At 69.9% G+C, this 57,444-nt stretch carries 50 protein-coding genes and 1 tRNA gene (2 of these 51 running past the window's edge); 31 read left to right on the forward strand and 20 right to left on the reverse strand.

Annotated elements, in window-relative coordinates; genetic code table 11:
* A protein-coding gene (locus QE410_RS04965) for a DUF4032 domain-containing protein (RefSeq protein ID WP_307328692.1) crosses the window boundary here: on the reverse strand, window positions 1-1,302 show its 5' portion. It extends 21 nt beyond the left edge of the window; the window shows 1,302 of its 1,323 coding nt (coding positions 1-1,302); its start codon is at window positions 1,300-1,302; the stop codon falls past the left edge of the window.
* 79 nt (window positions 1,303-1,381) lie between these two features.
* Window positions 1,382-2,485 carry an ABC transporter ATP-binding protein gene (locus QE410_RS04970; RefSeq protein ID WP_307328694.1) on the reverse strand — a complete coding sequence of 368 codons (1,104 nt, stop codon included), beginning with the start codon at window positions 2,483-2,485 and terminating at the stop codon, window positions 1,382-1,384.
* Between the two features lie 211 nt (window positions 2,486-2,696).
* Here QE410_RS04970 and QE410_RS04975 point away from each other — a divergent pair, with 211 nt between their 5' ends.
* The 6 genes from QE410_RS04975 (at window position 2,697) to QE410_RS05000 (ending at window position 7,912) form a co-directional block, all read left to right on the forward strand.
* Window positions 2,697-3,647 (forward strand): thioredoxin domain-containing protein, encoded by a 951-nt coding sequence (locus QE410_RS04975; protein WP_307328697.1) that lies wholly within the window; start codon window positions 2,697-2,699, stop codon window positions 3,645-3,647.
* Window positions 3,648-3,688: 41 nt separating this feature from the next.
* Complete coding sequence (locus QE410_RS04980; RefSeq protein WP_307328701.1) at window positions 3,689-4,066, forward strand: hypothetical protein; 378 nt, start codon at window positions 3,689-3,691, stop codon at window positions 4,064-4,066.
* Between the two features lie 48 nt (window positions 4,067-4,114).
* Window positions 4,115-4,187: transfer RNA gene (locus tag QE410_RS04985), tRNA-Thr, on the forward strand.
* A 206-nt stretch (window positions 4,188-4,393) separates the two neighbouring features.
* On the forward strand, window positions 4,394-5,632 hold the full coding sequence (locus tag QE410_RS04990) for a hypothetical protein (protein ID WP_307328703.1): 1,239 nt from the start codon (window positions 4,394-4,396) through the stop codon (window positions 5,630-5,632).
* Window positions 5,633-6,164: 532 nt separating this feature from the next.
* Complete coding sequence (locus QE410_RS04995; protein WP_307328705.1) at window positions 6,165-6,740, forward strand: DapH/DapD/GlmU-related protein; 576 nt, start codon at window positions 6,165-6,167, stop codon at window positions 6,738-6,740.
* The gene (locus QE410_RS05000; protein ID WP_307328707.1) at window positions 6,737-7,912 is read left to right on the forward strand and encodes a glycosyltransferase; all 1,176 of its coding nucleotides are present in this window, start codon (window positions 6,737-6,739) and stop codon (window positions 7,910-7,912) included. The genes QE410_RS04995 and QE410_RS05000 overlap by 4 nt, the downstream gene beginning before the upstream one ends.
* Window positions 7,913-7,966: 54 nt before the next feature.
* Here the strand turns inward: QE410_RS05000 and QE410_RS05005 are convergent, their stop codons facing one another.
* Genes QE410_RS05005 through QE410_RS05025 form a run of 5 tightly spaced genes read right to left on the reverse strand, consistent with a single transcriptional unit; the run spans window position 7,967 to window position 13,828 of the window.
* Window positions 7,967-8,830, reverse strand: a complete 864-nt coding sequence (locus tag QE410_RS05005; protein WP_307328710.1) for an SGNH/GDSL hydrolase family protein — start codon at window positions 8,828-8,830, stop codon at window positions 7,967-7,969.
* Window positions 8,827-10,476, reverse strand: a complete 1,650-nt coding sequence (locus QE410_RS05010) for a lipopolysaccharide biosynthesis protein (RefSeq protein WP_307328712.1) — start codon at window positions 10,474-10,476, stop codon at window positions 8,827-8,829. The genes QE410_RS05005 and QE410_RS05010 overlap by 4 nt, the downstream gene beginning before the upstream one ends.
* Window positions 10,473-11,345 (reverse strand): glycosyltransferase family 2 protein, encoded by an 873-nt coding sequence (locus tag QE410_RS05015; RefSeq protein ID WP_307328715.1) that lies wholly within the window; start codon window positions 11,343-11,345, stop codon window positions 10,473-10,475. Before QE410_RS05015 ends, QE410_RS05010 begins: the two co-directional genes overlap by 4 nt.
* Window positions 11,306-12,919, reverse strand: a complete 1,614-nt coding sequence (locus QE410_RS05020; RefSeq protein WP_307328717.1) for a hypothetical protein — start codon at window positions 12,917-12,919, stop codon at window positions 11,306-11,308. Before QE410_RS05020 ends, QE410_RS05015 begins: the two co-directional genes overlap by 40 nt.
* Window positions 12,920-12,937: 18 nt before the next feature.
* Window positions 12,938-13,828 (reverse strand): hypothetical protein, encoded by an 891-nt coding sequence (locus QE410_RS05025; protein WP_307328719.1) that lies wholly within the window; start codon window positions 13,826-13,828, stop codon window positions 12,938-12,940.
* A gap of 285 nt (window positions 13,829-14,113) precedes the next feature.
* Between QE410_RS05025 and QE410_RS05030 the strand changes: the two genes are divergently transcribed.
* The 5 genes from QE410_RS05030 to QE410_RS05050 all read left to right on the forward strand — a co-directional run bounded on the left by QE410_RS05030 (window position 14,114) and on the right by QE410_RS05050 (window position 21,320).
* Window positions 14,114-15,295 (forward strand): glycosyltransferase family 4 protein, encoded by a 1,182-nt coding sequence (locus tag QE410_RS05030; RefSeq protein WP_307328722.1) that lies wholly within the window; start codon window positions 14,114-14,116, stop codon window positions 15,293-15,295.
* Window positions 15,279-17,480, forward strand: coding sequence for a glycosyltransferase (locus QE410_RS05035; protein WP_307328725.1), 2,202 nt, complete (start codon window positions 15,279-15,281; stop codon window positions 17,478-17,480). Before QE410_RS05030 ends, QE410_RS05035 begins: the two co-directional genes overlap by 17 nt.
* Window positions 17,477-18,040: a DapH/DapD/GlmU-related protein gene (locus QE410_RS05040; protein ID WP_307328728.1), complete on the forward strand. Its 564-nt coding sequence runs from the start codon at window positions 17,477-17,479 to the stop codon at window positions 18,038-18,040. The genes QE410_RS05035 and QE410_RS05040 overlap by 4 nt, the downstream gene beginning before the upstream one ends.
* Entirely contained in the window at window positions 18,037-20,055 is a 2,019-nt protein-coding gene (locus tag QE410_RS05045; RefSeq protein WP_307328731.1) for a glycosyltransferase, read from the forward strand. Before QE410_RS05040 ends, QE410_RS05045 begins: the two co-directional genes overlap by 4 nt.
* Before the next feature lie 278 nt (window positions 20,056-20,333).
* Window positions 20,334-21,320 carry a glycosyltransferase gene (locus tag QE410_RS05050; protein WP_307328732.1) on the forward strand — a complete coding sequence of 329 codons (987 nt, stop codon included), beginning with the start codon at window positions 20,334-20,336 and terminating at the stop codon, window positions 21,318-21,320.
* Between the two features lie 40 nt (window positions 21,321-21,360).
* On the opposite strand, the gene QE410_RS05055 is transcribed toward QE410_RS05050, so the two are convergent.
* On the reverse strand, window positions 21,361-23,211 hold the full coding sequence (locus QE410_RS05055) for an alpha-amylase family glycosyl hydrolase (protein ID WP_373459363.1): 1,851 nt from the start codon (window positions 23,209-23,211) through the stop codon (window positions 21,361-21,363).
* A 131-nt stretch (window positions 23,212-23,342) separates the two neighbouring features.
* Between QE410_RS05055 and QE410_RS05060 the strand changes: the two genes are divergently transcribed.
* The 4 genes from QE410_RS05060 (at window position 23,343) to QE410_RS05075 (ending at window position 26,314) form a co-directional block, all read left to right on the forward strand.
* The gene (locus tag QE410_RS05060; protein WP_307328734.1) at window positions 23,343-23,855 is read left to right on the forward strand and encodes a hypothetical protein; all 513 of its coding nucleotides are present in this window, start codon (window positions 23,343-23,345) and stop codon (window positions 23,853-23,855) included.
* Between the two features lie 63 nt (window positions 23,856-23,918).
* The gene (locus tag QE410_RS05065) at window positions 23,919-24,929 is read left to right on the forward strand and encodes a hypothetical protein (RefSeq protein ID WP_307328736.1); all 1,011 of its coding nucleotides are present in this window, start codon (window positions 23,919-23,921) and stop codon (window positions 24,927-24,929) included.
* Window positions 24,929-25,297 carry a GntR family transcriptional regulator gene (locus tag QE410_RS05070; RefSeq protein WP_307328740.1) on the forward strand — a complete coding sequence of 123 codons (369 nt, stop codon included), beginning with the start codon at window positions 24,929-24,931 and terminating at the stop codon, window positions 25,295-25,297. Before QE410_RS05065 ends, QE410_RS05070 begins: the two co-directional genes overlap by 1 nt.
* A gap of 72 nt (window positions 25,298-25,369) precedes the next feature.
* Window positions 25,370-26,314 carry a DMT family transporter gene (locus QE410_RS05075; RefSeq protein WP_307328743.1) on the forward strand — a complete coding sequence of 315 codons (945 nt, stop codon included), beginning with the start codon at window positions 25,370-25,372 and terminating at the stop codon, window positions 26,312-26,314.
* 68 nt (window positions 26,315-26,382) lie between these two features.
* Here the strand turns inward: QE410_RS05075 and QE410_RS05080 are convergent, their stop codons facing one another.
* Window positions 26,383-26,934 (reverse strand): nitroreductase family protein, encoded by a 552-nt coding sequence (locus tag QE410_RS05080; protein ID WP_307334348.1) that lies wholly within the window; start codon window positions 26,932-26,934, stop codon window positions 26,383-26,385.
* A 14-nt stretch (window positions 26,935-26,948) separates the two neighbouring features.
* Complete coding sequence (gene msrB, locus QE410_RS05085; RefSeq protein ID WP_307328746.1) at window positions 26,949-27,356, reverse strand: peptide-methionine (R)-S-oxide reductase MsrB; 408 nt, start codon at window positions 27,354-27,356, stop codon at window positions 26,949-26,951.
* 73 nt (window positions 27,357-27,429) lie between these two features.
* Between msrB and QE410_RS05090 the strand changes: the two genes are divergently transcribed.
* The 5 genes from QE410_RS05090 (at window position 27,430) to groL (ending at window position 31,453) form a co-directional block, all read left to right on the forward strand.
* Window positions 27,430-28,419, forward strand: coding sequence for a DUF2332 domain-containing protein (locus QE410_RS05090; protein ID WP_307328750.1), 990 nt, complete (start codon window positions 27,430-27,432; stop codon window positions 28,417-28,419).
* A 10-nt stretch (window positions 28,420-28,429) separates the two neighbouring features.
* Window positions 28,430-28,684 (forward strand): DUF3263 domain-containing protein, encoded by a 255-nt coding sequence (locus QE410_RS05095; RefSeq protein ID WP_307328753.1) that lies wholly within the window; start codon window positions 28,430-28,432, stop codon window positions 28,682-28,684.
* Window positions 28,685-28,719: 35 nt separating this feature from the next.
* The gene (locus QE410_RS05100; protein ID WP_307328755.1) at window positions 28,720-29,322 is read left to right on the forward strand and encodes a LytR C-terminal domain-containing protein; all 603 of its coding nucleotides are present in this window, start codon (window positions 28,720-28,722) and stop codon (window positions 29,320-29,322) included.
* Window positions 29,323-29,451: 129 nt separating this feature from the next.
* Entirely contained in the window at window positions 29,452-29,652 is a 201-nt protein-coding gene (locus tag QE410_RS05105) for a cold-shock protein (protein ID WP_307328759.1), read from the forward strand.
* Between the two features lie 181 nt (window positions 29,653-29,833).
* Window positions 29,834-31,453, forward strand: coding sequence for a chaperonin GroEL (gene groL, locus QE410_RS05110; protein WP_058232926.1), 1,620 nt, complete (start codon window positions 29,834-29,836; stop codon window positions 31,451-31,453).
* A gap of 235 nt (window positions 31,454-31,688) precedes the next feature.
* Here the strand turns inward: groL and QE410_RS05115 are convergent, their stop codons facing one another.
* From QE410_RS05115 to QE410_RS05135, 5 genes are all read right to left on the reverse strand, one after another.
* A complete protein-coding gene (locus QE410_RS05115; protein WP_307334351.1) occupies window positions 31,689-33,362 on the reverse strand; it encodes a cell wall metabolism sensor histidine kinase WalK in 1,674 nt (557 codons plus the stop codon).
* 135 nt (window positions 33,363-33,497) lie between these two features.
* Window positions 33,498-34,190 (reverse strand): response regulator transcription factor, encoded by a 693-nt coding sequence (locus QE410_RS05120; RefSeq protein ID WP_307328764.1) that lies wholly within the window; start codon window positions 34,188-34,190, stop codon window positions 33,498-33,500.
* Between the two features lie 69 nt (window positions 34,191-34,259).
* Complete coding sequence (locus tag QE410_RS05125; RefSeq protein ID WP_307328767.1) at window positions 34,260-35,909, reverse strand: DNA repair helicase XPB; 1,650 nt, start codon at window positions 35,907-35,909, stop codon at window positions 34,260-34,262.
* Window positions 35,910-35,966: 57 nt separating this feature from the next.
* The gene (locus QE410_RS05130) at window positions 35,967-37,694 is read right to left on the reverse strand and encodes a helicase-associated domain-containing protein (RefSeq protein ID WP_307328770.1); all 1,728 of its coding nucleotides are present in this window, start codon (window positions 37,692-37,694) and stop codon (window positions 35,967-35,969) included.
* Window position 37,695: 1 nt separating this feature from the next.
* Window positions 37,696-37,977: a multidrug ABC transporter ATPase gene (locus QE410_RS05135; protein ID WP_307328773.1), complete on the reverse strand. Its 282-nt coding sequence runs from the start codon at window positions 37,975-37,977 to the stop codon at window positions 37,696-37,698.
* A gap of 106 nt (window positions 37,978-38,083) precedes the next feature.
* Between QE410_RS05135 and QE410_RS05140 the strand changes: the two genes are divergently transcribed.
* Window positions 38,084-38,467, forward strand: a complete 384-nt coding sequence (locus QE410_RS05140) for a cold-shock protein (RefSeq protein ID WP_307328776.1) — start codon at window positions 38,084-38,086, stop codon at window positions 38,465-38,467.
* Window positions 38,451-39,071 carry a DUF3027 domain-containing protein gene (locus tag QE410_RS05145; RefSeq protein ID WP_307328779.1) on the forward strand — a complete coding sequence of 207 codons (621 nt, stop codon included), beginning with the start codon at window positions 38,451-38,453 and terminating at the stop codon, window positions 39,069-39,071. The genes QE410_RS05140 and QE410_RS05145 overlap by 17 nt, the downstream gene beginning before the upstream one ends.
* 56 nt (window positions 39,072-39,127) lie before the next feature.
* On the opposite strand, the gene serC is transcribed toward QE410_RS05145, so the two are convergent.
* Window positions 39,128-40,249 (reverse strand): phosphoserine transaminase, encoded by a 1,122-nt coding sequence (gene serC / locus QE410_RS05150; protein WP_307328782.1) that lies wholly within the window; start codon window positions 40,247-40,249, stop codon window positions 39,128-39,130.
* Window positions 40,250-40,347: 98 nt separating this feature from the next.
* Between serC and QE410_RS05155 the strand changes: the two genes are divergently transcribed.
* From QE410_RS05155 to QE410_RS05190, 8 genes are all read left to right on the forward strand, one after another.
* The gene (locus tag QE410_RS05155; RefSeq protein ID WP_154923875.1) at window positions 40,348-41,046 is read left to right on the forward strand and encodes a metal-dependent transcriptional regulator; all 699 of its coding nucleotides are present in this window, start codon (window positions 40,348-40,350) and stop codon (window positions 41,044-41,046) included.
* Window positions 41,047-41,279: 233 nt separating this feature from the next.
* Complete coding sequence (locus QE410_RS05160; protein WP_307328791.1) at window positions 41,280-42,212, forward strand: M23 family metallopeptidase; 933 nt, start codon at window positions 41,280-41,282, stop codon at window positions 42,210-42,212.
* A 338-nt stretch (window positions 42,213-42,550) separates the two neighbouring features.
* Entirely contained in the window at window positions 42,551-43,048 is a 498-nt protein-coding gene (locus QE410_RS05165) for an HNH endonuclease (protein WP_058232919.1), read from the forward strand.
* Between the two features lie 155 nt (window positions 43,049-43,203).
* Complete coding sequence (locus tag QE410_RS05170; RefSeq protein ID WP_373459321.1) at window positions 43,204-43,932, forward strand: hypothetical protein; 729 nt, start codon at window positions 43,204-43,206, stop codon at window positions 43,930-43,932.
* Window positions 43,932-45,476, forward strand: coding sequence for a DNA polymerase Y family protein (locus tag QE410_RS05175; RefSeq protein ID WP_307328794.1), 1,545 nt, complete (start codon window positions 43,932-43,934; stop codon window positions 45,474-45,476). The genes QE410_RS05170 and QE410_RS05175 overlap by 1 nt, the downstream gene beginning before the upstream one ends.
* Before the next feature lie 165 nt (window positions 45,477-45,641).
* Window positions 45,642-49,349, forward strand: coding sequence for an error-prone DNA polymerase (locus QE410_RS05180; protein ID WP_307328797.1), 3,708 nt, complete (start codon window positions 45,642-45,644; stop codon window positions 49,347-49,349).
* Between the two features lie 115 nt (window positions 49,350-49,464).
* Window positions 49,465-50,871, forward strand: coding sequence for a DUF2510 domain-containing protein (locus QE410_RS05185; protein ID WP_307328800.1), 1,407 nt, complete (start codon window positions 49,465-49,467; stop codon window positions 50,869-50,871).
* Between the two features lie 184 nt (window positions 50,872-51,055).
* Window positions 51,056-51,721 (forward strand): peroxiredoxin-like family protein, encoded by a 666-nt coding sequence (locus QE410_RS05190; protein WP_307328803.1) that lies wholly within the window; start codon window positions 51,056-51,058, stop codon window positions 51,719-51,721.
* Between the two features lie 304 nt (window positions 51,722-52,025).
* Here the strand turns inward: QE410_RS05190 and coaBC are convergent, their stop codons facing one another.
* On the reverse strand, window positions 52,026-53,237 hold the full coding sequence (gene coaBC / locus QE410_RS05195) for a bifunctional phosphopantothenoylcysteine decarboxylase/phosphopantothenate--cysteine ligase CoaBC (protein ID WP_307328806.1): 1,212 nt from the start codon (window positions 53,235-53,237) through the stop codon (window positions 52,026-52,028).
* 152 nt (window positions 53,238-53,389) lie between these two features.
* Here coaBC and QE410_RS05200 point away from each other — a divergent pair, with 152 nt between their 5' ends.
* A complete protein-coding gene (locus QE410_RS05200) occupies window positions 53,390-54,184 on the forward strand; it encodes an NRDE family protein (protein WP_307328809.1) in 795 nt (264 codons plus the stop codon).
* Between the two features lie 247 nt (window positions 54,185-54,431).
* Here the strand turns inward: QE410_RS05200 and QE410_RS05205 are convergent, their stop codons facing one another.
* The 3 genes in view from QE410_RS05205 to QE410_RS05215 are tightly spaced (each overlapping or abutting the next) and all read right to left on the reverse strand, a layout consistent with a single transcriptional unit that may run on beyond the window.
* Complete coding sequence (locus tag QE410_RS05205) at window positions 54,432-55,286, reverse strand: carbohydrate ABC transporter permease (protein WP_307328812.1); 855 nt, start codon at window positions 55,284-55,286, stop codon at window positions 54,432-54,434.
* Window positions 55,276-56,238, reverse strand: a complete 963-nt coding sequence (locus tag QE410_RS05210) for a carbohydrate ABC transporter permease (protein WP_307328814.1) — start codon at window positions 56,236-56,238, stop codon at window positions 55,276-55,278. Before QE410_RS05210 ends, QE410_RS05205 begins: the two co-directional genes overlap by 11 nt.
* A protein-coding gene (locus tag QE410_RS05215; protein WP_307328817.1) for an ABC transporter substrate-binding protein crosses the window boundary here: on the reverse strand, window positions 56,235-57,444 show its 3' portion. The gene runs 71 nt beyond the window's last position; the window shows 1,210 of its 1,281 coding nt (coding positions 72-1,281); the start codon falls outside the window, past its right edge — the gene reads right to left on this strand; its stop codon occupies window positions 56,235-56,237. Before QE410_RS05215 ends, QE410_RS05210 begins: the two co-directional genes overlap by 4 nt.

Raw genomic sequence — 57,444 nt, forward strand, 5'->3', positions numbered from 1 at the left:
GACGAGGTCGGTGTCGGTTGTGGGCACCTCGCCCGTGGCGGGGGCGTCGGCGTCGGACACCGTCGGCAGCGACATCGTGTCGGTCGGCGGGCCCATGACCGTCGCCTCATCGCGCCGGTGGCGCAGCACGTCGTCGATGTACGAACTCACCACCTCGGCGAGCGGGACCGAACGGCCTCGCGCCTGCGACATGTACCAGCGGTGTTCCAGCACCTGGTGGAAGACCTCGGCGGGCTCGAGCTTGGCGCGAAGATCCCACGGGATGGCCATCACGATGGGCTCGAACACCCGGGTGAGCCACTCGTGCGCGACCATCTCCTCGTCGGCGCCGAGGCGTGAGACGCGCGCGCGGAACTCGTCGAGATCGTTGAGCAGCCGGCGGGCCTGGTTCTCCTCCACATCGAGACCCGTCAGGCGCAGCAGGCGTCGCTGGTGGTGCCCGGCATCCACGACCTTCGGCTGGATCGACACCTGCGTGCCGTCGCTGGCCGTGCGGATGGACATCTCGCCAATGTCGAAGCCGAGGGCGTTCAGGCGATGCACGCGCTCGGTGATGCGCCACGACTCGTCGACGGCGAACGACTCCTTGTCGGTGAGCGCTCCCCACAGCGAGTGGTACGACGACACCAGGCCGTCGGCGATGGCGACGGCATCCACCCCTCCCTCGAGCCGACCGCCGGCCTCGAGGTCCATGATCTCGCCGGCGATGTTGGTACGCGCGATGTCGAGGTCGTGGGCGCGCTGCCCCGGGCTCAGACGGTTCCCGTGCAGCTCGCCGGTCTCGGCGTCGACGAGGTAGGCCGCGAACTCGCCCGCATCGCGGCGGAACAGAGTGTTCGACAGCGACACGTCACCCCAGTAGAACCCCACGTTGTGCAGGCGTACCAGCAGCACCGCCAGCGCGTCGACCAGGCGTGTGGCCGTGTGCGGGCGCAGCACCTGGGTGAACAGCGCCCGGTAGGGGAGCGAGAACTTCAGGTGCGCGGTGACGAGGGCGGCCGGCAGGGGGCGGCCCGACGCGTCGGTGCGACCGGCGATGACCGCGATGCGGTCCACGCACGGGGCGGCGAGGCGATCGAGGTTGCCGAGCATGTCGTACTCGCGGCGCGCCATCTCCTCGGTCGTCTCCTTGATGGCGACGACGCGTCCCGACAGGTTCGCGAAGCGCACGAGGTGGCGGGAGATGCCCTTCGGGAGCGCGACGATGTGACTGCTGGGCCACTCACCGAGCCCCGTCGACCACGGCAGCTGCAGAAGCGCGGGATCGACGGCGCTCGCCGTGATGCTGAGGGAATCGGACACGGGTACCTCCGGGAAACAGTGCGGCGCGCCCCCGGCCCGAGAAGATCGGGACCGGGGACGCGCCGCGTCGGTGCGTGGGTCAGGCCGACGCGATGGCCCGGTCGGTCAGGCGGTCGCCCGACTCGAGGTCGAACACGTGCACGTGTCCGGGAACCGGGGCCAGCACGACCGTCTCGCCCGCGTTGGGGTGACGACGACCGTCGACGCGCGCGACCAGGTCGGTGCGCTTGCCGTTGATGTCGGTGTGACCGTAGAGGTACCCGTCGGCGCCGAGCTCCTCGACGAGGTCGACGACGACCTTGAGGCCGCGGCCGTCGGCCGGGGCGACCTGGATGTCTTCGGGGCGCACACCGATGGTGACCTCCGAGCCGTGGGCCTTGCCGATGGTGTCGGCCTCGACGGGCACGACGAGGTCGCCGAAGCGGACGCCGCCCTCGGCGAGGTCGGCCGTGAACAGGTTCATCGCGGGCGAGCCGATGAAGCCGGCGACGAAGACGTTCTTCGGCGTCTCGTACAGGTCGCGCGGGGTGCCGACCTGCTGCAGGATGCCGTCCTTGAGCACCGCGATGCGGTCGCCCATGGTGAGAGCCTCGGTCTGGTCGTGCGTGACGTAGACCGTGGTGACACCGAGGCGACGCTGCAGCGACGCGATCTGGGTGCGGGTCTGCACGCGGAGCTTGGCGTCGAGGTTCGACAGCGGCTCGTCCATGAGGAAGACCTGGGGCTGACGGACGATGGCGCGACCCATGGCGACACGCTGACGCTGACCACCGGAGAGGGCCTTGGGCTTGCGGGTGAGGTACTGCTCGAGGTCGAGCAGCTTGGCGGCCTCGAGGACGCGAGCGGCGCGCTCCTCCTTGCCGACACCGGCGATCTTGAGCGCGAAGCCCATGTTCTCGGCGACGGTCATGTGCGGGTAAAGCGCGTAGTTCTGGAAGACCATCGCGATGTCGCGGTCCTTGGGCGGCACATCGGTGACGTCGCGATCACCGATGAGGATGCGGCCGGAGTTGACCTCTTCGAGACCGGCGAGCATGCGCAGCGAGGTGGACTTTCCGCAGCCGGAGGGGCCGACGAGAACCAGGAATTCGCCGTCGGCGACGTCGAGGTTCAGCTTGTCGACCGCGGCGCGGGTGCCGCCGGGGTACAGACGGGTTGCGTTGTCGAAGGTGACGGACGCCATTTTTTCTTCTCCTTCACCGGCAGGTACGTGCCGGACGATCCGTAGTGAATGGAATGAACGGGTGCGAGCCCGTGCGCGCGACAGTGCACGCAGGGTCAGTATGGCATGTGTCTGGTCATTTCTCAGCCAGCCTGGCTACCATCGGTGCTCGTTCGCCCACCCGTGCGAACCCCACGTTTCTTGCGGTGATTCACTGCGCCCGGAAGGTTTCATGTCCCACGACCCCTCAGCGAATGCGCCCGCCGAACGCGACCGTCGCGAGGCGGTGCGTGAGAAGGCGCAGCAGGTCAAAGCGAAGCAGACGCGCTGGCGCATCGCGCGGCGCTCCGCGATCGCCGTCGGTGCGGTCGCGGTGATCGGAGTCGGTGCCGTGGGCGTCTCCGCCGCCCTGAACTCGCGCGAGGGTCGCTCGCAGGCGCTCCCGGGTGCCGCAGCCGACGACGGCTTCCTCATCACCAGCGCATCGCAGGTGGCGAATCCTCTGGCCGATCAGACGGTCGACGGCACAGCCGCGACCATGGCGGCCGAGGCGGTCCCGACCGCCACGCCCACCCCCGAGCCGACGTCGACGGCCGCACCCGTCGACATCCGCGTCTACGTCGACTACCTCTCCACCGAGGCGCGCGAGTTCCAGTCTGCGAACGCCACGCAGCTGTCGAAGTGGGTCGACGACGACGCCGCCACGCTCACCTACTACCCGGTTGCCATGCTCACCTCGAAGTCGAACGGCACCAAGTACAGCTTGCGCGCCGCGGGTGCCGCCGCGTGTGTGGCGACCCACGCCTCCGACCGCTTCTTCGCGTTCAACCATGAGTTGCTCACCAATCAGCCCGCCGCCGACACCGACGGCTACAGCGATCAGCAGCTGGCCGACATGGCGCAGGGAGCGGGCGTGAGCGACGTCGCGACCGTGCGCTCGTGCATCGAGGACGAGACTTACACGGCCTGGGCCAAGGCGGCGACCGATCGTGCCATCAAGGGGCTGCCCGGCACCGACGGACAGGCGCTCACCGCGACCGCGACCGTGCTGGTGAACGGGACGCCGTACGTCGGCAACATGGATGACGCGAAGGAGTTCGCGCAGTTCGTGCTGACCGTCGACAGCAACGCCTACTACTCCACCGCCACCCCCACTCCGTTGTCCACCCCGCCCGCCGGCTGATCTTTCCTTCGGTGCGTGCGACGGTGTGCGATTCTGGTGGCATGAACGACGAGCTCGAGGACTCCCCGCCGCGGCGGTCCGGTGATCAGCTGAGGGCGTGGGTGCAGGAGTTCCGCGACCAGGGGCACATGGTCGCGGGCACCATCAAGGTGGCCGACCAAGAAGACGCCGATGGTCAAGACACCGGCCTCGTCGTCGTCACCCTGTCGAACGCCAACGCGTCGATCTACATGCAGCCCAAGGGCTACGACGAGCCGCTCTGGGAGGCGACGCTCAGTGCCCGTCCCGACGATCTCACGCTGTCGCCGCATGACATGGCCAGCCTCGCGGCCGAACTCGTCGTCGCGGGCAACCTCTGCTCGTTCCTGCAGTTCAAGTCGCTCGACTGGGACCGTCAGAGCGGCAAGCGCAACGAGTGAGTCCGACCAGGTCGTAGACTCGTCCCTCGAGACGCCTCGGCGTCTTCGGCCGGCTTGGCGCAATTGGTAGCGCACCGTACTTGTAATACGGGGGTTGCAGGTTCAAGTCCTGTAGCCGGCACCCCACGGTCTCCCGCGCCCGTCCTCGATTTCCGTCGGCGTGGATGACCTGTGCTCATCTGCATCCCTTTCGCCGAGAAGTGACGCAGAGAACGTCGCTCCGTCATGTCGACGACACACCCGATGCGTAGGGTTGGAGCTACAGCGGTGGGGTCCGCTGGTGAGCGTTCGGAGCCGACAGTGACCGATGTATCTCGACGGACCGCGATGTCCTTCCTCCTTCTGGCGCCGGTGGCGGTGGTCGCCGCGTGCGCGCCGGAGTCGGAGCGCGAGTCGCCGACCTCTCCGGCCTCTCCGACCGCGACGCCGACGGAGTCCACGGGAACAGGCCTCGGCGCCGTCGGCCCCGCCGCGGCGTCCGCCGCTCCCGAGATCCCGGACTCCGGCGACGTCTTCGGTCCGACCGGGCAGCGCTGGCCGTCGCGGACGCCGCGGGCCTATGACGCGTTCGACGCGAGCGTGGAATGCGACTGCACGTGGGAGGCCATCGCCGCGGCGATCACCGCCGTGGATCGCGCAGCTCCGGACGGTTCCGCCCGCGTGCTGGTGCGACCGGGAACACTGTCGGGCGACGGAGCCGGGTCGACCGCGAAACCGGTGCTGTCGCAGATCGGACGAGAAGGCCGTTCCTCGCGCATCCTCGTCATTCCGCGGGATGGAACGGAATCGGTCTCGATCGACGATTCGATACGGCTGGATGCGATCGTGGGAATATCCTTCGCCGGGTTCTGGACGTTCCCCGGCAGTGTCGTCCTCACCTCGACGCGCGACGTGGCGTGGGCCTGGTCGAAGGGACAGGCGTTCAACATCACCTCCGGTGACAGCGGTCCGACCGAGAGCACCGAGTTCGTCGAGTGCGTGACACCGGATGCCGTCGCCGCCGATGCGGACACCTGGGCATTCCGTACGGGATCCAACGCGATGCGCGAGGTCTCGGTGAGAGGGTGCTACCTCGCCCCCACCTACAAGGCGGAGGGCTCCGAGGCGCACTGCGACACCCTCCAGCTCTCGGGCGACGAAGACATGGACGGGCTGCTCGTGGAGGGGACCGTGCTGTTCTCCTCCACCAATGCCGGATTCATCCCGACGGCGGAAGCGAACAACATCGTGTTCGACCGGTCCCTGCTCGTCGGAGGCGACCGCATGCTCGAGCGCTACCCCCTGCCGGACGGGGCGAACGCCTTCACATCGGGTCAGCCCGCCGCGGTGAACGCGGCCAAGTCCATCGATCGGATGAGCGCGAAGGATTCGGTCTTCATCGGGCGCGTGCGGGGGACCTTCTCACGCGCCGAGAACACGACCGTTTCGGCCGCGGAGACCCCCAGGGCATCCAGCGGTGCGTTCCAGTCGGACCCTTCCCTCGACGGTATCGACGCCGACTGGCTGGACGAGCGAGCCCCTCTTCCCACCGACGACCGACTTCGGACGATCTGGAGGCTGCGCTGAACACGTCGCGTTCTCCTCGGTGTCCGGGCACGACGATGGCGCTGGCGCGGACCGCGTCGCCCGTGGTCGTCGTCGGAGATCGCATGCCGCCCCGGCTGCGGGACGGACGACATTCTGCCGTCACCCGATGCCGTTATGATCGGAGGCGTCTCGGGGGGTCTGGGCATCCGTAGATCATTTCTTCACATCGGCGACGACGGCTTGCTCCGGCTTCGGGGGTCGGACGAGTGGTCTGCCGCCTGCAGTCGTAGATCCCGCGTGGCTCTGACAGCGCGCACCTGCTCCTACCGATGGATACCTGAGGGCCACTTGAAAACTTCGATCACCGGGCGCTGGCGAAACGGCGCCGTCACCGTCGTCACCGAGGGCCATCTGTGAGTGCGGCGCTCCGTTCGGTTTCGTGCTCCGTGGACACTCGCCTGATTCGTCGGGGGCCGTCCAACCTGCAGAACAGGTCTGTCGCGCTTCGGCCGAGTCATGGTGACGACGTGACGGCTACGGCCCCCGGTGTGCAGAATGTCGAGATGCTCTCGTGACCGCACGCTCGCTGAACCCGATGACCCTTCTGGAGTTCGCCACGCGCGCGCGTGACGCGGCATACACGAAGATCGCCGCCACCGGTTTCGAAGAGTTCGGTCGGGGCTCCCGCATCATGCTGCCCTTCCGCGCGGGCAACCCACAGAAGGTCGTGGTCGGTCGCGACGTTCTCATCGGGCCGTCGTCGTGGTTCATGGTCCCGCGGCTGGATGCCGCCGGCCCCGTCATCCACATCGGCGACCGTGTGCGCATGAATCAGACGTCGATCACCGCGGTCGAAGAGGTGGTCATCGAGGATGCCGTGGCCATCGCTCGAGGGGTGTACATCTCCGACCACACGCACGGCTTCGACGACCCCGACGTCCCCATCCGCGATCAGCCGCTGGCGCGGGTCGCCCCCGTTCGCATCGGCCGCGGCGCGTGGCTCGGCCAGAACGTCGTGGTCATGCCGGGCGTGACCATCGGTGCGGGCACTGTCGTGGGTGCGAACGCGGTCGTGACCTCGGACCTGCCCCCACGTTGCGTTGCGGTGGGCGCTCCCGCTCGCGTGCTGAGGGAGATCGTGCCGTGACGCGCGACGTGGTGTTCACCTTCTCGTACGAGACGTACGCCGACGCGGCCGCGCGCGGAATGATGCGTCCGCCCGACCGCATCCTGCAGACGCTCATGTCGTCGGACGAGGTGGGCAAGCTTCTGGTGGCGAACCCCTTCCGTTCCCTCGCCAGCGTCGCAGTCCGGGGGATCCGGTCTGCCGACTCCTTCCCCGTCCGGGCCGATCGACGACTGATCACCCCGACGCGCCTCGCACGTCGCGACCCCACCAGCGTTCCCGCCATCGTGCGCACCTATCGCTCGTACGACGCCCAACTGCGGGAGGGGGCCGTCCGGGCCGGACTGACACGACCCGCGGTCGTGACGACGAACCCCCTCGTGGCGGCGTTCTGCCCCTTCAGCTGGGCCGACACCGTCACCTACTTCGGACGCGACGACTGGCTCAGTTCCGACGCCCGCCGAGCCTACTGGCCGGCCTATGCTGCGGCCTACCGCCAGATCAGCCGCAGCGAGGTGGGCGTCGCCGCTGTGTCGCAGCCGATCCTCGACCGGATCGATCCGCGTGGACCGGCGACCGTCGTCCCCAACGGCGTCGACCCCGGAGAATGGTCGGGCCCTCGTCCCGCGGCACCCGACTGGCTGGCGGCCATTCCGGGTCCCCGCGCCATCTACGTCGGCACGATCGACAACCGCCTCGATGTCGAGGGTGTCGCCGCCCTCGCTGCGCTTCGTCCCGGCCTGCACATCGTGCTGCTCGGTCCGACGCCGGACCCCGCGTACACTCGCGCGCTCCGAGACGTCCCCAACGTGCATCAGCACGCCGGGGTGGGTCGCAGCGAACTCGTGGCGGCTCTGCGGAATTGCGACGTGTCGTTGCTCTCGCACCGCCGCACGGCGCTCACCGAGGCGATGAGTCCCCTCAAGGTCTACGAATACCTCGCGGCCGGTCTTCCCGTCGTCTCCATCGACCTACCGCCCGTGCGCGGCATCCACGACCGGGTCACCTTCTCGCCAAGCACGGCGGAGATGGGTCCTCAGGTCGATGAGGCGCTGGCGCGGGGACCGCTGAGCGACACCGAGCGCGACGCGTTCATCGCCGGCAACAGCTGGGCCTCTCGACACCGCGCGGTGCTGGATCTCATCTTGCGCTCGTCCGCGCGTCACCGGCCGATCGCACCGACGACCGTCTGACCTCCTCCGTCGCATCCGGACCGGGTGCGACGGAGGAGCGGGCGTGATGAGCGATCAGCCGCCGAGGGCGCGCTGAACCGCGGGCCAGGCCGCTTCCGCGACCTTCGCCTGGCCGGAGGCCGACGGGTGGAAGTGGTCGGCCGTGGAGATGTCGTCGAGCGAGAACGTGATGCGACTGATCGCCCCGTCATCGGTCGTGCAGTCGGTGACCGCGGCGCACGCGGCGGCGATGGCGGTGTTGTAGCCCGCCCACGTCTCCATCACAGAGGCGCGCCGCGCTTCATCCGAGGCGGCGTCCGAATCGGCGTCGCCGAGGAGCGTGCGGCACGACGGACTCTGGTTCCACAGGCTCACGATCGAGGAGTCGTCCCGGCCCGCCGCCCACAACTGACTGATGTCGGGGAGCGAGGTCGCGACGATCGGCGCACCGGGGACACCGGCGCGGATGGTCTCGAGCAGCTCTCCGTAGCTCTCCCCGAAGGCGTCGACGGGGGTGATCTCATCCATGCTGCTGGTGCACACGTCGTTCGTGCCGACGGCCACGAGGACGAGGTCGGCCGACTCTCCCTTCGCCTTCTCGACAGCTGTGATGCGATCGGCGACGGCGGCGCCGGGACGCGCCAGCGACAGGGGGGTGATCTCGGTACCGCCCGAGGCCGCGGACACGCGTTCGCGGATGGACGAGACATCGGCATCCGTTCCCAGAGCCCAGGATGCCGCGGGGCACGCATCACGGGTGCCGCACGCCGCCATGCCCACCGACATGGAATCACCGACGACGGCGATCGACGACACGGCGCGGATCGACGGGGCGGTGGCCTCCGCCTGGGGCGTCGGTGGGGCCTCGGGCGAGGTGCATCCGGCCAGGAGGACGATCAGTGCCAGACCGGTCGCACCCGCAGCGTTGGTGGTTCTCATGAGCGCCTTCCTCGACGACGAGTGTTCTGTTCCTCGAGTTGCGCCGCAAGCTCTCCGGCCGAAGGCTCGTCCGCGCCGAGCACCGTCGCGGGGGCGTCTACGGGTGTCGCCTCCAGGTCGATCTCCGTGGCGGTCGGAGCCGGAGCATCCGGAGAATCCGTCGGCGTCTCGGCTGCGGGCTTGCGCGGAGCGGGCTTGCGTGCCTGCTTCACGAAGTCGAGCATCATCCGGTAGTCGCGCCGGTAGCCCGGCACGACGTACAAGGCGCCCAGGACGAGCAGGCCGGCGAGCCCGCCCGCAACGACCTGCAGGATCGCGAGCCAGTCGCCGAGCAGCTGCGCCGTACCCCACGAAGCCGCGAAAGCCAGGCCGGCGGCGATCGCGGGGCGGATCAACGGCAGACCGATATCGCGGCCGATGCGGATGAAGGTGCCGTGTGTGGCGACGAAGAATTCCGGGATCAGGAGCGCCAGCAGAACGAGTCCGTAGAGCAGAGCCAGGCCGTTCACGCCGTTCCACGCCACTCCGACGAAGAAGGAGGCGATGACGATGGGGCGCGTGATGGTGAAGAACACGAGCTGACGGTGAACCCGTCCGAGGGTGATGTAGATCCACCCGTTCACGTTTCCGATCGCCTGAGCGACGCCCGCCAGGGCGAGGAGGGCGAAGGCGCTGGCCGCGGTGTCCCATCCCGGCCCGAGCAGGAGCAGGATCAGAGGGTGCACGACGGCGGCCGCGATGGCGTACACCGGGAGAGCCAGGTAGCCGATGACCACCATGGCATTGCTGATGTAGCGCCGGTACCGCTCGCCGTCATCCTGCAGTCGGCTGAGAACGGGCAGGGCGACGCGACCGAGCGGGGCCGTCAACTGCTGCTGGGGGAGGAGGAAGAGCGCGTACGCACGCGAGTACTGACCGAGCGCAGCGGCACCGAGCTGCTGTCCGATCACGACGTTGTCGAGATTGCGGGAGGCGTAGTTGATCAGCTGCACACCGAAGAGGCTTCCGCCGGTGGTCAGCAGCGGACGGATGTCACGACCGATGCGGGGCCGACCCCATCGCGGCTTGGCCGCGACCCACAGGGCGATCAGGCGGTAGACCTGACCGGCACCGGCGAACACCACGAGCGACCACACGCCGAAGCCGACCAGTGCCGCCACGACCGACAGGACCACGCCGACGGCCATCGCGACGATGTCGATGAGGGCGAGTGTGCCGAACCGGAGGTCTCGCTGGACCGACGCCTGGAGAGGCATGCACAGACCGTTGACCAGGAGAACCGGCGCGATCGCGAACGTCAGGACCGTCAGTCGCGGCTCGCCGTAGAGCGACGCGATGACAGGCGCGCAGGCGGCGATGCCGATCATGAGCACGGTGCCGAAGATCGCGGAGAACCACCGGAGCGATCGCCATTGGTCCTCGGTGAGGTTCTTGGCCTGGAGGATGGCTCCCGTCATGCCGAAGTCACGGATGAGGTCGGCCACTCCGACGATGGCCATGATCATGGCGATGAGACCGAAGTCGGACTGATCCAGAAGCCGGGCGAGCAGCATGGTGGAGATCAGCTGCAGGGCCGTCTTTATCCAGAGACCGCCCGCTGTGACGGCCGCGCCGCGGGACGCCTTGTGTTTGAGGTCGCTGGTCATCGGCGTGCCTCCTCGCGCAGTGACGAGTCTCGATCCCACGCGACGGGTCCCGCCGGTCGACGGCGGGCGACGACCTTGGGTACGAGGTACCCCCAGGCGTAGAAAGGGAACGACAGCCACAGGCGGGGCGAGCGGGCCACGCGGGCGAGTAGTCCCCGTCGGTTCTGCTCGGTGCCGGTGTGGGGGAGCTGCCGATTGCCGAGCTCGATGCGCACACCGCGGCGCACGAGAGCGCGCATGGTTCGTGGAGCGTGCACGGTGAAGGTCTCCCCGGCGAGCGTCATCCGCTCGTCCGGCGAGAAGCGCAATTGAACGAACCGGTCGTCGGCGATGACGTCGGGGAACGCGCCCCACCTGTCACGGCCGGCGGAATTCACCGCGTACACCCCCGATCCGACGTGACCGCGGGCACGGTAGGCGGAGGCCTCCCAGATGCGCGCGTGGCAGCGCACGGGAAGGCTGGAGTGGGAGGCGTCGACGACGAGCACCGGGGCGGCCGCACGCGGGGAGGAGGTCGATTCCAACGCCTCGGCCATGGCCCGCAGCGCGGACACCGACAGGGCGACGTCGGCGTCGATGTAGGCGCGAGGGAACACCCGTGCCGTCTCGTCGCCCATGTTCAACGCTGCGATCTTCGACCCCTCGGCGATCTCGACGACGGTGACGCCGGGGATGCTCCGGGCCTGCTCCGCGGTGTCGTCGGAGCAGCCGTTGGCGACGACGATCACCTCGAATTCGCCGGGTTGCGCACCGTCGAGCATCTTCTCCAGGCTGCGGCGCAGAAGCGGACCCTCGTCGTGCGCGGGGATGACGATCGACATCCGGGGCGTCATGCGGCCACCACGGCTGCCGCGTGAGAGCGGGGCCATCGTACGAACATCCCCTCACCGGCTTCACGCGCCCTCAGCGCGGGCGGGCTCGAGGTGACGAGCCACCCGCCGACGGCGAGCAGCATCGAGTAGACGAAGAAGGTCTGCATGAAACCGAATGCGTCGTAGAAGAACAGCGCTGCGGCGTAGCCGGCGCCGCTGACGGAGAGGGTGAAGGCCAGCATCGCGTACCGCGGCTCGTCACGGGCCGTGGTGAACGCCCACGCTCCCATCATCAGGATCGGCGCGAGGATGAGCACGGCGAGCCCGAGGACGCCCACGGCGCCGACTTCCAACAGGGAGCCGAGCACCTGGTTGTCGAGAATGAATGCGTTCTGCTCCTCGCCGACGACGATGCGGCTACCCAGGCCCGTCCCGAAGAACGGGTACTGCGCCGCCTCGGCGAAAGAGGGACCGAGATCGGCCAGTCGTCCCGCGCCCCGGAATCCCGGCGATGTCTGCTGCGAGGCGATGAGCCCGTCGATGTCGAAGAACGACAGGATCAACGTGTTGAACACCTTCGGGACGGCAGCCGTGCCGACGGCCAGAAGCGGGATGCCCAGCGACAGCAGCGTGATCCCCAACCACGGACGAAGCAGCAGCGTCAGCAGGAACATGACGCCCAGCACGATCACCGCGGTGCGGGACACGGCGACCATCACGCCCATCAGCAGGACGATGACGACGACCGAGTAGACGATCCGGCGCGTCCACTCGTTCTTCGGCCACCGACCGTATCGCGCGAGATAGATCGCGAGCGGAATGAGGATGCAGAACATCACCGACAGAGCGATCGGATGCTGCGACGAGGCGAAGGAGCGGTATCCGCCGGCACGGAAGGACTCGCCGTCCGTGGCGATGAGGTTCAGCGGCAGGAAGGACTCGAGCCGGTGGAAGACGTTGATGCGGGTCACTCGTTCGATCACGGCGAACACCGCCACCACTGTCCCGCACCACACGAGAGCGGTCAGCAGGCCCATGGCGATGGTCTCGGTGTCGACGATCTGTCGAACGATGAAGAAGACCGAGAGCAGAAGCACCCAGTTGATCAGCGTACCGATGGCCGCATCTGCGAGTCCCTCTTGCACCAGACGGGTGCCGTTCATGGGAATGGAGACGAAGAGCGTGACGAAGAAGATGCCGATGGGCCACCCGAATCCGACCGGTTTCCATCGGCGGTCGCGATCGAGCAGGAGCGCGGCGACCATGCCTGCGAACATGACGAAGAGCACGAGGCGGTAGGCCTCGAGTTGGAAGGGCAGCGGGATCGGAAGCGCGTAGCGCCGGATGGGGATGAACATCACGACGGCGACGAGGATGCCGAGCCAGCCGACCCACGACGTCAGCACTCTCCGCGCGAGAACGGCGAGGGCGACGACGATCATCGCGCCGCCCGCGACGACCGGGGGAAGGAAGATGACCGAGACGGCGGTCACGGCGACGAGGATGACGCCCGCGACGATCATCCGGCCGGCGGGCAGGGTGAATTCGTCGCCGGTCGCGGCCGGTGAGGGAGGGGGCGACACGGGGGCGGCGTCGAGCTGCCCCCGTGTCTGCGATGCGTGCAACGACACGGGATGCGCCTCGTCGGCTCAGGCGTCGCTGCGAAGCGCCGCCGAGTCGACGCGCGAGGATCGGCTGCGCGCCCGCGAGGGCGCCGCGTCCGCCTCGGACTCCGTCCCCTGACCGGGCAGGAGGTCATCGATGGAGAAGTCCTCGTGGTTCTGCGCGGGCTGCGACGATGCGGGTCCACCGCGACCGCCGGCGGCCTTGAGGGCTCGCTTGCGCTCACGGGACGCTTTCGACCCGGCGATGATGTACGCCGTGGCCACGAACAGCAAGAAGACACCGAGGAAGGTCACCACGACGGGGATGGCGGGGTTGGAGCCCTCGACGGGTTCCGCTGTCTTCTCGTCGATGGTCGTGATGATCACGCGGTCGCTGTCGGGGATCTGCGCCGCGTTCTGATCGGCGACGACCTGAGCCTGGAAGGTCTGGGCGGCTGTGCGGGAGATCTGCTCCGCGCGCTCCGGCGTCGCGGCCGTGCCGACGACCTCGAGGATGGGGAGGACGTACCGCCCGGCGAATTCCTCGTTGCCGTCGGGTTGCGTGGTCCGTCGGAGGCCGGTGAGGCTCTCTTCCTCGGTGAAGGTGCCGATCTGCGCCTCGACGGTCGTACGCATGTCGCGACCGCTGATGATGTAGGCGTACAGGATGGCGCGCGAGGTCAGGTCGACCGTCTGCGGCTGGCTCTGACCTTCCTGCAGCTCCTGACCGGGGATGACGGCCTGGAAGAGCGGCTGGTCGGGGCCGTTGAGCAGCAGCGTCGTGCCCGCACGGTAGCTCTGCTCCGCCCGCGGCTGCACTTCACCGTTGGTGATCGTGAAACCGGCGAAGAATGCGGCGACCGCCGCGACGATAGCGCCGACGACGAGGAGCCATTTGCTCTTCCACAGGACGAGCAGATACTTCGGAATTTCCATTGTTTCCCCTCCAGTCGCCCCCCCGGGCGACGATGTAACTTGAGCCACCTATGGCGAATGAGAGGATCCCCGAAGACACCCCGTGATCGGCAGAACCGATCACCCTCACCTTGACAGTATGCGGGCACCGTCTGATATTGGCGATTCGCACGTGTTACAAGGTCGCGTCAGTCGGGTGTACAACGAGAACTCGACTTGCAATGCCGACGCCCCGTGTCCACAGTAGGAGACCGGCGGGCATCGGCGTTTTCATTCGAGGCTCGCCCGAAACGGGGGCAATGTTCGATGCGGGTGCTTTTTTCGTTTCCTCATGCACTCGGAGCGCCGGGGATCGGCTGGACGGCGTGGAACCAGGTCGATGGACTGGCTCGGCTCGGTCATGACATCCACGTCGTCGCGGCGAGCATCGCGCGGCCCGTGCCGGCCGGTGTCCGAGTGACGCAGACCCTGACGGTTCGCGGCCAGAGGATCCCTCACCGCCTGATCGGACGCGATCGCGCCTTCGCGTGGCACGACCGCCGCGCGGCGCAGATCGCCGCGCGCGGCGGCTTCGACGTCGTGCACCTCTGGCCCACCGGCCCCGGCCGCACAGCCCAGGCGGCGCGCAAGCGGGGGATCGCCGTCGTCCGAGAGGCACCGAACACCCACACCGAGTACGCGTGGAAGGTGGTGGCCGACGAGGTCGCCGCCCTCGGTTTGCAGGGCGCCGTGGACACCGCGCACACCGCGAACACCCGACGCCTCGACATGGAGCGCGCCGACTGGTCGCGCGCGACCGCCATCCTCGCCCCGTCGGACTTCGTGGCCCGATCCTTCCGTGACGCCGGATTCGACGAGGACCGCGTCCTGCGCCACCGGTACGGCTTCCGACCGGGATCGCGCCGAGCGAGGCCGCGGTCGCAGGCGGCGGCACCGCTGCGGGCCGTCTACGTGGGGCTCGGAGAACCGCGGAAGGGCCTGCACTACGCCCTGGATGCGTGGCTGAGGTCGGACGCGAGCCGAGAGGGCACGTTCACGGTGGTCGGGCGCCTGCTTCCGGCCTACGAAGCGCTGCTCGCCGACAGGCTCGCCCACCGGAGCGTGAAGGTCATCGGCTTCTCGCAGCAGGTGGAGGCGGCACTCGCGGCATCCGATGTCCTGCTGCTGCCCACCATCGAGGAGGGATCCGCGCTCGTGACCTACGAGGCGCAGGCGATGGGGTGCGTCCCCCTGGTCTCGACCGCCTCCGGCGCGTTGATGGACGACGGCGTGCAGGGCCTCTTCCACGAACCCCGCGATGTCGACGCGCTGGTCGCCCACCTCGACCGTCTCACCCACGACCGCTCGGCGCTGGCGCGGATGAGTGCCGCCGCGATCGATCATGTCCCCGCCCTGACCTGGGATGCCGCGGCCGAGACGCTGGCCGGCTGCTACGAAGCCGCCCGCGATCTCGCGACGACGAAGGGTGCGCATGCTCACGCCGTCTGACATCTCCGTCATCGTCTGCACCCGGAACCGGCCGGCCTTCCTCCGCGAAGCGCTCACCGCCATCCGCACGACCACGCCCCCGGAGACCGAGGTCGTCGTCGTCGACAGCGCCTCCGACACCGACGAGACCCGGCTGATCGCCGAGGAGGCCGGTGTCGTCTACGTGCGCGCCGGAGCCGGACTCTCGGTGGCGCGCAATGCCGGCATCCATGCCTCCGGGCGTCCGTTCGTCATCTTCACCGACGACGACTGCCTCCCCGAAGAGGGCTGGATCGACGTCGTGCTCCCGCATTTCGAGGACCCCACGGTCGGTGCCGTGACGGGGCGCATGCTGCACCGCTCCGAGTCCGCGGCCAAGGCCCCGTACCGCCGCGAGCGTCTGTACCGCACTCCCGTGGAGGGTCTGGATGCCGGCCACGGCGCCGTCATGGCCTTCCGGCGGGAGATGCTGCTGCGGATGGGCGGCTTCGACGACCAGCTCGGCGCGGGCAAGCCCTGGGCCGGTGCCGAGGATCTCGACATCTTCGTGCGCATCGCCCGCGCCGGGTCGACGATCGTGCACGACGAGACCTGCATCGTCTGGCACAACAACACCCGCGAAGGCCAGGACTACGTCAACCTCCACCGCGGATACGGTCTCGGGCTGGGCGCGATGATCGCGAAGTGGGTGCACATCGATCCGGTGCTCGGCGCCCGACTCGCCTGGCGCCTGGGTGGCCGGTCGGTGGTGCGCATCGCTCGCGCCTTCGCGCGCAACAAGCCGGGCGCCCACGAGCACGCCATGTTCAGCGGCATCGTCGCCGGCGCGCGTCAGGCGTGGCGCTCGCCGGTCATCGGGGAGCGGTTCGCGTCGTCGATTGCGCCGGCACCCTCGGCTGCTGTCGAGAGCCCGTCTCGCACCGTGGACAGGTCGACGACCCCGGTCTCGGTCGAGCTCCTGCGCATCCTCGACGAGACGCACCTCGCCTCGGACATCAAGTACGAGACGATGCACACCGGCTGCATCCTCGTGCTCCATGGTCGCAACCTCCGCGCGGACGACGGTTCGCTCGACCAGGCGAAGATCCTGGCGGCCGTCGAACGTCTCGTGCGGCGGGTACCGGAGTTCCGGCTGCGGGTCGTCGACTCCCCGCTCGGGATGACGGCACCGGCGTGGGTTCCCGCCGACGATTTCGACCTGCGTGCGCACGTGCACTTCCCGGAGGGGACGCACGACCTGCGCGCGAAACCGCTGCGGTGGTTCATCGACGGCGACCGTGGACTCCTGCCGCGTGATCGTCCGCTCTGGGACTTCACGTTCACGTCGCTGGACACCGGTCGGGTCGCCTTCGGCGCGCGCATGCACCATGCCAACGGCGACGCGAAGTGGGCGATGGAACGCCTCACCGAGCTCACCGAGGCCAGTGCGGAGGTGGAGGAGACGGCCGCCCCGACTCCGTCGCGGCCCCCCGCCTCGCGTCTGCTCGTGCCGCTGTACGCGGCGCGCACGTGGTGGGATGCACAGCCCGACGCGAAGGCCGCGTGGCGCGAGTACTGGCGCAAGCCCGTCGTCAAGCGTGCGAAGCGCCTGGTGGGGCGCAACATCCGCCCTTTCAAGGAGATCTACGCCACGCGCAAGAACCTGCGTGCGCAGTTCATCCCCCCGTTCACCGACACGTTCTTCGAGGTCGACGCTTCGGCGACGACCCGTCGCGCCGCGAAGCTGCGCGGATCGCTCAACGACTTCATCGTGGCCGCGGCGATGTGCGCGGTCGACGACGACCGCGACGGCATCGACGTGATGGTCCCGGTGTCGCGGCGCCGAAAGGGCGAACGCGCGATCCGCAATCACGTCGAGATGCTCCGCGCCCACGGCACGCCTTCGTCGGGGCTGCCCGAGGTGGTGGCATCCGTGCGCGCGCAGGTCGCCGCCTTCGCGCGGGGCCTCTCGGAGGACGACCAGCCGCGGGGCCGCTCGATCGGCTACGTGACCCTCGTCCCGTGGTCGCGCGAGCCGCGGTACTTCTCCGGCGACATCGTCGAGCGCTTCATCGTGCTGCCGGCGTCGGACCGCCGTGACGAACTCGCCGTCTTCGCCGCGGTCTACGGCGACACGATCACCGTGACGGTCACGACCCGCGCGGAGCTGGACACCGAAGGCGTGGCCCGTCGGCTGCGCTCGATGCTCGAAGGGGTGGACGAATGAGCCGGATCCGCAAGGTGCTGGTGGCGGGCGCGTCGGTGCTCGACCCCCGGGTGTACATCCACGGCCTGCGCGTGCTGCACTTCTACGGGTACGCCCACGTGTCGCAGGTGCGCAAGCTCACCCGCGGGAAAGACGTGAGCTTCGCGCCCAACGTCTCCTTCCGCAACGGCGAGCGCATCACGATCGGCGCCGGAACGCGCATCGGGGAGTACTCCACGATCTGGGCGGGCAATTCCACGGGACGGATCACCTTCGGTGAGAAGGCGCTGCTCGCGCCCCGGGTCACGGTGACCGCGTCGAACTACGGCATCGCCAAGGGCATCCCGCCGATGGATCAGCCCAAGGCGGAGGACGACATCGTCATCGGGTCGGGCACCTGGCTCGGTGCCGACGTCGTCGTCCTCGCCGGGGTGACGATCGGTGACGGCGCGATCATCGCCGCCGGAGCCGTCGTGACCAAGGACGTGCCCGCGAACGCGATCGCCGGCGGCATCCCCGCCAAGGTCATCGCGTACCGTCAGGACGCGGATTCTGCGGCGGACGCGCGGGTGAGCGCGTGAGCGCACCCACGGTCGACGCGATCATCGTCAACTACAACACCCGGGAGCGCACCCTCGAAGCCATCGACTCCCTCGTGGGCCTCGGTCTCGAGTGGCTCGGGGTCATCCTGATCGACAACGGGTCGACCGACGGCTCGCTCGAGGCGATCCGAGCGGCGCACCCCGGGGTGACGCTGATCGACGCGGGCGAGAACCTCGGCTTCGCCCGTGCCGTCAATCGCGGCGTGGACGCGTCGACGGCCGACTACGTGATGTTGTTCAACCCCGACGCCTCGGCGTTTCCGGGTTCGCTCGAGGCGCTGGTGGCCTTCGCCGAGGCGCACCCCGAGCACGGTGTCTACGGCGGTCGCACGGTCGATGAGAACGGCGCGCTGGATCCGTCGTCGTGCTGGGGCGCCCCGAGTCTGTGGTCGCTGCTGTGCTACGCCACCGGGGCCTCGGCCGTGGCGAAGAAGTCCGCCGTGTTCGATCCGGAGTCCCTCGGGCGGTGGAAGCGGGACACCGTGCGCGAGGTGCCCATCGTCACGGGCTGTCTCCTGCTGTCGCGCCGCGAGGTGTGGCACCGCATCGGCGGCATGGACGAGCGCTTCTTCCTGTACGGCGAGGATGCCGAGTTCTCCACGCGCGCGTGGCGCCGAGGTTTCCGACCCGTCATCGTGCCGGATGCCGTCATCCGGCACGATGTGGGCGGTTCGAGCAGTTCGAGCGGTCGACGGCTCGCGATGGTGCTCGCGGGCAAGGTCACGTATTTCACGACGGTCTGGCCGACTCCGGTCGCGCTGGTGGCCACCCTGCTGCTGCAGGCCGGGGTGGCGCTGCGCGCCGCCTTGGAGACCGTCCGTCGCAGCTCGCGTGACGCGTATCGCCAGGCATGGGCCCACCGCCGGTCGTGGCGGCGCGGGTTCCCCGCGGCGGAGCGCACGCTGTTCGGCCGGGAGCCGTCGCTGACGGCGCGGCATCCGCTGGTCGTGCAGGCCGAGCCCGCCTTCCGCACAGAGAAGGCGAATCCCTACACCGCAGACCTCTACCGCGCGCTGCGGCGACAGGGTGCGGTCGTGCGCGATCTGCATTACGGGCGGTTGCTGCTCGAGCGCACCGACGTCATCCACCTCCACTGGCCGGACCTGTCGTTCCTGTCGGGGCCGAGACTGTACCGACACGTCTGCCGGCTGGCGCTGTTCTACGGCAGCCTCGCGCTCACCCGCCGCCGCGGCACCGTCCTCGTCTGGACGGTCCACAACGTGGCGGCGCACGAGGAGCGCTCGACGGCGCGGCTGCGTGCCCTGGCCGACAGGCTCCTGCTGAAGAACGTCGACGGCATCATCTCGCTGACCGAGCAGGGTGTCGTGAGCGCTCGGGCCGCGTACCCCGAGCTCGCGGAGGTCCCCGCGGCGGTCATTCCGCACGGCCATTACCGCGACTCCTACGACTTCGGTGTGCACCGGGCCGAGGCGCGACGACGGCTCGGTCTCGACGCCGACCGCCCGGTGATCGCCAGCGTCGGTCAGATCCGTCGCTACAAGAACGTGCCGCACCTGATCCGGGTGTTCCGGGAGAGCGGGGTGGATGCCACCCTGCTCATCGCCGGGAAGATCTCTCCGCCCGAGCTCGAGACGGAGATCCGCGAGGCCGCGCAGGGCGATGAGCGGATCACGATCGACGCGCGCTTCCTCCCCGACGATGACATCGTGGCGGCCCTCGCCGCGGCCGACCTGGTGGTCCTGCCGTACGCGCGGATCCAGAACTCCGGTTCGGCGATCCTCGCCGTCTCGGCCGATCGCCCGGTGCTCGTTCCGCAGCTGGGTGCCATGCAGGAGTTGCAGGAACAGCTGGGCGACGACTGGGTGCGGCTGTACGAGGGGGATCTGACATCGGCCGATCTGACGCAGGCCCTGGAATGGTCCGTCGCGTCGGGCCGGCCGGACCGCGCCGATCTGCGAGCGTTGGACTGGGATGTCATCGCCGCACAGACCCTGAATGCGTATCGGAGCATTCTGGGCCGCGCGCGCAGCTGACTCACGGCGGTTTCTTCGCCGGCGTCACCGCCCGGGAATGCGGATGATGCGCATTGAGCGGATTGTAGTGCGGCTTTCGCTCGTTACGGCCCCGAAATGCGCGTGCCGTACACTGCCTTTCAACGCCGACCTCGAATATTGCCGGGCTCGGTGACGATCTGGGGGAGATCCGTGATTCATTTCCGTGCGTTCGACAATGTCGATTCCGGCCGATCACGGGCCACCGTGGCGACGGAAACCATCGTTTCGGCCGATGCGTCGGGGACGGCGGGCGACCGATGATCCCCGCTCCCTCGCCCCTCGACCTGACACCCGACAAGCCCCGCAAGCTCCTGCTCGCCGCTTCGACCGGTGGGCACATCGCCCAGCTCGTGCGCCTCGCCCCGGGCCTGGGCGCGAGCGACGACTCGCTCTGGGTCAGCTTCGACTCGCCCCAGACCCGCTCGCTGCTGCGCGACAAGCGCACGCTGCTCGTGCCCTACATCAAGCCACGGGACTGGCGCGGAACGCTCACGGCGGTGGGGCAGATCCACGGCGCGCTCTCGGGGGAGAACTTCGACGCCGCCGTCAGCACGGGCGCGGCGCTCGCGACAGCGGCCCTGCCGACGGCACGCCGTCACGGCATCCCCGCGCTGTACATCGAGAGCGTGTCCCGCGTGCTCGGCCCCTCGTTGACGGGCCGGATGCTCTACCACAGCCGTCTCGCCGAGATGCGCACCCAGCATCGATCGTGGGCCCGCGGGCGATGGGGGCTGCACCCCAGCGTGCTCGAGACGTTCTCGATCGCGGAACGCACGGCCCCCGAGGGGCGGCCGCTGAAGATCTTCGTGACGCTCGGCACGATCCAGGGCTACCGCTTCGACGGTCTCGTCGACGCCCTCTTGGCGACCGGTCTCATGGGTGACGACACCACATGGCAGCTCGGCTTCACCACGCGCGACGACCTGCCCGGCCGGGTCGTGCAAGACATGGATGCCGCGTCGTTCGACCAGGCCATCCACGACGCCGACGTGGTGGTCACGCATGCCGGCGTCGGCACGATCCTCGGGTTGCTGGAGGCGGGTGTGTACCCGGTCGCGGTCGTGCGTCGGAGCAGCCGCAACGAGCACGTCGACGACCATCAGGCGCAGATCGCGGGACTCATGAACGAGACCCGCATCGGAACCGCGGTCGAGACGAACGAGCTCACGCGTGAGACGCTGCTCGAGGCGGCCTCGCGCCGCATCTCGAGCACCGACGGCCTGCCAGCGCCCGAACTGCACTGACGTCGCCCTCGGCCGGGTGACCCGCGCCGAGGACGTTCGGTCAGCGTGTGCGCACGCGCAGCCAGCGCACGTCGTGGGCGCTGAGCGTCACGCCGGCGCCGAGCCACACCGGGGCGCCGGTGATCAGGTCGAGGGCCTCGGGCGCGAGCCCCGACAGGGTCAGGGCGTCGATCTCCACCGCCGAGTCGGCGACGTTGGCCGCGACGAGCACCGCGAATCCGCCCTCGCCGGGGCGGAGGAACGCCACCACCGACCTGACGTGCGCGTCGAACGCGACGAGGTCGTTGCCGGCGAGTTCGGGCGTGGAGCGACGCACGGCGAGAAGTCGCGTCAGGCGTGAGAAGACCCGACCGGCCGGGGTGTCGGCATCCGTCCGCCGGGCGTAGTTCCCTTCGGGACGGAACGGGCGGTGCACCCATCGGCTGTCGCCGGCCTCTTCGGCCCGGTCGGCATAGCCGTAGTCGTTGAGTTGCGCGACCTCGTCACCGAGGTAGAGCAGCGGGATGCCGCCGGTCGACAACGCCAGCGCGTGCGCGAGGATGACGCGGTCCTCGCCACCGGCGTCGCCCGCCTCGATGCCCGCGAGGGATGCCGTGGTGCCGGTGACGCGGGCGTCTCCCGTGCGCGGGTTCTCCTGGAACGGAACCCCACGGGCGAAGCTGCCCTCGGCGCGCCCGACGTAGAAGTCGTTGAGGAACCGCCGGTGCGGATAACCCTCGATGCCGAGCTCGGCGGCATCCTCGTCGGCGAAGGTCCAGCCGATGTCGTCGTGGCTGCGTACGTAGTTCACCCACGCCGTGCCCTCGGGAAGCGCGTGGCGACGCTCGAGCGCCTGCTGCAGCAGGCGGCCGTCGCGGGTGGCGAGGGCCTCCCAGGTCAGGGCCATCTGCAGGGGGTTGTAGGAGATCTGGCATTCGTCGGGCGAGATGTACGAGATCACTTCGTCGGGGTGCACGATCGCCTCGGACTTGAACAGCAGCCCCGGGGCGGCCATGCGCAGCACGGCGTTGAACGCCTGCAGCAGCAGGTGCGCCTCGGGCAGCGATTCGCAGGTCGTGCCGAGCTGCTTCCAGATGAAGGCGACGGCATCCATCCGCAGGATCTCGACGCCCTGGTTCGCCAGGAACAGCATCTCGCCGGCCATCGCCTCGAAGACCGCGGGATTGGCGTAGTTGAGGTCCCATTGGAAGTGATAGAACGTGGCCCAGACCCAGCGTCCGTCGTCGAGCTGCACGAACGAGCCCGGGTGATCGTCAGGGAAGATCTCGCGCGTAGTCCGCTCGTACGCGTCGGGCATCTCGCGGTCGGGGAAGATGAGGAAGAAATCCTCGAACCCGGGCTCGCCGGCCACGGCCTTCTGCGCCCACTCGTGCTCGTTGCTGGTGTGGTTGAAGATGAAGTCCACCACGAGGGAGATCCCGGCGCGGCGGAGATCGGCGGCGAGCGCCGCGAGTTCCTCCATCGTGCCGAGTGCGGGGTCCACCCGGCGATAGCTCGACACCGCGTAGCCGCCGTCGCTGTTGCCCTCGGGGCTCTCGAACAGCGGCATAAGGTGCAGGTAGGTCAAGCCGAGCTCTGTGAAGTAGGGGATCTGGTCCCGGATGCCGCTGAGCCCGCCCGCGTACCGATCGACGTAGCAGACGCCGCCGAGCATGCGCTCGCTCTCGAACCAGTCCGGCGAGCTGTCGCGCTCGCGGTCGAGGGCCTTCAGCGCGCGCGGACGCTCGGTCCACGAGCGGCGGGCGAGGTCGACGACGGATGCCAGGCGCTCCAGGCCGTCGGCGCGCTCGCCGTAGAGGCGCACGAACAGCTCGTGCAGGCGGGGCAGGTGCAGTTCGGCGTGCGCGAGGAATTCACGGTCGGCGCCGGCGCTGTTCAGATCACCGAGGATGCGCGAGACATCGTGGAGGCCGGGGTTGAGCTGGGTCACGGGTGACAGCCTGACGTATACGAGCGGGTGAGGGCGACATCGACGTGCCCGCGCGCCGGGTTCGGTGACCGCGCATCGGCGATGATGGGGCGATGAAGCCTGGCTCCGTTCATCGCCGCACCCGTGTCATCACCGCTACCGCGGGCCTGATGGTCGTGACGGTCTACGCCGTCGTCGCGCTCGTGCAGATCCTCGTGTGGAACCCGGAAGCGGCGGTGCCCGGACTGACCGCGGCCGAGGTGTGGCGCGAGGTGGGGGCGGCGAACCAGGGGCCGCCCAACGCGTTCGTCGTCGCGGTCATCGCCGCGGGCCCCGTGCTCGGTCTCGTCTTCCTGCTGGTGTTCGCCCTGACCGACGCCGACGTCTGGGCCGTCGTCTCCGCCTACCTCGCTCTGCTCCTCCTCGGGATCGCGGGGTATTTCGTCGCGTCGTTCGGCCCGGGTATGGGCCTCGCCGACACGTACGGCATCAGCGGTGGCGACTACGCCTACGGCGGTGCCGCCCTCGGCGCGGTGAGCCTGCTCGCGATGCTCGCGCTCCTCGCGATCTTCGCGGGCGGGGTGATCCGCGGCCGACGCGCGCGGAGGGCCTCTGTCGTCGTCTGACGAAAAGCGTGTCACGCATGTGGTACAAAATGTGCTAGAAAGGTGACACGAAAGGTGGTCGCCATGAGCCCCGAATATCTCCGGAACGCGTGGACCCGGATGCTGCAGTCGTCTCCGTCCGAGGTCATCTGGGGCCTGCTGTCGTCGACGCTGATCTGCATCGCGCTCGGCGTGCTGATCGCCCTCCTTTTGGCACGGGTGCGCCGCGGTAGGCGGATCGCGGACTCCGCCTCTCAGTGGGACCGCGTCGCTCTCGGTGCGATCGCCCTCGTCGTCGCGGCGGTGTGGATCGGCGACATCGCGCTGCGCGGCTACGCCTTCGACATGTCCGCCACCGTGTCGTGGTGGCGGTTCGCCCTGGCCCCGGCGGTGGCCGCGGCGGGATTGGTCGTATGGGTCGTGACGCGCCGAACGGCGCAACCCCGTCGTACCCTGGACGCCGCGTCGGCGACCAGGCGTACGTGGACGACGTTCGGGCCGCACCGGGGCATCCGGGTGCTGGCCGCGGCTGTAGCCGTCACCGGGGGAATCGTCGTCGTCTTCGGCCGGATGTCGACGGCATTGGATCCCGGGCTGTCCGCCCACATCGCCTGGGAAATGCCGAACGTCGCGGCGCCGCCGATCGTGATGGTCTTTCCCGGTTGGGCTTACGGCATCCCGATGCTGGCAGGCGTGGTCGCGCTCGGCGCGGGCGTCGTGCTCGCCCTGCATCGCAACGCCCTGCGGCCGTACTCCGATGGAGCGCGGCTCGACCTCGAGCGTTCAGGCCGTTCCGACGTCGCCCGCGACATCGTGACGTTGGGGGTCGCGACCGTTCTGGTCGTGCTCGGCGGGATGCTGCACATGGCGCGCTCCGCAGCCACGACCAGCATGACCGTCGTGATGGAGTCGGGGCGCGAAGAGACGGTCGACGTCGCGCTCCCGCACGCCGACCTGATCATGGCGGGAGGATTCGCCGCGCCGATCCTCGAGATCGCGGGGTGCGTGCTGCTGACACTGCTCGTGCTCCGCGCCGCCGCAATCGTGAGCGCCCGACACCGATTCCCTGCCCGGCCGGTCGAGGTGGCGACGTGATGGATGCCGTCTCGTCGAGATCCCGAGAGGCCGGATCGCCCACCGACCTGCACGGGTTCCTCCGCGGTCTGATCGCTTCGGGCCGACTCGGAGCGGGGGAGAAGTTGCCGACGGTGCGGCAGGCGGCCGCCGATTTCGGTGTGGCTCCCGGCACCGTGCAGAAGGTCTACCGCGCTCTGGAGAGCGAGGGGCTCATCGTCAGCCGGGTGGGGTCGGGAACGCGGGTCGCGTCGGGCGTTTCCGCGCTGTCGGCCGATCTCACGCGGCGCCTGCGCGAGCTCGTCGACGTGGCCGTCAGCGAGGGGGTCACGACGCAGACGCTCACCGACGTCCTTCGTCTGATGGCGGACGACGCCCGATCGACCTGATCGCGAAGAGACGACCGCGGCCCGCGTCGTACGATCGACGGTGGCCCGGCTGCCGGGCACGAAGGGAGTGCGGTGTCGGAGCGCGGTGCGACCGGCGTGGCCGTCGGGGGAGCGGTGCTCATCGGTGCCCTCACCGCGCTGCAGGCGCGGATCAACGGCTCGCTCGGTGCGGCGCTCGGCGACGGCATCCTGGCCGCCGCGGTGTCTTTCGCTTCGGGGCTCGTCATCCTGGTCGCGCTGGCGGTGCTGCTGCCCGAGGGGCGTCGCGGGTTCGAGCGCCTGGTCGACGGCATCCGGTCACGCACCGTTCCCGGGTGGATGCTGCTGGGCGGTCTCGTGGGCGCGTTCACCGTGGCGAGCCAGGGGCTGACGGTGGCGACGATCGGCGTCGCGCTGTTCACGGTCGGCTTCGTCGCCGGGCAGACCACCGGGGGTCTCGTGCTCGACCGCGTGGGGTACGGACCGGCCGGCGTCGTTCCCGTCACGGTGCGCCGGCTCATCGGCGCGGCGCTCGCCGTGGCGGGAGTCGTCGTGTGCCTGTCGGGCGATGCGCTGGGGAGCGTGCCGCTGTGGATGCTCGTCGTCCCCGCCGTCGCGGGCGTCGGGGTCGCCTGGCAGCAGGGCACCAACGGCCGCCTGCGCGTGCACGTCGAGAGTCCGTTGACGGCGACGCTGGTCAACTTCATCGGCGGCACCATCGTGCTCGTGATCGCCGCCCTCGTGCACATCGCTGCCGTCGGGACGCCGCGCGCCGTCCCGAGCGATCCGTGGCTCTACGCCGGCGGCGCGGTCGGCGTGATCTACATCTACTTGTCGTCGGTGGTGGTCCGCCGCACCGGGGTGCTGCTGCTGGGTCTCGGGTCGGTGGTGGGCCTGTTGAGCACCTCGGTGGTGCTCGACGCGTTCTGGCCCGCGCCGGCCGCTCCGTCCACCCCGGTGGCCGTCCTGGCGGCCGCGGTCGCCATCGCCGGCGTCGTCGTGGCCGCGGTGCCGTGGCGGCGCGGTCGACGGGCCTGAGGTCGCCCGACGGCATGAACGACGACGCCGCCCGGAGGAACCCCCGGGCGGCGTGACGGTGCGCGTGATCAGGAGCGCGCGTCGTGGTCCTTGCGCCGCTTCTTTCCTCCGGGCATGCGCGAGATGTGCTTCGCGGCATCCACGGTCTTGCGACGGACCGGACGCGTGCGCGGCGGCTTGCCGCCGACGTACAGCCACCCGAGCAGCACCTCGCCCTTCTTTAAGCCGTGGGCCTTCGCGAGCGCCTTGCTGCGGGTGTTGTCGTCGGTGCGCCAGAAGACACCGAATCCCGCCTCGTCGAGCACCAGGCTCAGCATGTGGGCGACCCCGGATGCCGTGGCCTCCTGCTCCCAGGCCGGGATCTTCTTCGACGACACGTCTGCCACGAGGGCGAGGATCAGCGGCGCGCGGCGGGGCTTCGACGAGTACCCCTTCTTGCCGTCGGCCTTGTTCAGCGCACGCGCGAGCAGATCGCGGTCGCTCCCGCGGATCTCGATGATGCGCCACGGACGAAGCGTCTTGTGGTCGGCGACGCGACCGGCGGCGGCGACGAACGCCTCCAGCTCGGGACCGGTGGGGGCGAGGTCGGTGACCTTCGACCACGACCGGCGGTCGCGCATCGCCTCGAGTGCGCTCACGCCTGCTCTTCCGGGGTGAAGTTCAGCGACAGCGAGTTCATGCAGTAGCGGTCGCCGGTGGGCGTGCCGAAGCCGTCCGGGAAGACGTGGCCCAGGTGCGAGCCGCAGTTCGCGCACCGCACCTCGGTGCGCTGCATGCCGTGGCTGTTGTCGTCGATGAGTTCGACGGCCTCCGGGCGTACCGACTCGTAGAAGCTCGGCCATCCGCAGTGCGAGTCGAACTTGGTTCCGCTCTGGAACAGCTCGGCACCGCACGCGGCACAGGTGTACAGACCGGCGCGGCTCTCGTCGAGCAGTTCGCCGGTCCAGGCGCGCTCGGTCCCGGCCTGACGGAGCACCGCGTACTGTTCGGGCGACAGTTCTGCGCGCCACTGGTCGTCGGACTTGTCGACGGCATAAGTCATTGGAACTTCCCTTCTCCGGCATCCATTCTGTCGTGCCCGCGAGCGGTCAGGTCGGCCCGGCATAATCTGCGGGGTGGATCAGGATGCCGTGACCGCCGTCGTCGCCCGGTTCGAGCGCTTCGCCCGTGAGGAGGCGCCCGGTCGATCGGCGGTCTACGAGGCGTGGGCGCGGCGGGTGGCCGAGGATCCGGCGGTGGCGACGGCGCTCGCCGAGGTGGGTCCGACGCGTCGTCAACCCCCGCTCGTGTTCGCCGTGCTGCGGCTCCTCGGCGCCCCGATGGACGATGTCGACGCCTGGGCATCGTGGGTGGTCGCGCATGCCGGCGAGATCGCCGCCGAATGCGCCCGGCGGAGCGTGCAGACGAACGAGCCGCTGCGGTGCGCGGCCCTGCTCCCGGCGCTCGCACTGATCGACGGGCCCATCGCCCTGCTCGAGGTGGGCGCCAGCGCGGGGCTGTGCCTGAATCCCGATCGATACTCCTACCGGTACCGTCGCGGCGGCGAGACCGTCGCACTCGATCCCGTCGCGGGAGTCAGCCCCGTCGTGCTCGCATGTGAGCTGGAGGGCGCACCGGAGCTGCGGATGCCGGAGGTCGTCTGGCGCGCCGGCATCGACCTGAACCCGCTCGACGTCGACCGCGCCGAGGACCGGGCGTGGCTGATGGACCTGGTCTGGCCGGGCGAGGAGGAGCGGCGTGAGCGCATCGCGAGGGCGATCGACATCGCCGCCGGCGACCCGCCGCTGCTCGTGGCCGGCGACGGCGCCGACGCGCTGCCCGCTCTCGCCGCGCAGGCCCCGGCCGGCGCGACCCTGGTCGTCACGACCCCCGGCGTTCTCGCGCACGTCCCCGCACCGCACCGCGCCGCCGTGATCGACGCGGCACGATCGGCGGGTCGATGGGTCACCCTCGACGCGCCGGCACTGCACGACGGATGGACGCGACGCGTCGAGTCGGTGCGCGGCGGGTTCGCGCTGGCACTGGACGGCGATGTCGTCGCCGAGGTCGATCCACTCGGGGCGTGGGTGGCGTGGCATCCGGGGTCCGACGCGGCTCGACCCTAACGTGGAAGTCATGGCTCTATCGGACCGCGACCGCGCCTTCCTCGCTTTCGAGGGTGAATGGCGACGTCATGCGGGTGCGAAAGAGGAGGCGATCCGCGCCGAGTTCGGTATGACGCCCGCCCGGTACTACCAGGTCCTCGGCCGTCTGATCGACACCCCCGACGCTCTCGCCCACGACCCCATGCTGGTGCGGCGCCTGCGCCGCCGTCGCGACGACGCCGCAGACCGGCACCGTTCGCGCCTGGGCCGGGCGGCATCGCGCTGAAAGGGCGCCGGTCTTCCGACCGATAGCATCGTCCAATGGCCAGATCGACCTTCCCTCGGGATCGCTTCGACGACCTGCCCGATCCGACCGGCCGCGTCGGCGCGCACCGCGCCGAGAACCCGCGGCTGCGCGGCTGGATCATCTTCCTGTGGGCGGCGATCGCCACGCTCGTGCTGATCATCGCCGGCATCTTCGCGACCCTCGTCGTATCCGGTCGCATCTCCCTGGGCCCCGACGCCGAGCCGACGCCCACGCCGACGGCCTCGGCGACGACGCCGGCCGTCGTCGACACCTCTTACTCGGTGGTCGTGCTCAACGGCACCGCCGACGAAGGCCTCGCGGGAACGCTGCGCGATCGGATCGTCGCGGCGGGGTGGCCGGGCGACACCGTCGAGACGGGTGACTCCGACAGCACCGACTTCGCGCAGACCACCGTCTTCTACCTCCGCGACACCGACGAGGCGGCGGCGGAGGGACTGGCCCAGACGATCGGGGGCGCGCAGGTGGCGCAGAGCGACTTCCTGCAGCCGAGCGACGACCCGAACACCCCCGACGACGAGAGCGCGGTGAAGCGCCTTATCGTCGTCGTCGGCCTCGATCGAGCGGCCGGTCAGACCTCCGAGGCGCCGTCGTCCTGACCCGTGGGGCCGCGTGTTTCCGCGGCGTAACAACTTGACGGCACGCGCGTCAACAATGCTCGGGAACCCTGATTCCGCGGCATCCTCCGTGCTTACGATGACCTCGTCATTCAGCAACAGGAGATTCGCATGACGCAGGGCACTGTCAAATGGTTCAACGCCGAGAAGGGCTTCGGGTTCATCACCGTCGCCGATGGTCAGGACGTGTTCGTTCACTACTCCAGCATCGAGATGTCGGGTTTCCGCGTCCTCGAGGAGGGGCAGACGGTGGAGTTCACCGTCGGAACCGGACAGAAGGGCCCTCAGGCGGAGTCCGTCCGTCTCGCCTGAGACGCTGAACCGAACGCCACCGAACGCCGTGGCATCCGTCACCCGGATGCCACGGCGTTCGACGTTCACGCCGGACCGTGTGGCTTGCACTCCCTAGGGTCGAGTGCCAGAATGAGTTAGCACTCGCTTTCGTCGAGTGCCAAAATCTGGAAGTCACCCGTCCGGGAGGGACGACACACTTATGGCAAAGATCATCGCTTTCGACGAAGAGGCACGCCGTGGCCTCGAGCGTGGCCTCAACACGCTGGCCGACGCCGTCAAGGTGACCCTGGGCCCGCGCGGTCGCAACGTCGTGCTCGAGAAGAAGTGGGGCGCCCCCACGATCACGAACGACGGCGTCTCGATCGCCAAGGAGATCGAGCTCGACGACCCGTACGAGAAGATCGGCGCCGAGCTGGTCAAGGAGGTCGCCAAGAAGACCGACGACGTCGCGGGTGACGGCACCACCACCGCCACCGTCCTGGCTCAGGCGCTCGTGCGCGAGGGCCTGCGCAACGTCGCCGCCGGCGCCGACCCCATCTCGCTCAAGAAGGGCATCGAGAAGGCCGTCAAGGCCGTCACCGACGAGCTCCTCTCCGCCGCCAAGGAGGTCGAGTCCAAGGAGCAGATCGCCGCCACCGCCTCGATCTCGGCCGCTGACCCCGCCATCGGCGAGCTCATCGCCGAGGCCATCGACAAGGTCGGCAAGGAAGGCGTCGTCACCGTCGAGGAGTCGAACACGTTCGGCACCGAGCTCGAGCTCACCGAGGGCATGCGCTTCGACAAGGGTTACATCAACCCCTACTTCGTCACCGACCCCGAGCGCCAGGAAGCGGTCTTCGAAGACCCCTACATCCTCATCGCGAACCAGAAGATCTCGAACATCAAGGACCTTCTGCCCATCGTCGACAAGGTGATCCAGGAGGGCAAGGAGCTCCTCATCATCGCCGAGGACGTCGAGGGCGAGGCTCTCGCGACGCTCGTGCTCAACAAGATCCGTGGCATCTTCAAGTCGGCCGCCGTCAAGGCTCCCGGCTTCGGCGACCGTCGCAAGGCGCAGCTGCAGGACATCGCGATCCTCACCGGCGGCCAGGTCATCACCGAAGAGGTCGGCCTCAAGCTCGAGAACGCCACCGTCGACCTGCTCGGCCGTGCCCGCAAGGTCATCATCACCAAGGACGAGACCACTATCGTCGAAGGTGCCGGCGAGTCCGAGCTCATCGAGGGTCGCGTCACGCAGATCCGTCGCGAGATCGAGAACACCGACAGCGACTACGACCGCGAGAAGCTCCAGGAGCGCCTCGCCAAGCTCGCCGGCGGCGTCGCCGTCATCAAGGCGGGCGCGGCCACCGAGGTCGAGCTCAAGGAGCGCAAGCACCGCATCGAAGACGCCGTGCGCAACGCCAAGGCGGCCGTCGAAGAGGGTGTCGTCGCCGGTGGTGGCGTCGCCCTGATCCAGGCCGGCAAGAACGCCTTCGGCTCGCTCGAGCTCGTCGGCGACGAGGCCACCGGCGCGAACATCGTCAAGGTCGCCATCGAGGCTCCGCTCAAGCAGATCGCGCTCAACGCCGGTCTCGAGCCCGGTGTCGTCGCCAACAAGGTCGCCGACCTGCCCGTCGGACACGGCCTCAACGCCGCGACCGGCGAGTACGGCGACCTGTTCGCACAGGGCATCATCGACCCGGCCAAGGTCACGCGCTCCGCGCTGCAGAACGCCGCGTCGATCGCCGGCCTCTTCCTCACCACCGAGGTCGTCGTCGCCGACAAGCCCGAGAAGGCCGCCGCTCCCGCGGGCGACCCGACGGGTGGCATGGACTTCTGATCCACGCCTGACGTCTGAGAACGCCCCCTCCTTCGAGAGGGGGCGTTCTTCGTGTGCGGGTGGTCTTCGGGCGGCGCCTCATCGCTCCCCGGATGGGCGCGCGTCGCCGGCGCGCTGCAGTCCGCGAGCGGAGGGGGTTCCGGGACGAGAGGACGCGTCCGCATCGGTGGTCCTCCGCCGCCCGAATCCCCTCTCCCGCCGCCCGCACGCGAGGAACCCGAGTGGTCGCGTCTCGTCAGGCGTCGGGCCTGAAGCCCTCGGGGAGCCGCTCCAGCGGCTGCGTCTCGATCAGCGCGTGCTCCTGGGCATCGCGGCGATCCGCGAGGGGCAGCGAGACGCGGAAGGTCGCACCACCGCCGGGGGTGTCGACCACCTCGACCGTTCCGTGCAGCAGGTCGACGATGGATGCCACGATCGACAGGCCGAGTCCGGAGCCCCCCGTCTCGCGCGTGCGAGAGGTGTCGGCGCGCCAGAAACGCTGGAAGATCTGATCGCGGATCTGTTCGGGCACGCCCTCGCCGTGGTCGATGATCTCGATCCACCCCATGTCGCGTTCGACGTCGACGCCCACCCGGAGGCCGATGGGCGAATCGTCGGCGGTAAAACGTCGCGCGTTGCCGAGGAGGTTCGCCACCACCTGGCGCACCTTGTTCTCGTCGCCGAGCACGATGGGCGCGGGTCGCGGCGGGGTGCGCACCACGCCGGCCGGTGGGGTGGGGGAAGCGGTCGGCGCGGCCTCCACGGGCGCGGGCGTCGTCTCACCGGCATCCTTCGGCTTGCGCCGCAGACGCGACAGCGTCGCGCCCGCGATCGCCATGGCCGACGTGCTCGGTGCGGCACGGCGGCGGTTGGCCGCGCCGGCCGGGTCGCCCCCGGCATCCAGCAGCGGATCGAGGCTCATCGTGGGCAGGACGATCTCGTGGCGCGAGGTCGTGTCATCGACCGTCACCTCGCGCTGCGGCGACGTCACGCGCAGGTCGAGGGCGGCGTCGCGCGCGATCGGACGCAGATCGAGCGCGATGATCGTCACGTCACGTCGCTCGTCGAGGCGGGCGAGGGCGAGGAGGTCTTCCACGAGCGCGCCCATGCGGATGGCCTCCTTCTCGATGCGCTCCATCGATTGGGCGACGTCCTGGTCGGAGCGGATCGCGCCCATGCGGTACAGCTCCGCGTAGCCGCGCATCGTGACGAGGGGAGTGCGCAGCTCGTGACTCGCGTCGCCGATGAACCGGCGCATCTGCCGCACGGTGGCATCCCGTTGGCCGAGCGCGCCGTCGATGCGGGCGAGCATCGCGTTGATGGCGGTCTTGAGCCGGCCCACCTCGGTGTCGGGAACGATGTCGGTCAGCCGCTGGCTGAAGTCGCCCGCCGCGATGTCCATGGCCGTCGTCTCGACCTGCCGGAGGTTGCGGAAGGCGAGCGTCACCAACCATCGGGTCAGCAGGGCGGTCGCGATCAGGATGAGCAGCGCGACGAAGGCGTAGATGCCGATGTAGGCCGTCACGATGCGATCCGTCGGCGCCAGCGGCTGGATCACCATCTGGGTGTACACGCCGGGGCTGCCGTTGACCTGCAGCACACCGACGCGGGCGAGGAAGTGCTGACCCGACTCACCGTCGTGCAGATCGATGCGCCGATCGATTTGACCGTAGGTCTGCTCGACGGTGAAGGTGGAGGGCAACTGGGGGAGCGCCTTGGATGCCGTGCCGTTGTAGAACGCCTTGCGTTCGCCGTCGGGGCCGTACACGACGACCATCGACCCGATCTGCGGGGCGTTGTCGATCTGCGAGAAGACGATCTGGCCGTCGGCGGGCGTCATCGTGAAGACGCTGTCGGCGATGTTGCCCGCCGCTTGCTGAGCGAGCTGCTCGTCGAGGTTGTTCACCAGGGTGGTGCGCAGGAACACCATGGTGCCGATACCCGCCGTGAACAACCCGATCGCGAGCAGCACGACGGTCACGCCGGTGACCTTGGTGCGAAGGCTCAGTCCGCGCCACCAGCGTGTGAGGGCATCGTCGGGATGCGACAGGGGGACGCCTTTCGCTCAGGCGGTCTTGCCCGACTTCAGCATGTAGCCGAAGCCGCGCTTGGTCTGGATCAGCGGCTCGGAGGAGTGGGGATCGATCTTGCGGCGGAGGTACGAGATGTAGCTCTCGACGATCCCGGCGTCGCCGTTGAAGTCGTACTCCCAGACGTGGTCGAGGATCTGCGCCTTGCTCAACACGCGGTTCGGATTGAGCATGAGGTAGCGCAGCAGTTTGAACTCGGTGGGGCTGAGGTCGATCGACACGTCGCCCACGCTGACGTCGTGGGTGTCCTGGTCCATGGTCAGCTCACCCGTGCGGATGACGGACTCCTCGTCGGCCTGCATCGTGCGGCGCAGGATCGCCTGGATGCGGGCCACGATCTCGTCGAGGCTGAAGGGCTTGGTGACGTAGTCGTCGCCGCCGGCGTTCAAGCCCTCGATCTTGTCTTCGGTCTCGTCTTTGGCGGTCAGGAACAGGATCGGCGCGGTGTAGCCGGCGCCACGCAAGCGCTTGGTGACGCTGAACCCGTTCATGTCGGGCAGCATCACGTCGAGCACGATGAGGTCGGGTTCTTCCTCGAGCACGGCGGAGATCGTCTGCGCGCCGTTGGCCACGGCTCGCACCTGGAACCCGGCGAAGCGCAGGCTCGTGATGAGCAGGTCGCGAATGTTCGGTTCGTCGTCGACGACGAGGATGCGAGGTGCTGTCATGCCCTCATTATCGTGAAGCGACCCAGCAATCCGCTGGATATGGAACCGATGGGCGCGCCCTGCTATGGGTCACGCGGCGGCGGCGTCGATCCCGTCGGCATCCAGGATCGTGTAGGAGTAGCCCTGTTCGGCGAGGAAGCGCTGGCGGTTCTGCGCGAAATCCTGGTCGACGGTGTCGCGGGCGATGAGGGTGTAGAAGCTCGCCGTGTGGTTCGACTGCTTCGGCCGCAGCAGGCGTCCGAGGCGCTGGGCTTCTTCTTGCCGCGACCCGAAAGAGCCCGACACCTGGATGGCGACGGAGGCCTCGGGCAGGTCGACCGAGAAATTGGCCACCTTCGACACCACCAGAAGGGGGATGCTGCCGTCGCGGAACCCCTGGAACAGCTCCTCGCGCTCGGGGATCGGGGTGGCTCCGGTGATCTGCGGAGCGTCGAGGGCTTCGGCGAGCTCGTCGATCTGATCGAGGTACTGCCCGATGATGAGCACACGCTCGCCCGGATGCCGCTGGACCAGGCGCCGCGCGACATCGATCTTGGCGGGGGCGGTCGCGGCCAGTCGATAGCGGTCCTCGTCGGCGGCGGCGGCGTATTCGAGACGCTCACCCGCGGGGAGGTCGATGCGCACCTCGTAGCAGGCGGCGGGGGAGATGAAGCCCTGCGCCTCGATCTCCTTCCACGGGGCGTCGAAGCGCTTGGGGCCGATGAGGCTGAACACGTCGCCTTCGCGGCCGTCCTCGCGCACGAGCGTGGCGGTGAGGCCGAGACGGCGCCGGGCCTGCAGGTCGGCGGTGAGCTTGAACACCGGGGCGGGCAGCAGGTGCACCTCGTCGTACAGCACCAGGCCCCAGTCGAGCGCGTCGAGGAGGGCCAGGTGGGCGTACTGGCCTTTCCGCTTGGCGGTGAGGATCTGGTACGTCGCGATGGTGACGGGCTTGATCTCCTTCACCTGCCCGGAGTACTCGCCGATCTCCTCGGGCGTGAGCGTCGTGCGGCGCAGCAGCTCGTCGCGCCACTGGCGGGCGCTGACGGTGTTGGTGACGAGGATGAGCGTCGTCGTGCGAGTGTCGGCCATGGCGCCCGCACCCACGAGCGTCTTGCCCGCGCCGCAGGGGAGCACCACGACGCCGGAACCGCCCTCGGAGAAGGAGTCGACCGCCTGTCGCTGATAAGGGCGCAGGCTCCAGCCGTCTTCGGCGAGATCGATCGGGTGGGACGTACCGGGGGTGTAGCCGGCGAGGTCTTCGGCGGGCCACCCGATCTTCAGCAGCTCCTGCTTGATGTGGCCGCGCGCCCAGGCGTCGACGAGGTAGCTGTCGGGGGTGGGGTGGCCGATGAGCAGCGGCGCGATGCGCTTGTTGCGCGACACCTCGCTGAGCACCGCGGCATCCGACGACCGCAGCACGAGCTCTTTGGCGTCGTTGCGTTCGATGACCAGCCGGCCGTACCGATTGACCGTCTCGCGGATATCGGTGCTGACGGATGCGGGTACCGGGAAGCGCGACCACCGGTCGAGGGTGTCGAGCATGGCGTCGGCGTCGTGACCGGCCGCGCGGGCGTTCCACAGACCCAGGCGCGTGATGCGATACGTGTGGATGTGCTCGGGTGCGCGCTCGAGCTCGGCGAAGACCGCGAGCTCGTGCCGCGCCGTCTCCGCCTCGGGGTGGGCGACCTCGAGGAGGACGGTGCGGTCGCTCTGCACGATCAAGGGGCCGTCGGACATAGCGTTCGAGTCTACCGGGGTCGGGGGCGGGCCGGCCGACCATGTGGGTGCGGGGGGTCAGTCGACGGGGGTGACGCCGTCGATGTGCGACAGCGGAAGCGTCCTCTCGACGTCGGCGCCGCGATCGCGACCGCGCAGGCGCCCCCCGCCGAGTCCGGTCGCCTCCAGGCGGAACACGCGCGCCGAGCCGTCGGGAAGGCGCACCGTGACGTCGATGACGGCGCGGGCGCGCACGGCCTGGTCGAGCTCGCGCTCGAGCCACGCGGCATCCGAGTCGCCCACGCCCTCTCGCAGGCGCTGCAGCAGGTCGGTGTAGGTGTCGAGCGGGTCGGAGACGGGCCGAGGGTCGGCGGCCAGCTTCGCCCGCACCAGTGCGCGGGGACGCCCGTCGGGGTCGACGGCCAGCGCCGGGTAGTGCGCGTCGGTCAGCGCCCAGAACACCACGTCGCTCGAGACGTGCGAGACGAGCTCGTCGTCACCGGTGCGCGAGAGGGCGATCGAACGCAGCGACTGATCGACCTCCATCGACCGTAGGAGCGTCTCGTCGTCGGTGACCACGCGCGTCAGGAGCGTCGCCGGATCGCTCGACACCCGGACGCGCCCGTGCTCGGCCGAGGTGCGCTCGATGACGTACGCCAGCGGCTGCGGGAGTCCGGTCAGCGAGATGCCGGTCAGGAACTCGCGGAGGGACTCCGCCGTATCACCCGCCGTGATGGCGGCGCCGATGGAGGCGGCGCTGAAGCGGTAGCTGGAGGCCTGCGCGCGCGATTCGCGCACGGCCATCGACCGCAACCGCACGTCGAGGTGCGGGGCGAGCGGCCCCGGAGCGATGGCCGTCAGGTCGTTCTGCAGGTAGACCCGGTCGACCTCGGGGGGGAGGAGTTCGCGCAGTGCCGTCGTGTCGACATCGCCCCCGCGCGCAAGCGGTTCCGCCCACGGGGTGGTGCGACCGGCGGCGTCGATCAGGCCCCAGCGCGCGAGCCGCCGCGTCCACAACGCGGCGCGGTCCGGGCCCTCGGGGTCGAAGGGCGTCGCCCCGGCCCACTGCTCGACGGGGATCCACCCGCCGTCGGCCGCGCGATAGGCGCGGGGAAGGGCGTCGCGCAGCGCGACCGCCGTGCGTTGCCACCGCTCGAGGGTGGGCAGGCGCAACCACTCGCGACCGGCCGACGACACGAGCCACGCACGGTCGTTCGCGCCCAAGAGGCCCACGTCGGCCGCGAGGCCCACGAGCAGGTCGGCGTCGGCGGGGGTGGAGACAGCACCCGAATCGACGAGCCGGCGTCGCTCCGTCGCCCCGAGCGAACCCGACCCGATGCGCCCGAGCGGGGCTTCGAGCGTCTGCATGAGGATGTCGGCCACGGAGGCGGCGTAGGTGAACGCCGCCTCGGACGCGGCGGCCGTCTCGACCGCGGCGGGCGCGGGCACCGGTGCGGTGGCATCCGGGATGCCGTCGGCCAGCGCCTCGCGCACCGCGTCGGCCGTGCTCGGGAACGGCAGACCGTCTTCTCCGACGAGCGCACGGGAGACGAGATCATCGCGTGCGGGGCCGGTCGCGGGGATGCCGTCGAGTGCGGCGACCAGGGCGTCGGCCTCGCGACGCGTCAGCGCGGGCAGGGCGCGGGCGAGCGAGGCGGGCTCGAGCAACGACTCTGCGGCGTCGAACATGTCGCGCCACGCGACCGACGGCGGCACCTGGCGATCGGCGAACAGGCGTGCGAGCTCACCGTCGGAGCGCGCACCCAACGAGACCGCCAGAGCGCGTTGAGCGGAGGTCTCGGGCACGTCAACGAGCCTTGTTGGCCCGGGCCCTTCGGACGAAGCTCATGATGAGCACGGCCAGCAGGCAGCCGAACGCGACGGGGGGCGTGACGAGGACGAGCAGGCTCACCACCGGCCAGACACCGGATGCCAGGTCGGCACCCGCGGTGGAGCCGATGATGATGGCGAAGAAGCACACGAGCGCCAGCACCAGCAGCCCCAGCGACATGAACGCGAGGATGCGGTCGATGCGGCGGACGGGAACGTCGTCGCCCGGCGTGCGGCCGCCGGAGGTGCGGGTGCTCATCGGCCTCAGCCTACTGCCTGGCGCAGGTGCCGTAGGCTGGAAGACCGGGATCCGATCGGTTCCCGCGTTCCGCCGCGCGATCGCGCACACACTCAGCGAGGTACCCATGCCCACCGGCAAGGTCAGGTTCTACGACGACGAGAAGGGCTTCGGCTTCATCAGCACCGATGACGGCCAGGACGTGTTCCTGCACGCCACGGCTCTGCCCGCCGGAACCCCCGCGCCCAAGGCCGGGACGCGGCTGGAATTCGGTGTCGCCGACGGCAAGCGCGGCCTGCAGGCGCTCTCGGTGCGCATCATCGACGCCCCCGTGAGCCTGTCGAAGCGCTCCCGCAAGCCCGCCGACGACATGGCGATCATCGTGGAAGACCTCGTCAAGCTCCTCGACGGCATCGGCGGTGACCTGCGCCGCGGCCGGTACCCGAGCGGTCCGCACGCGCAGAAGATCGCGGCCGTGCTGCGCAAGGTCGCCGATGACTTCGAAGCCTGAGCAGGGCCCCGACGAGCGTCTTACCGGCGCCCACGATCTGGCGCTCGCCGCACTGCACGAGATCACGCCGGCCGACACCGTCGGCCCCGCGGCCGGGTACACGGCCGAAGACGACGGCGTGGTGTCGTTGCGTTTCCACACCCGTCTGTCGGGCTACCCCGGGTGGTTCTGGACGGTGAGCGTCGCCGTCGTCGACGACGCCGAGCCGACCGTGCTCGAGGTCGAGCTGCTGCCCGGCGACGGAGCCCTGCTCGCCCCCGACTGGGTGCCGTGGGCGACCCGTCTGGCCGAGTACCAGGCGGCGCAGGCGGCGGCGGTCGCTGCCGACGACGACGACGACGATGATGACGAGGACCTCGACGACGGGTCCGACGATGATGACGACTCCGACGACGATGACGACTCCGACGACGATGACGAAGACGAGGCGGACGAGCCCAAGCCGCGGTTCCACGCCGGCGACCTCGACGGTGTCGACATCGACGAGCTCGACGCCGATCGGGGCGACGGCACGCTCGACGACGAATCCGACGACGACGAGTCGGAAGACGACGAGCTCGACGATGACGACGACGATCTCGACGAACACGACCGCAGCTACTGATCTCTGAACGACGAAGGCCGTCCCGCGCGATGCGGGACGGCCTTCGTCGTTGCGCGTCAGGCGCCGGGCAGGTGCTCGATCGTGTAGTCGATCGCGCCGATGAGGCGGCGCACGTCGGCCGGCTCGATGGAGACGAACGTGGCGACGCGCAGCTGGTTGCGACCGAGCTTGCGGTAGGGCTCGGTGTCGACGATGCCGTTCGCGCGCAGGCTCTTGGCGATGGCGGCGGCGTCGATGCTGTCGTCGAAGTCGATGGTGACCACGACGGGGGAGCGGTCGGCGGGGTCGGCGACGAACGGGGCCGCGACGTCACTGGCATCCGCCCACTCGTACAGCGCCGACGACGACTCCGCGGTGCGGGCTCCCGCCCACGACAACCCGCCGTTGTCGAGGATCCACCCGAGCTGCTCGTCGAGAAGCAGCAGGGTCGCCAGGGCCGGGGTGTTCAGCGTCTGCTCGAGACGGGAGTTGTCGACGGCGTTCTTCAGGCTCAGGAACTCGGGGATGTAGCGGTCGGATGCCGCGATGCGCTCGATGCGCTCGACGGCGGCCGGCGACACGGCGGCGTACCAGAGCCCTCCGTCGGAGCCGAGGTTCTTCTGCGGAGCGAAGTAGTAGACGTCGGCCTGCGTCACGTCGAAGTCGATGCCGCCGGCGGCGCTGGTGGCATCGATGACGGTGAGCGCCCCGGCATCCGCATGGACACGCTCGACCGGGGCGGAGACGCCGGTGGAGGTCTCGTTGTGCGGCCATGCGTAGACGTCGACGCCCTCGACGGCCTCGGCCACGGTGCGCGTTCCCGCCTCGGCCTTTCGCACATCGGGCGCCTGCAGCCAGGGGGCGGCCGCGGCGGAGGCGAACTTGCCGCCGAACTCGCCGAAGACGAGGTTCTGGCTGCGGTTCTCGATGAGGCCGAAGGCGGCGGCATCCCAGAAGGCGGTCGATCCGCCGTTGCCGAGGATGATCTCGTAGCCCTCGGGCAGACGGAACAGCTGCGACAGGCGCTCGCGCGTGCTGGCCACGAGGTTCTTCACCGGCGCCTGGCGGTGCGAGGTGCCGAGGATCGAGGCTCCACGGGTGACGAGGGCCTCGAGCTGCGCACCGCGCACCTTCGAGGGGCCGCACCCGAAGCGGCCGTCGGCGGGCAGGAGGTCGGTGGGGAGTTCCACGTGCGGCATGGGACCGATTCTAGGGTCCCCGCCCCGTCGCTCCTGCGCCGATGTCGGAGGGGGTCGGTAGGCTGGAAGCACTTGCCGCGCGACATCGAGGACCTTGAATGACCGATCTGATCGACACCACCGAGATGTACCTGCGCACGATCCTCGAGCTCGAAGAAGAGAAGATCGTGCCCCTGCGCGCGCGCATCTCCGAGCGTCTCGGCCATTCCGGTCCCACGGTCTCGCAGACGGTCGGACGCATGGAGCGCGATGGGCTCGTCGTCGTCTCCGAAGACCGCCGGCTCGAGCTCACCGACGACGGGCGTCAGAAGGCCGTCGACGTCATGCGCAAGCACCGTCTCGCCGAGCGGCTGCTGAGCGACGTCATCGGTCTCGACTGGGCTTACGTGCACGACGAGGCCTGCCGGTGGGAGCACGTCATGAGCGAGCAGGTCGAGCGCCGCCTCGTCGAGCTGCTCGGTCACCCGACCGAGTCGCCCTACGGCAACCCGATCCCCGGCCTCGACCAGCTCGGCGACGCCGCCACCGCCACCTTCGACGACGGCGTGGTGGGTCTTGTCCGCCGGCTGACGGATGCCGGGGGCCCCATCACCGGCACGATCCGGCGCCTGGCTGAACCCGCGCAGGTCGACCCCGAACTGCTGCAGCAGCTCAAAGCGGCCGGCGTCCTCCCCGGCAAGCGCGGCGACTACCGCTTCAACGAGGGGTACGTGCTCGTGCAGATGGACGGCGTCGACGAGGGGCTGGAGCTTCCCGTCGAGGTGGCCTCGCACATCTTCCTCGTCGCCGACAGCTGATCCGCGTCCGAGGGCAGCCCGGGTATTCGCCGAGGACCGCTGACCGAAGCGTGACTTGTTCGTTATCTTCCGGTAGCCTTCAGGAGTCCACAGGCTGGAAGCCCGCCGTCGGACCCCTCGCGGTTTGCCTCACCGGCTCGTCGTCCGCAGAGGGCCTAGCCCGCACATCGTGCCCCCATGATCGAGTGCTGACGAGCCAGCGTCCCCGAAGACGCAGAGGCGCCGGAGGAACTTTGGCTGAACACACCGATCCCGCTGCGGACCTACCCGAGGTCGCCGTGACGGGCCCCACCCGAAAGAGCGTGCGCGCCGCCGTCGCCCGAACGACGACGCACACCGCTCGCCCCGCGACCGCCCCGGTCGCATCCACTGCGGCCACCCCGGTCGCCCGCACCGCTCCCGCTCCGCGCTCCTCGTCTTCCCGTTTCGGCAAGCCGCTGCGCAGCGCGGTGATCCTGTCGATGGTGGCGGGCCTCGTGGCCACGGTCGCCATCCCGGCTTATGCCGCGACCATGCCGGCGGCCGAGACCATGACGTTGCAGCAGATGTCGGCGGCCGACAACCAGTCGCTGGTCGTCGCGTCCGACGCCACGGCCGAGACGCTCGATCGCAGCAGCTACTCCGCCACCACCGCGGAGGAGATCAAGAAGAAGAAAGACGAAGAGGCCGCGGCCGTAGCGGCAGCCGCCGCTGCCGAGCGTGCACGGCAGGCGGCGACCACCGCCAGCACCACCGTGTCGTCGATGGATCTCACCATGACGGCGCCCGGATCGGGCGAGGTGCGCTGGCCGCTGACCAGCTACGTCCTCGGTCGTGGACTGTGGGACTCCGGTTATCACCAGGGCGTCGACCTGCTCGCCCCCGGCGGGCAGCCGATCTTCGCCGCCGCCGCCGGAGTCGTGAGCATCTCGCAGGAGAGCTACGGCGGATACGGCGTCGCCATCGTGCTCGAGCACGTGATCAACGGCCAGAAGGTGTCGACCACCTACGGCCACATGACCTACGGCAGCCGTGCGGTCCAGGCGGGACAGACCGTCGCCGCGGGCCAGCTGATCGGCCTCGTGGGCTCGACGGGCAGTTCGACCGCGAACCACCTGCACTTCGAGGTGCACATCAACGGTTCGGTCGTCGACCCCTACGCCTGGCTCCAGCAGAACGCGGGCTGAGTTCTTCCTCGAGACGGCGTGCCGGAGGACATCGTTCTCCGACACGCCGTCTTCTGTTTCCCTGCCGGCCTGACCCCGGGCGTGTTGCAGTGGGTTAGCCTGTCAGCGACGTCGGAAGAACCGGAGGGAACGCCGATGAACACCAGTCCGCGCATCCGCACCATGGATGCGCTCGGGCTGCTCGTTCTTCGGCATCGTGAGTTCGGATGCCGCGGCCCCGCCGCGCGTTCGAAGGCGCTGTCTGCCTAGACAGCGCCTTTTTTCATCCCTCCGCGCCTGCCGTCGTCGCTGGTCGAACATCCGAGAAGCCGTCTCGGCCATTCGAGAGGAAGACGTACATGCGCACACTGGTGCTCAACGCGGGCTATGAGCCCCTCGCCGTCGTGTCGTTCAAGCGGGCGCTCGTGCTCGTGATGAACGAGAAGGCCGTCGTCGTCGAACGCGTCGAGGAGGACCCCGTCTGGGCCGCCGCCGGCACTTTCGATCGTCCGGCGGTGATCATCCTGACCCGCTATGTGCGGGTACCGGGTGCCCGGCGCGTGCCCGTGACACGACGCGGTGTCCTCCGCCGCGACGGTCACCGCTGCGGATACTGCGGCAAGGCGGCATCCACGATCGACCATGTGCTGCCGCGCTCGCGCGGAGGCAAGGACACGTGGGAGAACCTCGTCGCGTGCTGCCTGCTGTGCAACAACGTCAAGGGCGACCGCACGCCGCAGGAGATGCGCTGGGAGCTCCGGCTCGTGCCCGCCCCTCCTCGCGGCTCGTCGTGGACGGTGCGCGGCGTCGACAAGAGCGACCCGCGATGGGAGCCGTACCTGGCGCTGGCTGCCTGAGCGTACGGGCGTCTTCTGCGGCATCCGGGTGTTCGGCGTGCTCGCAAGCCGGCCCGATGCCTCCGCACACCGCCTCCGACGCCGATGTCGGAGGTCGATCGTATCTTCGACCCACAGGGATTGAGGGAATAGAACACATGTTCTAACCTGTGGGAGTGAGGGCGATCGTGAGAGACCAGGTACAGGCCGTACCCGACATCCATGTGCTGCGCGATCGCCTCGAGCGCATGCAGGGGCGCCGCATGGACGCCCCCGTGCTGCCGACGCATCCGGCCTTCTCGTCGCTGCTGCCCGGTGGCGGCCTCCGCCCGGGGTCGGCGTATGCGCTGGCCCGCTCGGCGTCGCTGCTGCTGGCGCTGATGGCCCGTCCCTCGCAAGACGGCGCCTGGTGCGGGGTGATCGGCATGCCCGAACTGGGGGCCGAAGCCGCAGAGAAATACGGTCTCGACCTCGACCGGCTCGTCTTCATCCCCGACCCGGGTCCCCGGTGGCTCGCGGTGACCGCGACCATCACCGAGGTGCTCCCGGTCGTCGCCGTGCGCCCGCCGGTGGGCTCCACGGCGGCACGCGGGGGAGCCGAGACGACCCGTCTGGCCGCGCGCTTGCGCGACCGCGGATCGGTGCTGCTCGTGCAGGGCGCGTGGCCGCAGGCCGAGGCGGTGATCGACGTGGCCGACCCGCAATGGTCGGGGCTCGGCCAGGGGCACGGCTACCTCGCCGGTCGCGAGCTCACGGTGTCGGTCAGCAGCCGGCGCTCGCCGAACGCCCGACGGGCACGCATGCTGCTGCCCGCCGCCGACGGGTCGATCGAGCTGCTGGGCGCCCCCGCCGAACGCCTCGTGCCGCGCGAGCGCGACGTCTATCCGGTGCGGGCGGTGGGCTGATGCAGGCGCCCACGCGCAGCCTCGTGCTGTGGTTCCCCGACTGGCCGATCACGGCCTTCGCCCACGAGGCCGTGTCGGCCCCGAAGCCGGATGCCGCGGTGGCGGTGTTCGCGAACAACATCGTCGTGGCGTGCTCGTGGACCGCTCGGGCACAGGGGGTGCGTCGCGGACAGAAACGCCGCGACGCACAGGCGCTGTGTCCGACGTTGCAGGTCGTGCCCGCCGACGCCGTGCGCGATGCACGGGCCTTCGCCCCCGTCGTCGCGCGCGTCGAAGAGCACGCCCCCGGCGTGCAGGTGGTGCGCCCGGGGCTGTGCACGCTGAAAGCGCGGGGTCCGGCCCGGTACTACGGGGGAGAGCTCGAGGCGGCGCGCATGCTTCTGCGACTCCTCGACGACGACGGCTTCTCCGACGTGCGGGCGAGCGTCGCCGACGGGGTCTTCACCGCCGAGCAGGCGGCGCGATCGGCACAGGCCGACGCCCCCGTGCGCATCGTGGGGCCGGGAGAAGCGGGCGCATTCCTGGCGCCCCTGTCGGTGGCGACGCTCGACGACGACGAGTTCGCAAGCCTGCTCTCGCGCCTGGGCGTGCACACCCTCGGTGAGCTGGCCGCGTTGCCGGTCGAGCGGGTGCGCGAACGCTTCGGTGCCCGGGGCGTGCGGTTGCACGCCCTGTCGGGAGGGCTCGACTCGCAACCGGTGCAGCCCCGCACCCCTCCGCCCGAGCTGCACCGCGACGTCGCCTTCGAGCCTCCCCTCGAGCTGGCCGACCAGATCGCCTTCGGTATGCGCGTGGCGGCTGAGGAGTTCATCGACCGGCTGGGTGCCCACGATCTCGTGTGTACCGAACTGCGGGTCGTCCTCACCGGCGAACGGGCAGAGCGCAGCGAGCGCGTCTGGCTGCATCCCGGGTCGTTCGACGCCGCCGCCGTGGTCGACCGGGTGCGCTGGCAGCTCGCCGAAGACGCGCAGGGCATCTTCGGCAGCGGCGTCGCGGGCGTGCACATCGAACCCGAGGCCGTGGATGCCGCCGCCCACCACGCCAAGGGGCTCTTCGGCGCCGGCCCCGATGAACGCGTGCACCACGCGCTGTCGCGCGTGCAGGCCATGCTCGGGCATCGCGCCGTGGTGACACCGGTCATCGGCGGCGGGCGGTGGCTCGCCGAGCGACAGGTGAACGTCCCGTGGGGCGACCGGGCCGTCACGGCGAAAGACCGTACGCGGCCCTGGCCCGGAAGCCTTCCCGACCCGCTGCCGGCCACCGTCTACCCCGAGCCGCGGCTGGTGGGCGTGACCGACATCGCGGGCGCTTCCGTCACGGTGGGGGAGCGCGACGTGCTGAGCGCCCCGCCGGCGGTGCTCGAGACGGCCGGGCAGCGACGCCGCATCCGTGAATGGGCGGGGCCCTGGCCGATCAGCGAGCGCGGGTGGGATCCGCTGCGCGCACGCCGCGCGCATCGGTTCCAGGTGGTCGACGCCGATGGAGGGGCGTGGCTGTTGGTCGTCGAAGAGGGCGAGTGGCGGGCGGAGGGGCGGTATGACTGAGCGCGCGATGTCGGCGTCGCGACGGCCGTCGGCGCACGCGCCCGGCGGAGGGACGACGTTCTCGGCGTCCGGCACATTCCGTGCCGTGACAGCGGTGCGCGTCGCCGCCCGAGCGGGAACGCCTCGGGTGGTGTCGGTCCCGCGTGGCGAAGCGGGGGTGCGCTGATGGGATGGACGAACCCGCCCGTGAAGTGGTCGGAGCTCGAGCGACTGCTCAGCGACGCCCGCCGACCCACCGGCGCCCCACCGAACGGCGACGGCGGCGACAGTCCTGCCTGGTCGCACAAGCGCGGCGCCTACGTGCCGCCGTCGATCGATCGGCCGGTCGAGACCGTTCCCTACGCCGAACTGCACGCGCATTCGTCGTACTCGTTCCTCGACGGCGCCTCTTCGCCCGAAGAACTCATCGAAGAGGCCGAACGTCTGGGTCTGCACGCCCTCGCCCTCACCGACCACGACGGCTTCTACGGCATCGTGCGCTTCGCGGAAGCGGCCGAAGCGCGCACCGTGAAGACCGTCTTCGGGGCGGAACTGTCGCTGGGACTCTCCGGACCGCAGAACGGCGAGGCCGACCCCGAGGGCTCCCACCTGCTGGTGCTCGCCCGGCAGGAAGAGGGCTATCACCGCCTGGCCGCCGCGATCACGCACGCGCAGCTCACCGGCGCCGAGAAGGGGCGCCCCGTCTACGACCTCGAAGATCTCGCCGAGCGAGCGGGCGGACCCCGCGACCCGCACTGGGCGGTGCTCACCGGATGCCGCAAGGGTGCGGTACGGCAGGCGCTGGCATCCGAGGGGCCGGCGGGAGCCGCGCGCGAACTCGACACCCTCATCGACCTGTTCGGTGCCGAGGCGGTCTACGTCGAGTTGATGGATCAGGGCGATCCGCTCGACTCCCGCCGCAACGACGTGCTCGCCGCCCTCGCCGCCGAGCGGGGGCTGCCGACCCTCGCCACCAACAACGTGCATTACGCCGCCCCGCAGAAAGAACTCCTCGCCGCGGCCGTGGCGGCGGTGCGTTCCAACCGCGGACTCGACGAACTCGACGGCTGGCTGCCCGCGCACGCCGGCGCGCACCTGCGCTCGGGTGTCGAGATGGCGGCGCGGTTCGCGCGCTACCCCGGCGCTGTCGCGCGCACGGTGACGCTCGCCGACGAGCTGGCCTTTCCGCTGCGCCGGGCCAAACCCGCGCTTCCGAAGCAGAAGGTCCCCGAGGGGCACACGCCGATGTCGTACCTGCGGCAGCTGGTGTGGGAGGCCGTACCCCGCAAATACCCGAACCTCTCCGACGACGACCGGCGCCGCATCGAGCGCGAGCTCGGCGTCATCGAGATGAAGGACTTCCCGGGGTACTTCCTCATCGTCTACGGCATCGTCGCCGAGGCCCGCCGCCGCGGCATCCTGTGCCAGGGGAGAGGGTCGGCCGCCAACAGCGCGGTCTGCTACCTGCTCGACATCACGGCGGTCGATTCGATCTTCTACAAGCTGCCGTTCGAGCGATTCCTGTCGAGTCTGCGCGACGAGGAGCCCGACATCGACGTCGACTTCGATTCCGATCGCCGCGAAGAGATCATCCAATGGGTCTATCGGGAGTACGGGCGCGAGCGCGCGGCACAGGTGGCGAACGTCATCCAGTACCGACCCAAGAACGCCGTGCGCGACATGGCCCGGGCGCTCGGGCACTCGCCCGGGCAGCAGGACGCGTGGTCGAAGCAGGTCGAGCGGTGGGGCGCGACGCTCGAGACCGGAGCCGACCACGACATTCCCGACCAGGTCATCGAGTTCGCGTCGGAGCTGTTGAAGGCGCCCCGGCATCTCGGCATCCATTCGGGGGGCATGGTGCTCACCGATCGGCCGGTGGGCGAAGTCGTGCCGATCGAGCACGCGCGCATGGAAGATCGCACGGTCATCCAATGGGACAAAGACGACGCCGCATGGATGGGCCTGGTCAAGTTCGACCTGCTGGGGCTCGGCATGCTCGCGGCCCTGCAGTACTGTTTCGACCTCATCCGCGATGCGACGGGCGAGGTGTGGGAGCTGTCGACACTGCCCAAAGAAGAGAAGGCCGTGTACGACATGCTGTGCCGTGCCGACTCGATCGGGGTGTTCCAGGTGGAGTCGCGCGCGCAGATGGGACTGCTGCCGCGTCTGCAACCGCGGAAGTTCTACGACCTGGTCGTGCAGATCGCGCTCATCCGCCCCGGTCCTATCCAGGGCGGTGCGGTGCACCCCTTCGTACGGCGCAAGCTCGGACAGGAGAAGGTCACCTACGTGCACGAGAAGCTGCGCCCGGTGCTGGAGCGCACGATGGGCGTGCCGGTGTTCCAGGAGCAGCTCATGCAGATGGCCGTCGCCGTCGGCAACTGCTCCGCCGAAGACGCTGATCTGCTGCGTCGCGCGATGGGGTCGAAGCGCGGGCTGGAACGCATCGACTCGCTGCGCGAGACGCTCTACACGGGCATGGCCGAGAACGGGCTGGTCGGTCGTGTCGCCGACGAGCTGTACGCCAAGATCCAGGCGTTCGCGAACTTCGGCTTCGCGGAGTCGCACTCGCTGTCGTTCGCGCTGCTGGTCTACGCCAGCTCCTGGATCAAACTGCACTATCCGGCCGCGTTCCTCGCGGGGCTTCTGCGCGCCCAGCCCATGGGGTTCTACTCGCCCGCGACCCTCACCGCCGACGCCCGGCGGCACGGGGTGGTGGTGCGCCGGCCCGACCTGCTGCGGTCGGGGGTCGAGGCGACGCTCGAGGCGGTCGAAGCGGGGGAGGGTGACGAACGTGCGTCGGATGCCGCGGGGGCGCCGGGCGACGCGGCGATGGATGCCGGGGCGGCGGGCGCCGGGGTGGCGGGCGATGCGGCGATGGGTGCCGGGGTGGCGGGGGCCGGGGTGGCGGGCGACGCGGCGATGGGTGCCGGGACGGCGGGCGCCGGGGCAGCGGGGGCCGGAGTGGCAGCGGGGGCCGGAGTGGCAGCGGGGGCTGCGGATGCCGGAGCGGCGGGGGACGTCGAAGAGGGGGATGCCGTCGAAAAGGATGCGAAAGGAGGGGGAGGACGCCGGGGAAGGGGGCGGCCGACCGGACTCGACGCGTGTGCGCACCCGGAGCAGCCCCCGACGGGCGACTTCGACCCCTCCGAACCCGATGAGACCCTGGCGCACCGGCGGGATGGCGGGTTCGCCGTGCGTCTCGGGCTCGCCGGGGTCACGGGCATCGGCACGAAGGTCGCCGAGCGCATCGTCGCCGAACGCGAGCGCGGTGGAGCCTACCGCGACCTCCGCGACCTCGTACGCCGCACCGGCCTGGTCACCGCGCAGCTCGAGGCGCTCGCCACAGCGGGGGCTTTCGAATGCCTCGGACACACGCGGCGCGAGGCGATCTGGCTGTCGGGGTCGGCGGCGATGGACCGCGCCGAGTTCCTCCCCGACTCCCTCGTCGCCGTGCAGCCGCCGTTGTTCACCGACCCGTCGAGTTACGAGATCCTCGCCTCCGACCTCTGGGCGACGGGCCTGTCGGCCGACGATCATCCCCTCACCCACTTCCGGGCGGCGCTCGATGCCCGGGGAGTGCTCACCTCGCGCGAGCTGCGCACGTTCGAGACCGATCGACGCATCGAGGTGGCCGGCCTCGTCACCCACCGCCAGCGGCCGGCGACGGCATCCGGGATCACGTTCCTCAACCTCGAGGACGAGCACGGCCTGATGAACATCATCTGCTCGGTCGGCGTGTGGAACAGGTACCGACGGGTCGCCCGAGAATCACCCGCGCTCATCGTGCGCGGCATGCTCGAACGCTCCGTCGAAGGCGTGACCAACGTGGTCGCCGACGGTTTCACCGATCTGCGGGTGGGTGTTGCCCACGCGTCGCGGGACTTCCGATGAATCACCCCGATCGCGAGTCGAGGCCGTACGTCTCCGAGAGTGACGACGGGTGCCCGGCGCCGGCGTCACTAGACTCGGGCCATCTCGCCGGTTCCGCACCAGACAGGGGAACGACATGACCGACACGCCCACTCCGCCCGACGGCTGGTACCCCGACCCCGCGGGTGGTGGCGGCCTCCGCCGATGGGACGGTCAGTCGTGGACCGACGAGGTGCGCGCCGTGGACGGCAGCGCCCCGCTTGCCTCGCCCGAGGGCGAGCGCGAGCGCAGCGACGGAGGCGGCTTCGGCGGCGATCTCGATTCCGCGGCCGCTGAGACGCACCCAACGGAGCACAGCGTGACCGACGCGGAGCAGTCGGAGGACGGCGCGCAGTCCCCGGCGCTCGCCGCCGACGCGACCGCCGCCTACGCCGAGCCCGCGTCCGCCGAGCCCGCGTCCGCCGAGCCCGCGTCCGCCGAGCCCGCGTCCCCCGAGCCCGCGCCTGCCCCGCGCGCCTCCGCAGAGTCCGCGTCCGTCGACGCCGCGTCACCGGCTGCGCACGACGGCGCAGCGCTGATCACTTCCTCGACGCCCGGCGCGACCTCGGCCGCTGCGCCGTACGGAGACGACGCGGGCACGGCATCCGGATCTTCCGACCTGGGCGACGAATCGACGTCCGGCTCGTCCGACACGCGGTCGAGCACCGATTCGTCCTCACCTGCCGCGCCGGCATCCGCATCGGGTTCCGCCGCGGTGACTCCCGACGCCGATCCCGACGCCGGTCCCGCCGCGGCTTCTGCCGCACGCCCCGCCGCGAGCTCCGCCGCCGCGCCCGCCGGCGCCGCCGCTCTCGCTGCCGCCGTGGCGAGCGCACCCCCCGCATCACCGACGAGCGCGCCGGTTCCGCCCGCGTACTCGACCACCCCGGCATCCGCGAGTGGTGCCACCCCGCCGGCCTATGCGGGTGCACCGGCGTACCCGGGAACGACTCCCACCGCTGGTGGCTATCCCAGCGCGCCGAGCGTCGGCTACGACACCGCGCCGCGGCGCGACATCCCCACCAACACGGTCTGGATCTGGTTGCTGGTCGCCCTGCCGTTGGTGAGCGTCGTGAGCCTGTTCGCTTTCGACTGGGGGTCGTACATCCGGGAGTCGGTGTACGCCGAGCTGTACGCCGACCCGTTCGCGTCCCCGTCGACGGCCGGCGTCGTCCTGACCGCCGTGTCGTCGGTCCTCAGCATCGTGCTGTTGGCCGCCACCGTCCTGTTCGCGTTCCTCGACTGGCGCGCCTTGCGCGCTCGCGGCATCGAGCAGCCGTTCCATTGGGCGTGGAGCTTCTTCGTCCTGCTCATCGGCAGCGGCCTGGTCTACATCATCGGCCGCAGCGTCGTCGTGCGCCGTCACACCGGCAAGGGGCTCGCTCCGCTGTGGGCGGCGATCGCGGTCACCGTCGTGACCTGGATCATCGTCAGCATCTGGGTCGTCATGCTGCTGGCGTTGGTGTTCTCGCTCGTGCAGGAATTGCAGTACACCTACGGGTGAGTGCGGGCGCGGGCGTCGCACCGTATCGCGGCGCCCGGCCGGCGCGGGGCGGTCTGCGTCGGCGCAACGTGTGACGCCCTGTGACGCCACATCTCTCCGGGTGTCGTGATCGCCCTCGATGTCGGTGGACACGCTTACGCTCCTCTGACCGGCGCCAGACGCCGCTCACCCAGGGGAGTCACGCATGTCCGCACCGTCCATCGCTCAGCAGATCGACGACTTCAACACGGGTTTCGAAGCGCAGATCGGTGATCGCCTCGCCGGTGTGTTCGGCGGGGAGCAGGCTGATCTGCGCGGAGCCGGCGTGCCCGATTCGGCGCTCGGCGCCGGCGACGATGCTCCGGATGCCGTCGTCCTCACCGTCGAGGGCGAGCAGACGTCGTTCTCCGCGGCGCGGGGCGCGACGGCATCCGTCGTCGTCTTCTACCGCGGCGCCTGGTGCCCCTACTGCAACATCACCCTGCGTTCGTACCAGCAGGCGCTGGTGCCTGCGCTGCGTGAGCGCGGCGTGCGCCTGCTCGCGGTGTCGCCGCAGACCCCGGACGGCTCGGCGCAGAGCGTGACGAACGGTTCCCTCGACTTCACCGTGTTGTCCGATCCCGGCAACGGCCTCGCCGAGCGGTTCGGAATCGTCACCGAGCCCAGCGCCGCGGCCAGAGCGGCCCACACGGAGCTCGGCTTCGACGTCGCCGACAGCAACGCCGACGACACCGCCCGCATCCCCTTCCCGTCGGTGTTCGTCATCGACGATGACGGCGTCATCCGCTTCGCCGACGTGCACGTCGACTACACCACGCGCACCGAGCCGGAGCAGATCATCGCCGCGCTGGACGAGCTCCGCCGAGCGTAGCGGCGGGGTCTTGCGACCCGCAGCGATGGCCGGCCGCGCAGGTGAGGGGGGAGCTCGTCGCCGGCCCGGTGGCCGATACAGCGCCGGCCGGACGCCCGCCGCCGGGGAAACGGCCGCGGCAGGTCGTAGGGCCGGGCGTGTGGCCGCGGCAGGGCGTACGCCCGCCGTCGGAGCACGGCCGCCGCCGGTGAGCGGCCGCGGCAGGGCGTACGCCCGCCGCCGGAGCACGGCCGCCGCCGGTAAACGGCCGCGGCAGGGCGGACCCCCGCCGCCGCATGTACCGCCGCCTTGGAAGGACGAGTGCTCAGCCGGCCGCTGTCGTTCGGACCGCCACGACCGCGTCGAGGAGCGCGTGAGCGGTGTCGTCTTTCGACCCGGATGCCGTCGCCACGACCTCGCCGTCACGCCCGACGATCGTGAGGGCGTTGTCGGCGGTCTCGAATCCCCGCGTCCAGCCGACCGCGTTCGCCGCGAGCAGGTCGACGCCCTTGCGCGCCGCCTTCGCGCGGGCCCTCTCCCGCAGCTCGTCGTCGTCGACCACGGTCTCGGCCGCGAAGCCGACGATGGTCTGCCCGTCTCGTCGGCGGGCGACGAGGCCCGCGACGATGTCGCGGTTCTCGACGAGTTCCAGCGTGAGCCCGCCGGGAGAGTCCTGCTTGCGGAGCTTGTTCTCGGCCACCGCGGCCACCGAATAGTCGGCGACCGCCGCGGCCATGACGATGACGTCGGCGTCGGGGGCCGTGGCATCCATCGCTCTTCCGAGCTCCTCGGCGGTGCCCGCGGCGATGACCTCGACCCGCGGATCGGGTCGCACGTCGGCATCGAGGTGCGCGGCGACGAGGGTGACACGGGCACCGCGGTCGGCGGCGGCGCGGGCGATGGCGACGCCCTGACGTCCGCTCGACCGGTTGCCGAGGTAGCGCACCGGGTCGATGGGCTCGCGGGTGCCGCCCGCGCTCACCACGATCGAGAGGCCGTCGAGATCGCGCGGACGTTCGACGAGGGCGAGGGCCGCGGCGACGATCTCCTCGGGCTCCGACATGCGCCCGGGGCCCGAGTCGCCGCCGGTCAGAACGCCGTCGGCCGGTCCGACCACGTGCACCCCGCGGGCGCGGAGCACCGCCATGTTGTGCACCGTGGCCGGATGCCGCCACATCTCGGTGTGCATCGCGGGGACGACGACCACCGGCGCGGTCGTGGCGAGCAGGGTCGTGCCCAGCAGATCGGATGCCAAGCCCGCCGTCATCGCGGCGAGGGTGTTGGCGGTCGCGGGGGCCACGATGACGAGGTCGGCGGACTGGCCGAGAGACACGTGCCGCACCCGCGCGACGTCGTCGTGCACCGAGGTCGTGACGGGATTGCGGCTCAGCGCCTCCCACGTCGGCAGACCGACAAAGCGCAGGGCGTCGTCGGTGGGGACGACATGCACGTCGTGTCCGGCTTTCACCAGCAGTCGCACGAGGTTGACGGTCTTGTAGGCGGCGATGCCCCCGGTCACTCCCACCACGACGAACATCACCCCAGTCTTCCAGGTGCCCGGCTCGCGCGGGGCGCGGTCGGGCAGGGGCTGTCGCCGCACCGTCCGGCGCCCCGAGCGACACGACGGAGCCTCGGGTCGGTGGCCGGCCGGCCACCCCGGCAGCCGGCGGCGCGGGTAGCGTGGACGGAATGTGCACGGTCGTGATCGACGTCCCACAGGCCGCGGGTGAGCCGGTTCGCCTCCTCGCCGTCCGCGACGAGGAGCGCGACCGCCCGTGGCGCGGACTCGGGCCGTGGTGGCCGGAGCGCGGCGGCATCCTGGGTGTGCGCGACGATCGCGCGGGCGGCGCGTGGCTCGCCGTCGACCCGGATGCGGGGCGCCTGGCGGTGCTGCTCAACCGTGAGGATCTCTCGGATCGCTCCGATGCCGAGGTGGTCAGTCGCGGCAGCATCCCGCTCGACGCCGTGGGAGGCGGCATCCCGGGTCGTCCACGCACGCGCGGCTTCAATCTCGTCGAGGTGGATGCCGACGGCGCGCAGCTCGTGGAGTGGGACGGTCTCACGGCCCGGCGCACGCGCATCGCCCCCGGCAGCCACATGGTCGCCCACCACGCGATCGACGATCCCGCCACGCCGCGGATCGGGCGGTGGCTGGACGCCTTCCGCCGCGCGGGCGTCGCCGACGGCGCCGACTGGTGGATGCCATGGCTCGATGTCGTCGCCCGCGCGACGAGCGATCCGTCGGCGTCGGTGCTGCGGCGTGACGCGCACGACGGTCACGTGCTCGAGTCGCTGCTGGTATGCGCGGCCACCGTCGGCGCGGACGGAATCGACGTGCGCCAGGCGACGCCCGCCGAACCCGGCCGGTGGGATGAGGGACTGATCGCGGGGCTGCGCCGTGGCCTCACCGACACCGACGTCACCCGCTCATCAGCCGACCGGCCGATCGCGGCGCAGGAGGCTAGGCGCATCCCGCCTCTGTAGCGCGGGGGCAGAGCGGGCTCCGCGACCCCCCCCGGCGGGGTTATAGAGGGCTTCTCCGGCACCGACCTCGACGCGCCGCTGCCAGGCTCATCATCGACCCCAACGAGAACGCGGCGGGGGTGGGGCTTCACCTGCGCACCGCCTGCTCCGCGCCGACGTCACGCCGGGGAGCCGCGGCGGCGGCTCCCCGGCTTCGGATCAGGTTTCCTTCACGGCACTTCCCCGCATGGTGTGCCGACCGGAGCCGTCATCCCTTCAGCCCCGAATGGGCGAGCCCCTCGACGAACTGTCGCTGCGCGATGAGGAAGACGACGAGCACGGGAACGACCGTCATGGTCGCCGCGGCGAGCTGTACGTTCCACATATCGCCGCCGTACGCGTCGGTGAAGCGGGTGAGGGCCTGCGGAAGAGTGAAGAGCTCGGGCGAGGTGAGGTAGACCGTGGGTTCGAGGTACAGGTTCCACGAACTCAGAAACGTCAGGATCGCGACGGCCGAGAGGGCGGGCCCCGCGAGCGGCAGGGCGATACGCCACCAGATCGAAGGTCGGCCCAGACCGTCGAGGCGCGCGGCCTCCTCCAACTCGACCGGAAGGGTGAGGAAGAACTGGCGCATGATGAAGGTCGCCAGCACGCACGGGCCGGCCAATGCGGTGACCAGGATGAGCGGCCAATGGGTGTTGATCATGCCCCACCCCTTGAACATCTGGAAGAGCGGCACGATCGTCACCTCGCTGGGAACGAGGAGTCCCACCAGGACGACGAGGAACAGCACATTGCTGCCGGCGAAGCGGATGCGGGCGAAGGCATAACCGGCGAGGCTCGACACGACCATCGTGATGGCCGTGACCACGATCGCGATGTACACGCTGTTGACGTACTGCCGGGCGAACGGCTGGAACGAGAACGCCTCGACGTAGGCGGCCCAGGTCGGTCGGGCAGCCAGCAGCGTGGGCGGAGTCTGGAAGATCTCGTTCAACGGCTTGAACGACGACGCGATCATCCACACCGTGGGAACGACGAACGGAACGGCCAGCACGCAGAGGGCGATGTAGAGGACGACGCGACGGACGAGGGACGCCGCGCGGCGCTGATCAGTTCTCATAGAACACCCACTTCTTGCGCAGCTGCCACTGCAGCAGGGTCAGAAGGAGGACGAAGGACAGCAGCATCAGCGCCAGCGTCGAGCCGTAGCCGATGTCGTTGAAGGCGAATGCCTGTTGGTAGACGTAGTAGACCAGAACGGTCGTGGACAGGCCCGGACCGCCCTCGGTGAGGACGGCGATCTGGGCGAAAGCCTGGAGTGCCCCGACGATCGTGATGATCGCCGTCAGCAGCAGCGTCGGCGAGATCAACGGCAGGGTGATGCGGAAGAAGATCGTGTGTGACGAAGCGGCGTCGATGCGCGCGGCCTCGTAGAGCTCGCCGGGGACTCCCTGGAGCGCGGCGAGGAACAGGATCATGTTGATGCCGACACTGCGCACCACCTGGGTGACGACGACGGCCAGCATGGCGGTCGACCCCTGCTGCAGCCAGTTCGTGCCGGGGATGCCGATGGCCTCGAGCACCCCGTTGATGCCACCGTTGTCCTGCAGCAGGAACCCCCACACGAGGGTCCACGCGACGACGGATACGACAACGGGGGAGAAGAACAGCGTCCGGAACAGGGTGACGCCGCGGAACCGGCGGTTCAGCAGCACCGCCAGCAGCAGGCCGAGTCCGATGTTGAGCACGACCACGCCACCGGAGAAGATCGCCGTGGCCGACAGCACCCCCGGGAGCTGTGGGTCGCTCAGAACCGCGGCGTAGTGCTCGCCGCCGATGAACTGCATCTTCCCGGTGAAGACGTTCCAGTCGTTCATGCTGTAGAAGACGCCGAGTCCCACGGGGACGATGACGAACACGAGCACGCCGATCACCTGCGGCAAGATGAAGAGATAACCGGTCAGGGCATCGCGGCGGGCCGCGGTCCAGAAAACGGTTGATGTGCGCGGGCCCCGCGGGGCGACGTCGACGGACGTCGCCCCGCGGGTGTCGACCAGGGTGGGTGCGGTCATTTGCTCAGCAGGGGATTGATGGCGTCGCACACCGAGGACAGTACGGCGGGGACATCGGCGTCGGGCGTCCACATGGCATCCAGAGCCGTCTTGACCTTCTGCGCGATCTCGGCGGGCCGGGTGTGGTTGGGAAGCGGCACGGCGCTCGGCAGCTGGTCGACGACGACCTGTTGCAGCTGCGGGGCGGTGAGCTTGGGGTTGTTGGCGGCGAGCTTCTCGCCCGTGAGCAGCGATTGGCGCGGCGGCGGGAAGAACTGGGCGAGCTGCTCTGCGTTCTCGGGGTTGGTCAGGTACGCCAAGAAGTCCGTGGCCTCCTGCACGTGGGGGCTGGACTGCAGAACACCGACCCCGGCCTGACCGAAGACGGAGTACTCGCCGACCGGGCCCGCGGGCAGCGGGTGGACCGAGTACGAGAACGAGCCGTCCAGGAGAGCGGCGCGAGAGACCTGCGCGATGGTGAACGCGGAGTCGCCGGCGAAGAAGTCCGCCTTGGCTCCGGGGCCCGGCATCGATGTCTTCTCGAACGCCGCGTCGTGGAGGAACGCGAAGGCGTCCGCCATCTTCTCGGAGTCGAACCCGCACTGCGTCCCCTCGGCGTTCCACGCCTCGGCGCCCCAGCCGGTCCAGACGGTGGCGAGGACGTTCCACCCCGAGTAGTCGAAGTCTCGGATGACGAATCCCGCCTTGCCCGTGGCGGCGTGCACGGCGGAACCGATCTCCGACACCTCGTCCCAGGTGGGGTTCGACGTCAGCGTCTGCCCGGCCTGCGCGAGCACATCCTCGTTCACGTACAGGGCGAAAGGCGAGTTCGAGAACGGGTAGGCATACAGCTGGTCGCCGTCGCTGAACTGACCGACGACGCTCTGCAGGAGGTCGTCGTAGTCCCAGCCCTCGGTGCTCTTCAACGTCTCGGTGAGCGGGACGAGCGCCCCGGCCGTGATGAGATCGCGTGACAGGTCGCCCATCCACGCCAGATCGGGGGCGTTCCCGCCGGCGATCTGCGTCGTGAGTGTGGTGTTGTAATCGGCGAACGGAAGGCTTTCGAAGGTGATGGTGCCGATCTCGGCGTGATCCTTCTTGTATGCGTCGGCTATTCCATCGAACAAGGCCAATTGCGCCTCGTTCGACGTCCAGACCGTCATGCGCAGATCGACGCTTCCCGGAGCCGCCGTGGTTCGGACCGGGGTCGGATCCCCGGCGCTGCTG

Source organism: Microbacterium sp. SORGH_AS_1204 (assembly GCF_030818935.1).
Classification (GTDB): Bacteria; Actinomycetota; Actinomycetes; order Actinomycetales; family Microbacteriaceae; genus Microbacterium.

Excerpts from the sequence above, each read along its gene's own strand:
- serC (WP_307328782.1), bottom strand. The coding sequence starts at position 40,249 with ATGCCGCACGTGGAACTCCCCACCGACCTCCTGCCCGCCGACGGCCGC.
- QE410_RS05080 (WP_307334348.1), bottom strand. The coding sequence starts at position 26,934 with ATGCGCGACCGCCGGTCGTGGTCGAAGGTCACCGACCTCGCCCCCACC.
- QE410_RS05100 (WP_307328755.1), top strand. The coding sequence starts at position 28,720 with ATGGCCAGATCGACCTTCCCTCGGGATCGCTTCGACGACCTGCCCGAT.
- QE410_RS05155 (WP_154923875.1), top strand. The coding sequence starts at position 40,348 with ATGACCGATCTGATCGACACCACCGAGATGTACCTGCGCACGATCCTC.
- QE410_RS05015 (WP_307328715.1), bottom strand. The coding sequence starts at position 11,345 with ATGGCCCCGCTCTCACGCGGCAGCCGTGGTGGCCGCATGACGCCCCGG.
- coaBC (WP_307328806.1), bottom strand. The coding sequence starts at position 53,237 with ATGTTCGTCGTGGTGGGAGTGACCGGGGGCATCGCCGCCTACAAGACC.
- QE410_RS05025 (WP_307328719.1), bottom strand. The coding sequence starts at position 13,828 with ATGGAAATTCCGAAGTATCTGCTCGTCCTGTGGAAGAGCAAATGGCTC.
- QE410_RS05190 (WP_307328803.1), top strand. The coding sequence starts at position 51,056 with ATGTCCGCACCGTCCATCGCTCAGCAGATCGACGACTTCAACACGGGT.
- QE410_RS05040 (WP_307328728.1), top strand. The coding sequence starts at position 17,477 with ATGAGCCGGATCCGCAAGGTGCTGGTGGCGGGCGCGTCGGTGCTCGAC.
- groL (WP_058232926.1), top strand. The coding sequence starts at position 29,834 with ATGGCAAAGATCATCGCTTTCGACGAAGAGGCACGCCGTGGCCTCGAG.
- QE410_RS05050 (WP_307328732.1), top strand. The coding sequence starts at position 20,334 with ATGATCCCCGCTCCCTCGCCCCTCGACCTGACACCCGACAAGCCCCGC.
- QE410_RS05210 (WP_307328814.1), bottom strand. The coding sequence starts at position 56,238 with ATGACCGCACCCACCCTGGTCGACACCCGCGGGGCGACGTCCGTCGAC.
- QE410_RS05175 (WP_307328794.1), top strand. The coding sequence starts at position 43,932 with ATGCAGGCGCCCACGCGCAGCCTCGTGCTGTGGTTCCCCGACTGGCCG.
- QE410_RS04975 (WP_307328697.1), top strand. The coding sequence starts at position 2,697 with ATGTCCCACGACCCCTCAGCGAATGCGCCCGCCGAACGCGACCGTCGC.
- QE410_RS05060 (WP_307328734.1), top strand. The coding sequence starts at position 23,343 with ATGAAGCCTGGCTCCGTTCATCGCCGCACCCGTGTCATCACCGCTACC.
- QE410_RS05070 (WP_307328740.1), top strand. The coding sequence starts at position 24,929 with ATGGATGCCGTCTCGTCGAGATCCCGAGAGGCCGGATCGCCCACCGAC.
- QE410_RS05005 (WP_307328710.1), bottom strand. The coding sequence starts at position 8,830 with ATGAGAACCACCAACGCTGCGGGTGCGACCGGTCTGGCACTGATCGTC.
- QE410_RS05145 (WP_307328779.1), top strand. The coding sequence starts at position 38,451 with ATGACTTCGAAGCCTGAGCAGGGCCCCGACGAGCGTCTTACCGGCGCC.
- QE410_RS05115 (WP_307334351.1), bottom strand. The coding sequence starts at position 33,362 with ATGGTGTTCCTGCGCACCACCCTGGTGAACAACCTCGACGAGCAGCTC.
- QE410_RS05105 (WP_307328759.1), top strand. The coding sequence starts at position 29,452 with ATGACGCAGGGCACTGTCAAATGGTTCAACGCCGAGAAGGGCTTCGGG.
- QE410_RS05095 (WP_307328753.1), top strand. The coding sequence starts at position 28,430 with ATGGCTCTATCGGACCGCGACCGCGCCTTCCTCGCTTTCGAGGGTGAA.
- QE410_RS05135 (WP_307328773.1), bottom strand. The coding sequence starts at position 37,977 with ATGAGCACCCGCACCTCCGGCGGCCGCACGCCGGGCGACGACGTTCCC.
- QE410_RS05165 (WP_058232919.1), top strand. The coding sequence starts at position 42,551 with ATGCGCACACTGGTGCTCAACGCGGGCTATGAGCCCCTCGCCGTCGTG.
- QE410_RS05035 (WP_307328725.1), top strand. The coding sequence starts at position 15,279 with ATGCTCACGCCGTCTGACATCTCCGTCATCGTCTGCACCCGGAACCGG.
- QE410_RS04970 (WP_307328694.1), bottom strand. The coding sequence starts at position 2,485 with ATGGCGTCCGTCACCTTCGACAACGCAACCCGTCTGTACCCCGGCGGC.
- QE410_RS05205 (WP_307328812.1), bottom strand. The coding sequence starts at position 55,286 with ATGAGAACTGATCAGCGCCGCGCGGCGTCCCTCGTCCGTCGCGTCGTC.
- QE410_RS05125 (WP_307328767.1), bottom strand. The coding sequence starts at position 35,909 with ATGTCCGACGGCCCCTTGATCGTGCAGAGCGACCGCACCGTCCTCCTC.
- QE410_RS05120 (WP_307328764.1), bottom strand. The coding sequence starts at position 34,190 with ATGACAGCACCTCGCATCCTCGTCGTCGACGACGAACCGAACATTCGC.
- QE410_RS05065 (WP_307328736.1), top strand. The coding sequence starts at position 23,919 with ATGAGCCCCGAATATCTCCGGAACGCGTGGACCCGGATGCTGCAGTCG.
- QE410_RS05200 (WP_307328809.1), top strand. The coding sequence starts at position 53,390 with ATGTGCACGGTCGTGATCGACGTCCCACAGGCCGCGGGTGAGCCGGTT.
- QE410_RS05185 (WP_307328800.1), top strand. The coding sequence starts at position 49,465 with ATGACCGACACGCCCACTCCGCCCGACGGCTGGTACCCCGACCCCGCG.
- QE410_RS05140 (WP_307328776.1), top strand. The coding sequence starts at position 38,084 with ATGCCCACCGGCAAGGTCAGGTTCTACGACGACGAGAAGGGCTTCGGC.
- msrB (WP_307328746.1), bottom strand. The coding sequence starts at position 27,356 with ATGACTTATGCCGTCGACAAGTCCGACGACCAGTGGCGCGCAGAACTG.
- QE410_RS04980 (WP_307328701.1), top strand. The coding sequence starts at position 3,689 with ATGAACGACGAGCTCGAGGACTCCCCGCCGCGGCGGTCCGGTGATCAG.
- QE410_RS05030 (WP_307328722.1), top strand. The coding sequence starts at position 14,114 with ATGCGGGTGCTTTTTTCGTTTCCTCATGCACTCGGAGCGCCGGGGATC.
- QE410_RS04990 (WP_307328703.1), top strand. The coding sequence starts at position 4,394 with ATGTCCTTCCTCCTTCTGGCGCCGGTGGCGGTGGTCGCCGCGTGCGCG.
- QE410_RS05180 (WP_307328797.1), top strand. The coding sequence starts at position 45,642 with ATGGGATGGACGAACCCGCCCGTGAAGTGGTCGGAGCTCGAGCGACTG.
- QE410_RS05010 (WP_307328712.1), bottom strand. The coding sequence starts at position 10,476 with ATGACCAGCGACCTCAAACACAAGGCGTCCCGCGGCGCGGCCGTCACA.